This window comes from Microbacterium sp. SD291, assembly GCF_017355365.1.
Taxonomy (GTDB): domain Bacteria; phylum Actinomycetota; class Actinomycetes; order Actinomycetales; family Microbacteriaceae; genus Microbacterium.
In genome coordinates, this window is the sequence record NZ_JADIJR010000024.1 from 1 (window position 1) to 47,525 (window position 47,525).

48 protein-coding genes, 3 tRNA genes and 1 pseudogene are annotated in these 47,525 nt (G+C 68.4%); 37 read left to right on the top strand and 15 right to left on the bottom strand.

Annotated features, from left to right (window positions below):
• The 30 genes and pseudogenes from IPV10_RS12660 to IPV10_RS12805 form a co-directional block, all read left to right on the top strand.
• A pseudogene (locus IPV10_RS12660) lies at nt 1-330 on the top strand (FHA domain-containing protein); the annotation flags it as partial.
• Nucleotides 327-1,145: a protein phosphatase 2C domain-containing protein gene (locus IPV10_RS12665; protein WP_307861126.1), complete on the top strand. Its 819-nt coding sequence runs from the start codon at nt 327-329 to the stop codon at nt 1,143-1,145. The pseudogene IPV10_RS12660 and the gene IPV10_RS12665, both read left to right, overlap by 4 nt.
• On the top strand, nt 1,145-2,656 hold the full coding sequence (locus IPV10_RS12670) for an FHA domain-containing protein (RefSeq protein WP_207484416.1): 1,512 nt from the start codon (nt 1,145-1,147) through the stop codon (nt 2,654-2,656). The genes IPV10_RS12665 and IPV10_RS12670 overlap by 1 nt, the downstream gene beginning before the upstream one ends.
• The gene (locus IPV10_RS12675; RefSeq protein ID WP_207484417.1) at nt 2,653-4,278 is read left to right on the top strand and encodes a serine/threonine-protein kinase; all 1,626 of its coding nucleotides are present in this window, start codon (nt 2,653-2,655) and stop codon (nt 4,276-4,278) included. Before IPV10_RS12670 ends, IPV10_RS12675 begins: the two co-directional genes overlap by 4 nt.
• Nucleotides 4,279-4,318: 40 nt before the next feature.
• Nucleotides 4,319-5,620: an RDD family protein gene (locus IPV10_RS12680; RefSeq protein WP_207484418.1), complete on the top strand. Its 1,302-nt coding sequence runs from the start codon at nt 4,319-4,321 to the stop codon at nt 5,618-5,620.
• Nucleotides 5,621-5,677: 57 nt separating this feature from the next.
• Nucleotides 5,678-10,186, top strand: coding sequence for an FtsK/SpoIIIE domain-containing protein (locus tag IPV10_RS12685; RefSeq protein WP_207484420.1), 4,509 nt, complete (start codon nt 5,678-5,680; stop codon nt 10,184-10,186).
• A gap of 67 nt (nt 10,187-10,253) precedes the next feature.
• Nucleotides 10,254-10,958 carry a hypothetical protein gene (locus IPV10_RS12690; protein WP_242684945.1) on the top strand — a complete coding sequence of 235 codons (705 nt, stop codon included), beginning with the start codon at nt 10,254-10,256 and terminating at the stop codon, nt 10,956-10,958.
• 100 nt (nt 10,959-11,058) lie between these two features.
• On the top strand, nt 11,059-11,532 hold the full coding sequence (locus tag IPV10_RS12695) for a hypothetical protein (protein WP_207484421.1): 474 nt from the start codon (nt 11,059-11,061) through the stop codon (nt 11,530-11,532).
• Nucleotides 11,529-11,996, top strand: a complete 468-nt coding sequence (locus IPV10_RS12700) for a hypothetical protein (RefSeq protein ID WP_207484423.1) — start codon at nt 11,529-11,531, stop codon at nt 11,994-11,996. Before IPV10_RS12695 ends, IPV10_RS12700 begins: the two co-directional genes overlap by 4 nt.
• Before the next feature lie 148 nt (nt 11,997-12,144).
• Entirely contained in the window at nt 12,145-12,438 is a 294-nt protein-coding gene (locus tag IPV10_RS12705) for a WXG100 family type VII secretion target (RefSeq protein ID WP_242684946.1), read from the top strand.
• Nucleotides 12,439-12,559: 121 nt separating this feature from the next.
• A complete protein-coding gene (locus IPV10_RS12710; RefSeq protein WP_207484424.1) occupies nt 12,560-12,787 on the top strand; it encodes a hypothetical protein in 228 nt (75 codons plus the stop codon).
• Between the two features lie 10 nt (nt 12,788-12,797).
• Complete coding sequence (locus IPV10_RS12715; RefSeq protein WP_207484425.1) at nt 12,798-14,507, top strand: hypothetical protein; 1,710 nt, start codon at nt 12,798-12,800, stop codon at nt 14,505-14,507.
• Between the two features lie 82 nt (nt 14,508-14,589).
• Nucleotides 14,590-15,288 (top strand): hypothetical protein, encoded by a 699-nt coding sequence (locus IPV10_RS12720; RefSeq protein WP_207484427.1) that lies wholly within the window; start codon nt 14,590-14,592, stop codon nt 15,286-15,288.
• Between the two features lie 3 nt (nt 15,289-15,291).
• On the top strand, nt 15,292-15,990 hold the full coding sequence (locus IPV10_RS12725; RefSeq protein ID WP_207484428.1) for a hypothetical protein: 699 nt from the start codon (nt 15,292-15,294) through the stop codon (nt 15,988-15,990).
• Between the two features lie 8 nt (nt 15,991-15,998).
• Nucleotides 15,999-16,649 (top strand): hypothetical protein, encoded by a 651-nt coding sequence (locus IPV10_RS12730; protein WP_207484429.1) that lies wholly within the window; start codon nt 15,999-16,001, stop codon nt 16,647-16,649.
• Nucleotides 16,646-17,524 carry a hypothetical protein gene (locus IPV10_RS12735; RefSeq protein WP_242684947.1) on the top strand — a complete coding sequence of 293 codons (879 nt, stop codon included), beginning with the start codon at nt 16,646-16,648 and terminating at the stop codon, nt 17,522-17,524. Before IPV10_RS12730 ends, IPV10_RS12735 begins: the two co-directional genes overlap by 4 nt.
• Before the next feature lie 108 nt (nt 17,525-17,632).
• Nucleotides 17,633-18,304, top strand: a complete 672-nt coding sequence (locus IPV10_RS12740; protein ID WP_242684950.1) for a hypothetical protein — start codon at nt 17,633-17,635, stop codon at nt 18,302-18,304.
• On the top strand, nt 18,304-19,002 hold the full coding sequence (locus IPV10_RS12745) for a glycohydrolase toxin TNT-related protein (protein WP_207484432.1): 699 nt from the start codon (nt 18,304-18,306) through the stop codon (nt 19,000-19,002). Before IPV10_RS12740 ends, IPV10_RS12745 begins: the two co-directional genes overlap by 1 nt.
• Nucleotides 19,002-19,274, top strand: coding sequence for a hypothetical protein (locus IPV10_RS12750; protein WP_207484434.1), 273 nt, complete (start codon nt 19,002-19,004; stop codon nt 19,272-19,274). Before IPV10_RS12745 ends, IPV10_RS12750 begins: the two co-directional genes overlap by 1 nt.
• 13 nt (nt 19,275-19,287) lie before the next feature.
• A complete protein-coding gene (locus tag IPV10_RS12755) occupies nt 19,288-19,665 on the top strand; it encodes a hypothetical protein (RefSeq protein WP_207484436.1) in 378 nt (125 codons plus the stop codon).
• Entirely contained in the window at nt 19,662-20,540 is an 879-nt protein-coding gene (locus tag IPV10_RS12760) for a hypothetical protein (protein ID WP_207484437.1), read from the top strand. Before IPV10_RS12755 ends, IPV10_RS12760 begins: the two co-directional genes overlap by 4 nt.
• Before the next feature lie 154 nt (nt 20,541-20,694).
• A complete protein-coding gene (locus IPV10_RS12765) occupies nt 20,695-21,411 on the top strand; it encodes a hypothetical protein (RefSeq protein ID WP_307861127.1) in 717 nt (238 codons plus the stop codon).
• A 1-nt stretch (nt 21,412) separates the two neighbouring features.
• Nucleotides 21,413-22,051, top strand: coding sequence for a hypothetical protein (locus IPV10_RS12770; protein ID WP_207484439.1), 639 nt, complete (start codon nt 21,413-21,415; stop codon nt 22,049-22,051).
• A gap of 126 nt (nt 22,052-22,177) precedes the next feature.
• Nucleotides 22,178-22,849 (top strand): hypothetical protein, encoded by a 672-nt coding sequence (locus IPV10_RS12775; RefSeq protein ID WP_242684950.1) that lies wholly within the window; start codon nt 22,178-22,180, stop codon nt 22,847-22,849.
• Entirely contained in the window at nt 22,849-23,430 is a 582-nt protein-coding gene (locus tag IPV10_RS12780; protein ID WP_207484441.1) for a hypothetical protein, read from the top strand. Before IPV10_RS12775 ends, IPV10_RS12780 begins: the two co-directional genes overlap by 1 nt.
• Entirely contained in the window at nt 23,430-23,981 is a 552-nt protein-coding gene (locus IPV10_RS12785; RefSeq protein ID WP_207484442.1) for an SMI1/KNR4 family protein, read from the top strand. The genes IPV10_RS12780 and IPV10_RS12785 overlap by 1 nt, the downstream gene beginning before the upstream one ends.
• A gap of 148 nt (nt 23,982-24,129) precedes the next feature.
• Nucleotides 24,130-24,861: a hypothetical protein gene (locus IPV10_RS12790; RefSeq protein WP_207484483.1), complete on the top strand. Its 732-nt coding sequence runs from the start codon at nt 24,130-24,132 to the stop codon at nt 24,859-24,861.
• Between the two features lie 104 nt (nt 24,862-24,965).
• Nucleotides 24,966-25,259 carry a hypothetical protein gene (locus IPV10_RS12795; RefSeq protein ID WP_207484443.1) on the top strand — a complete coding sequence of 98 codons (294 nt, stop codon included), beginning with the start codon at nt 24,966-24,968 and terminating at the stop codon, nt 25,257-25,259.
• The gene (locus tag IPV10_RS12800; RefSeq protein WP_207484444.1) at nt 25,256-26,923 is read left to right on the top strand and encodes an alpha/beta hydrolase; all 1,668 of its coding nucleotides are present in this window, start codon (nt 25,256-25,258) and stop codon (nt 26,921-26,923) included. The genes IPV10_RS12795 and IPV10_RS12800 overlap by 4 nt, the downstream gene beginning before the upstream one ends.
• Before the next feature lie 201 nt (nt 26,924-27,124).
• Entirely contained in the window at nt 27,125-27,631 is a 507-nt protein-coding gene (locus tag IPV10_RS12805; RefSeq protein WP_207484445.1) for a hypothetical protein, read from the top strand.
• A 17-nt stretch (nt 27,632-27,648) separates the two neighbouring features.
• Here IPV10_RS12805 and IPV10_RS12810 read toward each other — a convergent pair whose 3' ends face one another.
• Together IPV10_RS12810 and IPV10_RS12815 are read right to left on the bottom strand one after the other, a co-directional pair.
• Complete coding sequence (locus tag IPV10_RS12810; RefSeq protein WP_207484446.1) at nt 27,649-28,119, bottom strand: recombinase family protein; 471 nt, start codon at nt 28,117-28,119, stop codon at nt 27,649-27,651.
• Between the two features lie 53 nt (nt 28,120-28,172).
• Nucleotides 28,173-29,162, bottom strand: a complete 990-nt coding sequence (locus IPV10_RS12815; RefSeq protein ID WP_207484447.1) for a malate dehydrogenase — start codon at nt 29,160-29,162, stop codon at nt 28,173-28,175.
• 52 nt (nt 29,163-29,214) lie between these two features.
• On the opposite strand from IPV10_RS12815, the gene IPV10_RS12820 reads away from it, so the two are divergent.
• A complete protein-coding gene (locus IPV10_RS12820) occupies nt 29,215-30,096 on the top strand; it encodes a neutral zinc metallopeptidase (protein ID WP_207484449.1) in 882 nt (293 codons plus the stop codon).
• 73 nt (nt 30,097-30,169) lie between these two features.
• On the top strand, nt 30,170-31,141 hold the full coding sequence (gene pip / locus IPV10_RS12825; RefSeq protein WP_207484485.1) for a prolyl aminopeptidase: 972 nt from the start codon (nt 30,170-30,172) through the stop codon (nt 31,139-31,141).
• Between the two features lie 83 nt (nt 31,142-31,224).
• Here the strand turns inward: pip and IPV10_RS12830 are convergent, their stop codons facing one another.
• Nucleotides 31,225-33,009: an aldehyde dehydrogenase family protein gene (locus IPV10_RS12830; RefSeq protein ID WP_207484451.1), complete on the bottom strand. Its 1,785-nt coding sequence runs from the start codon at nt 33,007-33,009 to the stop codon at nt 31,225-31,227.
• A 68-nt stretch (nt 33,010-33,077) separates the two neighbouring features.
• Nucleotides 33,078-33,365 (bottom strand): glutaredoxin domain-containing protein, encoded by a 288-nt coding sequence (locus tag IPV10_RS12835; RefSeq protein WP_207484452.1) that lies wholly within the window; start codon nt 33,363-33,365, stop codon nt 33,078-33,080.
• Nucleotides 33,366-33,466: 101 nt separating this feature from the next.
• Between IPV10_RS12835 and IPV10_RS12840 the strand changes: the two genes are divergently transcribed.
• A complete protein-coding gene (locus tag IPV10_RS12840) occupies nt 33,467-34,699 on the top strand; it encodes a glycosyltransferase family 2 protein (RefSeq protein ID WP_207484454.1) in 1,233 nt (410 codons plus the stop codon).
• Here the strand turns inward: IPV10_RS12840 and IPV10_RS12845 are convergent.
• From IPV10_RS12845 to rfbA, 3 genes are read right to left on the bottom strand one after another with little or no spacing between them, the layout of a single operon-like run.
• Complete coding sequence (locus IPV10_RS12845) at nt 34,696-36,123, bottom strand: bifunctional dTDP-4-dehydrorhamnose 3,5-epimerase family protein/NAD(P)-dependent oxidoreductase (RefSeq protein ID WP_207484456.1); 1,428 nt, start codon at nt 36,121-36,123, stop codon at nt 34,696-34,698. The genes IPV10_RS12840 and IPV10_RS12845 overlap by 4 nt on opposite strands.
• Nucleotides 36,124-36,130: 7 nt before the next feature.
• Nucleotides 36,131-37,129, bottom strand: coding sequence for a dTDP-glucose 4,6-dehydratase (gene rfbB / locus IPV10_RS12850; RefSeq protein WP_207484457.1), 999 nt, complete (start codon nt 37,127-37,129; stop codon nt 36,131-36,133).
• Entirely contained in the window at nt 37,126-37,998 is an 873-nt protein-coding gene (rfbA, locus tag IPV10_RS12855) for a glucose-1-phosphate thymidylyltransferase RfbA (RefSeq protein ID WP_207484459.1), read from the bottom strand. The genes rfbB and rfbA overlap by 4 nt, the downstream gene beginning before the upstream one ends.
• Nucleotides 37,999-38,057: 59 nt before the next feature.
• On the opposite strand from rfbA, the gene IPV10_RS12860 reads away from it, so the two are divergent.
• The 3 genes from IPV10_RS12860 to IPV10_RS12870 all read left to right on the top strand — a co-directional run bounded on the left by IPV10_RS12860 (nt 38,058) and on the right by IPV10_RS12870 (nt 40,958).
• A complete protein-coding gene (locus IPV10_RS12860; RefSeq protein ID WP_307861128.1) occupies nt 38,058-39,248 on the top strand; it encodes a low temperature requirement protein A in 1,191 nt (396 codons plus the stop codon).
• A 182-nt stretch (nt 39,249-39,430) separates the two neighbouring features.
• Complete coding sequence (locus IPV10_RS12865; protein WP_207484461.1) at nt 39,431-39,706, top strand: hypothetical protein; 276 nt, start codon at nt 39,431-39,433, stop codon at nt 39,704-39,706.
• A gap of 133 nt (nt 39,707-39,839) precedes the next feature.
• Entirely contained in the window at nt 39,840-40,958 is a 1,119-nt protein-coding gene (locus tag IPV10_RS12870) for an acyl-CoA desaturase (RefSeq protein ID WP_307861129.1), read from the top strand.
• 142 nt (nt 40,959-41,100) lie between these two features.
• Here IPV10_RS12870 and IPV10_RS12875 read toward each other — a convergent pair whose 3' ends face one another.
• The 7 genes from IPV10_RS12875 to IPV10_RS12905 form a co-directional block, all read right to left on the bottom strand.
• Nucleotides 41,101-42,555, bottom strand: coding sequence for a cell division initiation protein (locus IPV10_RS12875; protein ID WP_207484463.1), 1,455 nt, complete (start codon nt 42,553-42,555; stop codon nt 41,101-41,103).
• A gap of 165 nt (nt 42,556-42,720) precedes the next feature.
• Nucleotides 42,721-43,239, bottom strand: coding sequence for a hypothetical protein (locus IPV10_RS12880; RefSeq protein ID WP_207484465.1), 519 nt, complete (start codon nt 43,237-43,239; stop codon nt 42,721-42,723).
• 16 nt (nt 43,240-43,255) lie between these two features.
• The gene (locus IPV10_RS12885) at nt 43,256-44,176 is read right to left on the bottom strand and encodes an AEC family transporter (protein WP_207484467.1); all 921 of its coding nucleotides are present in this window, start codon (nt 44,174-44,176) and stop codon (nt 43,256-43,258) included.
• A 197-nt stretch (nt 44,177-44,373) separates the two neighbouring features.
• Nucleotides 44,374-44,685 carry a hypothetical protein gene (locus IPV10_RS12890; protein WP_207484469.1) on the bottom strand — a complete coding sequence of 104 codons (312 nt, stop codon included), beginning with the start codon at nt 44,683-44,685 and terminating at the stop codon, nt 44,374-44,376.
• 260 nt (nt 44,686-44,945) lie between these two features.
• Nucleotides 44,946-45,018, bottom strand: a tRNA-Phe gene (locus tag IPV10_RS12895).
• 67 nt (nt 45,019-45,085) lie between these two features.
• Nucleotides 45,086-45,159: transfer RNA gene (locus IPV10_RS12900), tRNA-Asp, on the bottom strand.
• A 29-nt stretch (nt 45,160-45,188) separates the two neighbouring features.
• Nucleotides 45,189-45,261, bottom strand: a tRNA-Glu gene (locus IPV10_RS12905).
• A 209-nt stretch (nt 45,262-45,470) separates the two neighbouring features.
• On the opposite strand from IPV10_RS12905, the gene IPV10_RS12910 reads away from it, so the two are divergent.
• Nucleotides 45,471-46,823, top strand: coding sequence for a M23 family metallopeptidase (locus tag IPV10_RS12910; protein WP_207484471.1), 1,353 nt, complete (start codon nt 45,471-45,473; stop codon nt 46,821-46,823).
• A 108-nt stretch (nt 46,824-46,931) separates the two neighbouring features.
• Here the strand turns inward: IPV10_RS12910 and IPV10_RS12915 are convergent, their stop codons facing one another.
• Nucleotides 46,932-47,423 (bottom strand): inorganic diphosphatase, encoded by a 492-nt coding sequence (locus IPV10_RS12915; protein WP_207484473.1) that lies wholly within the window; start codon nt 47,421-47,423, stop codon nt 46,932-46,934.
• Nucleotides 47,424-47,525 lie beyond the last annotated feature (102 nt).

Genomic DNA, 47,525 nt, shown 5'->3' on the forward strand with positions numbered 1-47,525 from the left:
ATCCCCGGGCACCGCCTGGTGTTCACCTGGGACGACGGCACCCGCGTCTCCGTCTCGCGACGGACCGTCTTCGGGCGCAACCCCGCGCCGGAAGACGGCGCAGTCGTGGTGTCGGTGCGCGACGAGACCCTCTCGCTGTCGAAGACCCACTTCGAGGCCGCCGCGGAGAACGCCGGCGGCTGGGTGCTCGACCGCCACTCCACGAATGGCATGACGATCGTGCGCGATGGTCAGCGGATCGCATGCCCGGCAGGGCAGCGCGTGCCGGTGCGCCTCGGCGACGCCATCGAGATCGGCGACCGGATCGTCACGATCGGCGGCTACGCGTGAGGCCCGGACTGATCGTCAGCTCCGGCTCGGCGACGCACCCGGGGCTCCGGCGTGCTCTGAACGAGGACTCGTATCTCGCCAGCGCTCCCGTCTTCGTCGTCGCCGACGGCATGGGCGGGCACGAAGCAGGCGAGCGCGCGAGCGCGACCGTGATCGCCGAGTTCGCCCGCTTCGTCGGACGTGCATCCCTCGAACTCGACGAGGTCCGTCTCGCGGTCGCACAGGCGCGCGAGGGCGTGGAGGATCTCTCGACGTCGGGCAACGGCCGGGCCGGCACCACCCTCAGCGGCGTGGTCGTCGCCACGGTCGACGGCATGGGGTACTGGCTCGCCGTCAACATCGGCGACTCGCGCACGTATCGTCTGGCCGACGGCGAACTCGAGCAGATCACCGTCGATCACTCCGTCGTCCAGGAGCTCATCGAGTCGGGGGAACTGTCCCCGGAGGATGCCGCGACCGATCGGCGCCGCAACATCATCACCAGGGCGATCGGCGCGAGCAGCACGGGCGACGCCGACTACTGGCTGTTCCCCGCGGAGATGGGCGATCGGATCATGATCTGCTCGGACGGACTCACCTCGGAGATCCCGGATGCTCGCATCCGGGAGGTGCTGCAGACCGTGCCCGACCCGCAGACGGCGGCCGATCTGCTGATCACCGAGGCGGTCGACGCAGGCGGACGCGACAACATCACGGTCGTCATCGCAGACGCCGTCTCGGTCGCCTCGCGGCCGGGAACGCTTCTCGAAACGGACGAGAACGACATCGACATGGACACGCGCCCGCGTGAAGCAGCAGCAGGAGGGGCTCTCTGATGCAGACGACGTACCGACCAGGACAGTGGTATCTGATCGTGATCCCCGGCGCGCTGGTCGCGCTGCCGCCTGACGTCCCCGGCGATGTGATCGCGCAGCTCTGGGAGCGCCTCCCGATGGCGAAGACCCTCGCGACGGTGGTCGACGTGCTCACGACCCAGGCAGGCGGATCGTTCACCGAGCTTCCCCCGTTCGCGGCCGCGGTCGCCGAGGGCTCCGATGTGCGGATCGCGCTGCGAGGCGGCGTCGCCGCCAGGGTGAGCACGACGGGCGACGAGGCGAAGGAGCTCTCCGGCGCCGAGGTGACGACGTGGAGCGAGCGCTTCGTGGCCGGGGCATCCCGCGTCGAGATCACCGTCGAGCAGACCGAGACCGCGTCCGGACTTCCCGTGCAGGGCGGCATCGTCCGCGCCGCGGCCGTGATCGCCGACCTCGAGCCGAGCGACGCCGAGCCGCTCACCGCCGCGCCGGGCCCCGTGCCGGTCGTCGAATCCGAGGCCGCCGGTGTCTCCGCCGCCGTGCTCGCGGGCGCGAAGGCGCCGCAGCTCGCCACGTTCGGAGCGGCTGCGGGCGCGGCAGCGGGATCCCTCCCGGGGGCGTCCTCCTCCGAGGCCGAGACCCCCGAGGCCGAGGCTCCAGAGGCCGAAGCTCCCGAGGTCGAAGCACCCGCCGCCGCGGACGGCGGCGACGCGCCCGCAGCGGAAGGCGCTGACGCGACGGAGACCGCCACCGAGAGCATCCCCGCGATCACCGCTGACGAGCCGCCCGCTGACGAGCCGGCCGCTGACGAGCCGGCCGCTGACGAGCCGCCCGCTGACGAGCCGGCCGTCGTTGAGCCGGTGCCGGCACCTGACGCTGCGGATGCCGACGACGCCACTCCCGAGCCGGCCGAGGCGAAGGCCGACGACAGCGCGCTGCTGCCGAGCGAGGTGACGCTGGCTCCCTCCGACGAGGACTTCGATCAGCTGTGGGGCGAGACGGTGCACACCGCCTCGTCGCCGGCGGCCGCCGCACCTCTGGTCGCACCCGCAGCAGCACCCGCAGCGCTGGGAGGGGAAGGCGATCACGACGGCGCCACCATCTCGGCGGCAGAGCTGCGCGCACTCCGTCGGCAGGGACAGCCGGCCGAGAGCGAGGCGCCGACGCAGGTGATTCCGGTCGCGGCCGCCGGCGCAGGGCGCATCCAGGTGTCGACAGGGCAGGTCGTCGCCCTCGATCGCACGGTGATCATCGGGCGCCGTCCGCGCTCGACGAGGGCCAGCGGCGCCAACATGCCGCACCTGGTCGCGGTGGACAGCCCGCAGCAGGACATCTCCCGCAGCCACCTCGAGATCCGCCCAGAGGGTGACACCGTCGTGGTCATCGATCTGCACACGACCAACGGCTCGACGCTGCTGCGCCCCGGTGCCGACCCCGTCCGTCTGCACCCCGGGGAGCAGACGCTCGTCCTCTCCGGCGATGTCGTCGACCTGGGAGACGGAGTGACCGTCGCCTTCGAGGATCTGCCGTGAGTCGTCGCCCCTCCCCGCCGCCGGAGCTGCCCGGCTTCACCTACGTGGAGCCGCTCGGCACCGGCGGCTTCGCCGACGTGTTCCTGTACGAGCAGCAGATGCCTCGTCGGCGGGTCGCGGTGAAGGTGCTGCTCGCCGATCGCACCTCCAGCACCGCCGCGAAGGAGTTCGCCGACGAGGCGAACGTGATGGCGATGCTCTCGACGCACCCGGCGATCGTCACCATCTACCAGTCCGGCGTCGCGGGCGACGGCCGACCGTACCTGGTCATGGAGTACTGCCCGCGGCCGAACCTGCAGCTGCGAGCGCGGCGCGAGGCGTTCTCGGTGGCGGAGGCGCTCCGCGTCGGCGTGCAGGTCGCCGGTGCCGTCGAGACCGCGCACCGCGCGGGCGTCCTGCATCGGGACATCAAGCCGGCGAACATCCTCGTCACCGAGTACAACCGCCCGGCGCTCACCGACTTCGGCATCGCCTCGACGAACGATGCGATGGGCGAGGCCTCGGGCATGTCCATCCCGTGGTCTCCTCCCGAGTCCTTCGCGGAGCCGCCGCGGAGCGGCCACCGCACCGATGTGTGGGCCCTCGGCGCCACGATCTTCACGCTCCTGGCCGGTCGCTCCCCGTTCGAGCGCCCGGGGGAGCGGAACTCCAGCGCCGACCTCATCGAGCGCATCGAGCGTGCGGCGCTGCCGGGGCTCGGGCGGCCCGATTCGCCGGAGAGCCTGCAGCGCGTCCTCGAACGGTCCATGGCGAAGAACCCGGACGACCGGTTCCCGAGTGCGGTCGCCTTCGCCCGCGCCCTGCAGAAGGTGCAGATCGAGCTCTCGCATTCGGTGACGCCGATCGACATCGTCGACGAGCACCCGCCGGCGGAGGACCTCGACGACGACAACGACGGCCTGACCAGGGTGCGGCAGATCGTCAGCATCGACCCCGACGTCGCGTCCTTCACGCGCCCGTCGGCGACGACGCAACGCAAGCAGCCGACTGCGGCGTACACCGATGTGCCGCGCTTCGACTCGCCGGCCCCGCTCGGCTCGGCGGTGGACGAGACGCAGATGCGCGCGCCCAGCGCGCCGACGCCGGCTCCGGATGCCGAGGACCGCACCATCCTGCGCGGACCGCGGGTCGTGACTCCGGATGCCGCGGCATCCGCTCCTCTGCAGATGGCACCTTCCGTCGCCCCTGTCGCCGAGCCGCAGGCTCCCGCGGGACCGCCCAGCCGCAAGGCGCTGTGGATCTCGCTCGTCGCCGTCGGCTTCGTGCTCCTGGTCGGCGCGATCGTGGGGCTGAACATCCTCGTGGCGGGCATCGAGACGCCCCCGGAGGTGACGGAGTCGGAGCCGCCGCCCGACGTCGTGTCCGATCTCGTGCCGAAGGTGACCGATCTCGCCGGCACCAGACAGGGCGAGCAGGTCGCCTTCACCTGGACGAGCAAGGATCCGCAGGAGGGTGACACCTTCATCTGGTACGTCGTCGACGTCTCGGGCGAGGTCGATCTGCAGCGATCCGAGAAGCCGGAGGCGCAGTTCACCGCCGGTGACGGGAAGGTCTGCATCGACGTGATGCTGCGGCGGGACGACGGACGCGCCTCGGAACCCGTGCGCGGATGCGTCGGCTGATCCGCCGCCCGAATCTCTACCTGAGGGGAACTCAGTAATCTTGACCACAGCCGCAGACGGCGTCAATCGCGCGGGGGAGGCATCCGACGGCATGATCTGGGAGATCGACGACAAGAAGCCGACGATCGAGGGTGTCGACGCCGCCGGACGCCCGGATCCCGCGTACGCGGCTGCGCTCGGGATGCTCCGCGCCCCCTTCGGCCGCCGCGTGCTCGCGGCGTTCTGCGACGGCGCCATCTGGCTGGTGCTGCAGCTGCCGCTGTGGCTCGGCGCGATCCCGCTGCTGCTCAAGTTCGCAACCGGCGCGATCTCCCAGTACGGGCTCGTCAACCACCCGTCCTTCGTCCTCGCCGTGGTGATGGCCGGCGTCACGGTGCTGCTCACCCTGGTCTCCGGCATCGTCCAGTGGGCGCTCCACGGGACCAAGGGGATGACGGTCGGCAAGGCCATCGCCGGCATCCGGACCGTGAACGTCCGCACCCTCGCGCGCCCCAAGCTCGGACGGGTGCTGCTGCGATTCCTCATCGTCGCCGCGTCGGGCGTGCTGCCGGTGGTCGGTCAGGCGCTCATGCTGCTGTCGCCGACGTTCGACCCGCAGGGGCGAGGTCGCGGATGGCACGACAAGGCGTCGGGCGTGTGGCTCGTCGACGTCCGTGAGGGCCTCAACCCGTACGACGAGAAGCGCATGCGCGTCGCGCGCAAGATGATCAAGATCGACCCGGTGCCGGAGCGCTCGGCGCTCCCCTCGCTGGCCACGCCCATGGATCCGAGGGCACAGCCGGAGTACCGGCCGGGAAGCCGGATCAGCGCGGGCGTGCTCGGCATGGCGAGACCGCACGAGAGCCCCGTGGTCGGCAGCGTTCCCCAGGCCCCGCAGGCCGCGCCAGTGCCTGCACCGCAACCCGCGCCGGCTCCTGCCCCACAGCCCGCGCCGGCTCCCGCAGCGCAGCCCGCTGCGCCGGCGCAGCAGCCCGCTCCCGTGCCGCAGCCGGCCGCTGCATCCCAGCCCGTGCCGCAGGTGCGCTTCGGACTGCGATTCGACACCGGTGAGAGCATCCTGATCACCGAGCCGGTGCTGCTCGGGCGCAACCCGAGCGCGACCGAGCATCCCGGTGCGCGACCGATCGCGCTGGCGGACGACAGCCGGTCGCTCTCGAAGACGCATATGCTGGTGCGCCCGATCGAGGGCGGGCTCGAGGTCGTCGACTGCCGCTCGACGAACGGGTCCGGACTGATCAGGGCCGGTGCCGAATACGCACTCCCGGCGGGCACGCCGGTGCCGACGACGGACGGCGACATGATCCGGCTCGGCGACCGCGTGGCCGCCGTGGTCAGGGCGTGACGCGGATGAACGCAAGATGATGGTCGCTGGCGAGACCAGTGGGATTGAGGTAGACGGATGAGGCTGAAGCTGACCCTGCATCGTCAGGGGGGCGACCCTGTCGACATCGTGATCACGACCGACTCCACCGCCACAGCAGGCGACGTGGCCCGTCACGTCGCCGAAGCGGATCCGACCCGGTCGACGTCCGTCGCCGAGGGCGACGTGCTGACGCTCGCGGTCGCGCCTCCCGCCGGTGAGCGGCTGATCCCCCTGCAGCCCGACGTCCCGATCGGCGAGGCGCCGATCGGATCCGGGTTCGCGGCATCCATCGTCAACTACGGGCCGAACTACTCCGCCGCCGGCCAGCGAGAGATCGTGGGCGTGCTCATCGCGACCGCCGGTGCGCTCGCCGGCCAGGAGTTCCCCATCACGGCAGGCCACGTGTTCCTCGGCCGGGATGCCGTGAACGACGTCGTCCTTCCCGACCCCATGGTCTCGAAGCGGCACGCGCGACTCGAGATCGGCACGCACATCGAGGTCGTCGACCTGAACTCGGCGAACGGCGTCCTGGTCGACGGCATCGCCGTCCAGCGCGTCCGGGTCGAGGAGGGCGAGCCCTTCGTGATCGGCGGCACCACGCTGATGCTCCGTCTCGCACGCTCCTTCGACGGCTCGGCATCCGAAGAGCCGATCATCGAGCGCGGTGGCGGTCTCCAGTTCAACCGGAGCCCGCGCGTCGAGGTGCGCTATCCCGGCACGCTGTTCAAGATGCCGCGCCTGCCAGCCGAGAAGATCAGCAAGATGTTCCCGTGGCCGATCCTCATCGCGCCGATCATGATGGGCGCCGTGCTGTTCGCGATGAACGGCAATCCGCGCTCGCTGCTCATGATCGCGATGACGCCTCTCATGGCGTTCATGAACATCATCAACCAGTCCGTGCAGAGCAAGAAGGGCGAGAGCCACGAGTTCGCGCTCTTCGAGCGCCAGTACGAGCAGCTCGAGGAGGACTTCTTCCACGGCAAGCCCGAGGAGGAGGCCGCCCGCAACGCGGAGGCCCCGCCGGTCGCCGAGGTCTTCGATCACGCGATGCGGCTCGGGCCGTTGCTGTGGACGCGACGGCCCGAGCACTGGAACTTCCTCGGCCTGCGGCTCGGCAGCTGCCGTCTCCCCGCCCGCAACACGATCGACGACGCCGATACGCCGGACGGCCTGCCGGACTTCATCGATCGCGTCGACCGGCTTCGTGAGCGCTACGAGTTCGTCGAGGACGTGCCCGTGTTCGACAAGCTCGCCGATGCCGGGTCGATCGGCATCGCCGGGCCCCAGGGGCCCGTGGCCGACACCATGCGCGGCATCGCCGTCCAGCTCCTGGGCCTGCACGCGCCGAACGACGTCGTCACCGTCGCGTTCGCCGATTCCGCCTGGGTGCCGGAGCTGGACTGGCTCAAGTGGATGCCGCACACCTCCGGTGAGATGAGTCCCTTCCGCGACATCGCGCTCGCGGACTCGGCGCCCACCAGCGCCGCGCTGCTCAGCTCGCTCGAGGAGTACGTGCGCCGGGCAGGGGGAGAGCGCACAGGCGAGCCCCGAGGTCCGTTCAAGGAGGAGTGGAATCCGCTGCTGTACGGCACGGACGTCTCCCGTGCCGCAAGCGACCACCAGAAGACTCCGCCGCTGTCCGTCGTGGTCTTCGTCACCAGCGACGCGCCGGTCGACCGCGGACGCCTCACGGATGTGCTCGAGCGCGGCGCCGACCACGGCGTGCACGCGGTGTTCGTATCGCCGACCGTCGAGTCGCTGCCGGCCGTGTGCCGCAGCTACATCGACGTGACCACGGGTCTCGAGAACGCGCGCGTCGGACTCGTCCGCAACGGCGAGAACTTCGAGAACGTGCGCGTCGAGGGCGTCTCCAACGCCTACATGCACATGCTCGCCCGGCGGCTGGCCCCGGTGCAGGACGCGAGCACGGTCACGCACGACTCGTCCGACATCCCGAGCGCGGTCATGTTCCTCCAGCTCGTCGACCCGGCGATCGCCGAGGATCCGCACGTCGTGATCGAGCGCTGGCGGCAGAACAACACGATCATCGACCGCTCCCCGAACCCGCGGCCGCGGCTGAAGAAGTCCGGCACGCTCCGGGCGATCATCGGGCAGGGCGCGAGCGACGCGATGGCGCTCGATCTGCGCACCCACGGCCCCCACGCCCTCGTCGGCGGCACCACCGGTGCCGGAAAGTCGGAGTTCCTGCAGGCGTGGGTGCTGGGCATGGCTGCGGCGCACAGCCCCGACCGGGTGACGTTCCTGTTCGTCGACTACAAGGGCGGGTCGGCCTTCGCCGACTGCGTGGAGCTGCCGCACTGCGTCGGCCTCGTGACCGACCTCAGCCCTCACCTCGTCCGCCGCGCGCTGACCAGCCTGCGGGCCGAGCTGCAGCACCGCGAGCACCTGCTCAACCGCAAGAAGGCCAAGGACCTGCTCGAGCTCGAGAAGAGGCAGGATCCGGAGAGCCCGCCTGCCCTCGTCCTGGTGATCGACGAGTTCGCAGCGCTCGCCTCCGAGATGCCGGAGTTCGTCGACGGCGTGGTGGACATCGCCCAGCGGGGCCGCTCCCTCGGCATCCACCTGATCATGGCGACCCAGCGGCCGGCCGGTGTCATCAAGGACAACCTCCGTGCCAACACCAACCTGCGCATCGCACTGCGCATGGCGGACGAGGCCGACTCCCGCGACGTCGTCGACGACGCCGTCGCGGCATCCTTCCCCGCATCGATCCCCGGCCGCGCGATCGCGAAGACAGGGCCGGGTCGTCTCGTGCCGTTCCAGTCGGCCTACGCGGGCGGATGGACGACCGACGACGACACGGCTGCCGCCGAGGTGCGCGTGTCGGAGCTGCGCTTCGGCGCGACCGCAGAATGGGAGTCGGATGCCCCGGCCGAGTCGGACACGCACGAGGAGGACCTGGGCCCGAACGATCAGAAGCGGATCGTGTCGACCCTCATCCGCGCCAGCGACTTCGCGGCGCTTCCGCGCCCCCGTCGTCCGTGGCTCGACGACCTGGCGACCGTCGTGGATCTGAGCGACCTGCCGAACGAGGGCGACGCCCGCATCCCGATCGCGCTGGTGGACGTGCCGGAGAAGCAGCAGCAGCAGGCGGCCGTGTTCGTCCCCGACCGTGACGGCTCGATGGTCATCTACGGCACCTCCGGGTCGGGCAAGTCGACCCTGCTGAAGACGATCGGCACGGCCGCCGGAATGCGGCCCGACCTCGGACGCGTGCAGGTGTACTGCCTCGACTTCGCCACCGGTGCGCTGGGGGCGCTCGCCGCACTCCCGCACGTCGGCTCGGTCGTCGACGGCGGTGACGTCGAGCGCATCCAGCGTCTGCTGCGCACCCTCGACGGCGAGATGGATCGCCGCTCCGCCGCCTTCTCGGCGGCCAGCGCCGCCTCGGTTCAGGAGTACCGCGAACTGCGGGACCCGCGGATGCCGCGCATCATCCTGCTGATCGACAACTACCCCGAGTTCAAGAAGGACTGGGAGGTCGCGCCAGGCCGAGGGCCGTTCTATCGCATCTTCATGCGCATCCTGGGTGAGGGACGCACGCTGGGAATCCACACGGTGATCACCGCCGACCGCGGCAACGCGGTGCCGAGCGCCGTGGCCGCGAACATCGCCCGCCGTGTCGTCCTGCGCATGGGAGACCCCAGCCAGTACATGCTGCTCGGAACGCCGAGGGACGTGCTCGACGACCAGTCGGTGCCGGGCCGCGCGGTCGTCGACGGTCACGAGGCCCAGATCGCCGTGCTCGGCGGCACGGCCAACGCCGTCGAGCAGACGAAGGCGCTGACCGCTCTCGGCGAGCGGCTGCGCGCGGAGGGCGTGCGGGATCTCCCCGAGATCGGTGCGCTGCCCACGATGGTCCCCGCGACCGACATGCCGACGCAGGTCAACGGGATGCCGGTGTTCGGCGTCGCCGACGACACCCTGGCCGCGCACGGATTCGAGCCCATCGGGTCGTTCGTGATCTCGGGGCCGCCGGCGTCCGGCAAGACGAACGCGCTGAGGGCGCTCGTCGTGGCGATGGAGCGGTTCAACCCGAATGTGCAGATGTACCACTTCGGCAGCCGCCGCTCGGAGCTGAAGGACTTCCGGCCGTGGGTGCGCAGCGCCACGCGTCCGGAGGACGAGAAGGCTCTGGCCGAGGAGCTCGCCGAGCTGGTCGTGAGCGACTCGCCGGCCGGCCGCATCATGATCGTGATCGAGGACATCCCGCACCTGGCTGACGGCCCGGCCGATCGCCCGATGCGCGCGCTGCTGCAGGCGATGAACAACAGCGATCACCTGCTGATCGGCGAGGCCGAGATCAGCCGCGCCAGCGGCAGCATCGGCGTGCTCGGCGAGTGGAAGAGCGGCCGGCAGGGCATCGTGCTCAAGCCAGACACGTACGACGGCGAGGCGATCTTCAAGACGCCGTTCGGCCGCGTCAAGCGGACGGACTTCCCTGTGGGTCGCGGCATCTTCGTCCAGGCCGGCCGGGCCATCACCATGCAGATGCCGTTCGTGCCGGAGCCGCCTTCCGCGTGACCGGGGCAGTTCTCCCCATCGGCGACGCGGCATCACCGCGTCTAGGGTCGAGCCAGGAGGATGCGCGATGGGGATGATGTTGCCGGATGAGCTCATCTGGGTGATGGAGAAGCTCGGCTTCGAATGGCCGGATGTGGATGAGGACGAGCTGCGCCGCGGCGGGGACATCATCAGCACGTTCCGCGACGAGTTCGAGGGCGCGATCCAGGCGGTCGACCGCAAGGTCAACGGCGATCTCGCCGCAGCCATGCGCGGGCAGGCGGGGCCGGCGTTCGTGTCGGCGTGGAACACGAACCGATCGCAGAACCTGCAGAAGGTCATCGACGTGCTCGGCCCTGTCCCCCCGGCCATCGACGTCGCGGCCACCGTGGTGACGGGGCTGAAGATCAAGGTGATCGCTGATGTCACCACGACGATGATCGCCCTGGTGGGGATGCTGACGAATCCGATCACCGCAGTGGGTGCGGGGCCGATGCTGATCATCAAGAAGAAGCTGCTGAACGCGGCCGTCGACATCGCGGTGGAAGAGGCGCTGGGGCATCTGCTTCCGATGATGATCGAGCCGCTCGCAGAGGAGCTGCCTGCGGCGATCGCCGCAGCGCTGGACGCCCCGGTGGTCGAGGCGGTCGTCGGGGACACCGACGAGTTCTACGCCGATCTGCAGGCCCTCGAGCAGGCGCAGTCCGACTTCGATGTGAGCTCGGCCGACATCGACAGCCTGATCGATCGGCTGATCGCCGATCTGTCCGGCCTGAACATCACGGGGAGCTGACATGGCCGGCAGAGCAGACGAGATCGGCGACGCCGCCGGGCGCGCACTCAGGGACGTCGGTCATGCGCTGAGACCGGTGGCCGATGTGCCGACCGGGCTCATGAAGAAGCAGAAGCGCAACAAGGACGGCGTCGAGGAGACCGACACGTTCGATGAGGCCCCGAACCTGCCGCAGAAGCGGCGCGGCGTCGACCGCGGCGACGGGCGTGACGACTACGGCCACTTCGTCGGCAGTGAGAACAGGCCATGGGTGGACAAGGAGCAGCTGGGGCTGGACCAGGTCGCCGACCGTGAAGGCGTGGACATCATCCGGACTCAGGTCCGCGCGACGATCGACGGGCATCGACGGGACGGCACGGACGCTGACCAGGGTCGCTTCTACGACGGCCTCTTCAAGAACGCCGACGGGACGTATACGGGGATCGAGGTGAAGAGTGGTGATGCCACCCGCGACCCCGGCCAGCGGAGCTTCGACGGTACGGTGAGTAGAGAACGACCGGCGACGGCGACACTTCCGCCGCCGGACAGCAAGACCATCGAGATCGTCGAGGTCATTCTGGAGAGTGTGAGATGACACGCCGTACTCATGTCGTGCAGAGCAACGGGATCAGCCGGGGGCCGCTCATCGACAGCGTGCGCCCGTACCCGGAGGCGATCAGATTCGCCCTCAACCGCATGAACGGCTCATCCTTCTGGGCCTACTCCCTCTGGCGCGCACCCGAGGAAGCAGATCTGCTGGACGACATCCCTCTCTCCGATGAGTACATCCAGAGTGCGGGCTCCGCGGAGGCGATGACCCTCGAGCTGCGCCGTCTCGAAGCGGACGGCTCCGCTCATCAGTACGTCATCGGCAAGCCGGGCGGGGAGCAGATCGCGAACCCCGCAGAGGTCATCAGCTGGGACGATGGCAGGCACAGCACGAGAGTCCATCCGCACGAGGTCTTCACCGCCGACGAGGCGGCCGAGGTGTTCTACGCCTACTTCCTCACGGACGCTGTTCCGGCACCCTACGTCCTCCGAGAACTCTCTCTCGGGTGACCTGCGCACCCCGACGCCGCTGAGCCCCTGTCCGGGCATGGGTAGAGGTTCATGGGTACCGCTCCCCATTTGTGTCCCTGGGATCGTTGGCTAATCTCGACGTAAGAGGCCTGAACGGCCTGAAGAAGACTAACTGGAGGCGGATCTCATGGCCCATGACTTTGGCGCAACGTACAGCGAGATGGAGAGCGCGGCCGCGCGTCTCCGCGACGGACGCAGCACCGTCACCGACACCCTGAAGGAGCTGCAGGGCGTCATCGACGACCTCGTGCAGGACGGCTTCAAGACGGAGAACGCCTCCGAGGCGTACTCCACGGCGTACAACGAGCTCACCTCGTCGCTGGACGACGCCGCTGAGGCCGTGAACGACATGGCCGAGGCTCTCGACCGGATGGCTGACAAGATCCGCGACACCGACTCGGAGCTCGCCGGCGGCGCCTGAGCCACTGCGTGGACAGAGGTCGTGACGTCGGTCGGAGAACCGACGCCACGACCTCTTCGCTTTGCGCGGGGCGTGCACGAGGCCGCGCTTAGAATCGAACAGGAACGGAAGGAAAGCACCGATGAGCGCAACGCAGAGTTACTACTGGTACAGCCTGTCGACCCAGTCGGTGGTGGTCGCGGATGAGCGCCCTTCGGAGGACGTGATCGGACCGTTCTCCTCCGCGGCGGAGGCCGAGGATTCGCCGGCGACGCTGCTGGAGCACGCGCGTGCCTGGCTGGAGAGCGAAGAGAGCGAGCCCTTCCGCGAGTCGGCGGCTGAAGCCGACGACAGCACCGACTACGTGTGACGGTCGCCGTATGAGGGGGGCCCGCCGCATCGCGGCACCGACCGCCGTGCTGCTCGCAGTCGGTCTGGTCGCCTGCGCGCCCACTCTGCCGGAGAGCGTCGTCCCTGGCACGGAGATCACCGTGGCGTGGTCGGGCGAGCTCACGTCGATGAATGCCGCCGCCGCTCCCTCGCCGGGGAATGTCGACGTCGCCGAGACGATCAGGGGCGACTTCGGCGACATGATCGATGGAGAGTTCGTTCCCGATCAGGGGTTCGGATCGATCTCGATCGTGGCTGACGATCCCTTCACGGTTCGGTACGACCTGGCCGAGCCGGTCTGGTCGGACGGCATCCCGCTGGACGCCGCCGACCTGATGCTCGGCTGGGCCGGAGCATCCGGCTTCTTCCCGAAGGAAGACGGCGCCGCGGCGGACGGCGCTGATGCGGAGGGTGCTGCAGAACCGGATGCCGCCCCCGACGCTCCCGTACTCGACGAGTTCGCACGCGCGATCGAGGTCACCTTCGAAGCGCCGACGATCGGCTGGCAGCAGGCGGTCACGGTGCCGGTGCCGGCTCACGTCGTCGGAGAGCGCGCCTTCGGGATCGACGATCCGATGGAGGCCAAGCAGGCCGTCATCCGGGCCGTCCAGGAAGCGGACGAAGCCGCGCTCGAGAAGATCGCCCAGGTCTGGAACGAGGACTTCGAGGTGTCCGGCGCGAAGAAGATCCCCGCCGATCTGCTGCTCTCCAGCGGCCCGTTCCTCGTCGACGAGGTCAGCGGTGCCGAAGAGGGCCAGAGCGTGAGCCTCGTTCCGAACGCGGCGTACCGCGGCGTCGCGACCGCCAACGTCGCACGGATAGAGCTGGTGCCCCCAGGGGCCGAACCGCTCTCGGCGCTCGGCGAGACGCTGGACGTGGTTCAGGTGGCGCCGGTGACGGCGAACCGTGAGGCGATCCGTGAACTCGAGCGCAAGGACCTCCTCGTCGAGACGACCCACGACGGCACGCTCTGGGCCCTGCTGCTGAGACCGTCCGGCGTGTTCACGCAGACGCAGGCCCGGACCGCCTTCATGCATGCGGCGCCTCCGACGGCGCTGTCGGAGCGCGGTGCGGGCGTCTGGTCGACGGCCTACACCGGCACCACCTCGATGATCTCGGCGCCCGGCTCCCGCGCCTATGACATCGTGAACGAGGACTCGGGCTTCACCGGGACGCTCGGGACGACAGACGACGAACCCGCGCTCGAGCGGGAAGCCGCGGGGATCGCCGACGGCGCCCGCGTCTGCGTGCTCTACGACCGCGGAAGCGAGTTCGCGGCCGGGGCCTTCGCAGGTCTCAAGGAGGCGGTGGCCGAGGCGGGCTGGAGCGTCGCCGACTGCGGCAGCGACGACTTCGGCGCCGCGCTCGCGAGCGGTGGCTGGGATGCCGTGATCCAGCGGACGCCGATCCCGCAGACGCCGGCGCAGATCGCCGAGCGCTGGGGCAGTGCCGGCTCATGGCACGCGGACGCGGATCGGGACGCGCTCATCGTGCAGCTGGCCCAGACGACCGACGTCTATGAGGCGCGGGATCTGCTGGCCCGGATCGAGGCGTCGATCGTCCGCGCAGCCGTCGCGCTTCCGATCGCGGTCAACCCCCGGGTGACGATCGTCGATCGCGGCGTGAGCGGTGTCGCGGGGCGCAGCGGCGCGGCGGCTCCGCTGACATACGGCGTCGCGCAGTGGGTGGTCGAGCCGTGAGAGCTGCGGAGTGGGTTGTTCTCCCCATCGCGAGGGATCGTTCGCGTCTCGTAGGGTCCTTTGTGGAGGTTGTGCCGTGGGAATGATGTTGCCGGATGAGTTGATCTGGATCATGGAGAAGCTCGGCTTCGACTGGCCTGACGTCGACGAGGATGAGCTGCGCCGTGGCGCAGGGATGGTCAGCAGCTTCCGCGACGAGCTCGAGGGGAAGCTGCAGGCCATGGACCGCAAGGTCAACGGCGACCTCGCGGCGGCCATGCGAGGGCAGGCGGGGCCGTCGTATGTGAGCGCGTGGAACACGAACCGTTCGCAGAACCTCGACAAGCTGCTCGATCTGCTCGGCCCGGTCCCGCCCGCTATGGACATCGCCGCCGACGTGGTCTTCGGACTCAAGCTCAAGGTGATCGCGGACGTGACAGTGACGATGTTCACTCTCGTCGGCATGCTCACGAACCCCATCACCGCGGTGGGTGCGGGGCCGATGCTCATCATCAAGAAGAAGCTTCTGAACGCCGCGGTGGACATCGCGGTGGAGCAGCTGCTGAACCAGCTGCTGCCGATGGCCATCGAGCCGCTGACGGAGCAGCTGCCCGCCGTGATGATGGCTGCTCTGGAATCGCCGATCGTCGAGGCGGTCGCCGGCGACCCTGACGAGTTCTACGCCGACCTGCAGGCGCTGGAGCAAGCCGAAGGCGAGATGGAGCAGCATGCCTCCGACGTCGAGACTCTGACCGAGCGGCTGATGGCCGACCTTTCCAGCCTGAACATCACGGGAGACTGACCAATGGGTAAAGGCATCGCCGACGACGCGATCCGGCCGCTGCTGCGGGCGCTCGATGATGCACCGGTGCACGTCAAGCAACTGGCGGAGATGTTCCGCAAGCACGGACAGAAGCAGAAGCGCAACACGAGCGATGTGCAGAACCTCGATTCCGCCGGTGTGGTGCATCCGCTGCAGGACGGATGGAAGAGGGACGGGAAGTGGGAGCCAGACGAGGTCGTCGCCTGGGGCAAGGGCAATCGACCTGACCCATCCGAGTATCTTGAGGCCGATTACATCAAGAAGCACCTCGATCAGTTCGAGAACGGTGCGACGAGGATCTACAAGAAGGACAGCCTCGACGACTGGGGGCCGGGCAACAACGGCACGACGTACGTGTTCCCGACCGATCAACTGGATGCCGTCATCAAGGCGGCCGACGGAGACCCGGTCAAGCTCAGTGAAGCGCTCGGCCTCCCCGCGGACTTCTTCGTCGGGGCGGAGGTGGAGCTTCGCGACTTCGCGCCGCACGAGCTCGACGGACTGCAGATGCCGTCCGGGAATGAAGGTGGAACGGATGCCGACATGTGGATTCCCGGCGGTTACCTGCCGAGCGGCATCCCCGAGGCCGTCATCAGCATCCCCGAAACTGCGACGGGCCTGAACAACGGCGGCTTCGAGCCGTCATTCTGGCCCGGGAGCCCCCGCGGACTCGACCTCTAGGTCCCGAAATGAACCTTGATCTGGATCTGAGTCGAGACGAGGCCTCCGCGTTCGGGCCGTCGTCCGTGAGCCGCGGGGCGATCCTCCCCTACGAGGGGCGTGCATTCCTGACGCGGGGCGATGGGCTGCCGGCAACTGCCGTCGGCGCGGAGCATGACGGCTGGCTCTCGCCGTGCAACCCCGTCCTGGTCCGCGGTCAGGCGAAGATCCTGCCGCTCGCCTGGGGCGGCGACGGCAGCGGGGCCTCAACGGCCGAGATCGCCGCATTCGCTTCGAAGATGCAATCCGCCGGGATGCACTGGGCGGGGAACTGGCGGGTGCTCGACGAACTGAAGGAGTTCCGGGGCGACAGCATCCGCTCCTATCTCACCGCGCTCACGGCGGCCGGTGCCACCCGGGTCAACTCCTGGACGTACACGGACGCTGTCGGCCTCGCGCTGGTCTGGACCGGGGATGCCGGCGCAGAGGACGCATCGCTCGCCCTCCACATCGTGCCGTCGAGCTGGGTGTCCGAGCGGCACGCCCGGAAATCGATGCGCGGGATCGACGTGCGATGGTCGTGGTCGGAGGTCGTCGAGCTCTACGCGTCGACGACGGGCGCCGATGTCGGTGCGGCGGGTAGCCTTGCAGAGGCGGACGAACAGGAGCGGGATTCATGACAGGTGCCTTCGGGAACGTCGCGGTGATCATGGTTCCGCGGATCTACGGCGCGAGCGAGCTCGGCGTGCTGGCGATCACCGCTCCGGGCGAGGTGCACCCTCGGGTGGAGTACGTCGGCGGTGAGCTCTTCGTCGGTCTCGATGAGGAGCCGGATGGTGTGGCGATCACGCAGGGCCAGGCCGAGGGGTGGTCGACCGAGTTCCGTGAGGTGGTGGCGTCGGCCGTCGCGTCGGCGGCAGCGCTCCCCGAGGCCGTCGATGGCGTGATCGTCGTCGAGGATGAGCGGGTGGCGGCATCGGTCCTGCTCGAACCGTCACGGGCCGCAGCACGCGCGCTGGACGGCGACCCCGTCGTGTTCGCGCTGTCCCGGCAGCGGCTCGCAATCGTCGGCGCGGAGGATGAGGCAGGGCTGGAGCGCGTTCTCGATCTCGCCGAGGAGCTGTACGACTCGGGTGGTCCGCTGGTGAGCGCGCATCCGCTCGTTCTCGCTGACGGCGCATGGGCGCCCTTCTCGTGGAGCGAGCGCGTCCCCTCGCTGGCGATGCGGTTCCAGCGCATGATCCGCCTCTTCAGCGTGCGCGCCTACGAGGCACAGGGCGTCGCGCTCCGGCGTCCCGATGTGCACATCGCGGATCCGAAGATCCAGGTGCTCGACACAGGGGTCACCTCGACCTTCGCGACCTGGCCGAAGGGCACCGCGACACTGCTCCCGGTGGTCGACAACGTCATCGTCGCCGATCCGGCCGGCACCGTCAGCGTCGCGACCCTGAACCAGTTCCTGGATGCGGCTGGCGAAGCGGTCGTGCGCACCGGGCTCTCCCCAGCGCGCTACTTCGTCCCCGGTGAGCCTCCTCGCTCCTCGCGGCCGGAGTGATCCGGCGATGGGCTGATCTCCCCATCGCCGCTGCACGACGTTCTCAGTAGTGTCGAGTGCGGAGGTGCGATCGTGGGAATGATGTTGCCGAATGAGCTTGTCTGGGTGATGGAGAAGCTGGGTTTTGAGTGGCCGGATATCGATGAGGATGAGGTGCGCAAGGGGGCGACTCTGGTGCGGGGCTTCGGTTCTGATCTGGAGGGTGTGATCCAGTCGGTCGATCGTCAGATGAGTGGTGATGTCGCGGGGGCGATGCGGGGGCAGGCGGGGCCGGCGACGTTGAGTGCGTGGACGACGAATCGTTCGCAGAATCTGCAGAAGCTGATCGATATCATGCCGCCGGCGGCGGCGGCGATGGATATCGGGGCGGATGCGATCTTCGCGTTGAAGATGAAGGTGATCGTCGATGTGACGACGACGATGATCACGTTGGTGGCGATGCTGACGAATCCGATCACGGCGGTGGGTGCGGGGCCGATGCTGATCATCAAGAAGAAGCTGTTGAATGCGGCGGTGGATATCGCGGTGGAGCAGTTGTTGAATCAGCTGGCGCCGATGGCGATCGAGCCGTTGGCGGAGCAGTTGCCTGCGGTGATCGATGCGATTCTGGATGCGCCGATGGTGGAGGGGCAGGTGGGGGACTCGGATGAGTTCTATGCGGATCTGCAGGCGTTGGAGGATGCGCAGTCGTCGATGAAGCTGCATGGGGCGGATATTCAGACGTTGACGTCGAACTTCTTCTCGGAGTTCTCTGCCCTCGACTTCGGTGGAGATGATTGATGTCCGCGATCAAGCCGATCATGCGGGAGTTGAGACAGGCCGCGCTCAAAGGGTTCGGCGCCGCGAAGGACAAGCTGCATCAGGTGGCCGAGAACATCACCCGCCACGTCGACGAGGTCGTCGCGAAGGTGAAGGGCCAGGACGTGTTCGACGGGCCCGGCGGTTCCGGGTCGGGGTCGAGGCCCCACGGCGGTTCCGACGAGCTGACTCCCCGACCTGAGACACTCGACGCCGAAGGCAACATCGACTGGGATCAGGCGCCGAAAGACGGCTTCGTCCTGGACAACGACGGCAATCCGAAGTCCGAGGATCACTACCCTCAGCCGGGAGATCGATTCGATCGCTACGGCAATCCGCGGGGGTCCTTCGTGTCCCCGATCGGCGAGGACGGGCCGTTCTCCTATGAGAGCCGTTCGATGCCGTACTTCGAGAATCCGAATGCCCGTCATGAGTATGAATGGGTCGCGGAGCTCGGCGACGCCAGGGCCAACTACGACCAGCTCAGCGACTCTGACCGTGAGATCGTCGATCAGGGCCTCGATTACTTCGGGCAGGATGTGAACGATCTCTCGCCCGTCGCGCGGGGCGAGGCCGCAGCCATCCCGGCGTGGAACCTGCCGGGCGGGGCGACGCAGGACAAGCTTCCCGTGAGCGTCGAGATGCTAGATTTGCTCGGATTGATCCGGGAGGTGGATTGATGGACACCAAGGAACTCATGGACATCGTGCATGAGGAGAACCTCGAGACACCGGTGCTGTACGGAGCGGGCAAGCTTCGTGCTGAGGTCGTCGTCCTCGACCGGGACGCATCCGGATGGAAAGTGTACGTCGCCAATGAGCGAGGCGGCGTGATGGGATCCACCCTCGCGACGTTCGATGACGAATCGGATGCGCTCGAGCACGTCCTTCAGAAGGTACGCCAGGGCACGAAATACCATCGGGCGCTCGAAGCGAGGGCCCGCGCCGAGTAGGCCCGGAGCGAGAATGCCACACGATGACCTGACTGCGGACGATGTGCTCGACCTGGTCGGCGAGCATCTCCCCGCCGCGACGCAGGCGCGCAAGAAGTCGGATACTGAACTCGGTTTCGTTCTGTACGACGCGTTCGCAGTGCGCGGCTCGTACGACGACTACGGCCGGGGGAGCTGGGGATTCAGAGTCCTCCTGGGCGGAGACGCATCGGTGTCCAGAGTCCTCGGGCACAGGCTGACGATCCGCGGCACCCGGGACGAAGTGCGAGCAGCGCTCGAGGCCATCGATGGTTACTTGCGTTTGCGGCTGGGTTCCGAGTACCTCGCGGTGTACGAGGTCGCGGCAGGTGTTCGAAGCTCATCAGCTGCTCCTGAGCGGCACGAAGAATGACTGACGACTCCGACTTCGCCGCTGTGCGAGACGGGCTTCGGCTGCAGATGTTCGATGCGACCGAACTGGGCATCCTCGATCTCACGATGCCGAAGGACGAGATGCCGTACGTCCAGTTCGTGGCGGGCGAGCTGTACGTCGGCGTTCGGATGGGTGATGACGGCCCCGCGTCGGTCGCGCAGGTCGAGGGCTGGGGCGTTGCTTTCGCCGACGCGCTGCAGTCTGCGCTCTCATCGACTCCGCCGCTCGAGGTCGACGCAGTGCAAGGCGTGGCAGAGATCACAGAGGAGGAGCAGGCGGCGGCGATCCTGGTGGACCCGTCTCGGGCCGAACGGCTGAACGTCGAGGGTGACCTCGTGGTCACCCGGCTTGCGCAGGCGCACGTGATCGTCACGGGTGCCGACGACGAACGCGGATTCGAGCGGGCGCTGGAGGCGGCCGAGGAGCTGATCCGCACCGGAACACGGCTCGCCAGCATCCATCCGATCGGCAACCCCGGAGCAAAGTGGTTCCCGTTCCCCTGGCGGGAGAGGTTCCCGGCGCTCGCCGAGCGGATCACCCGGGTGACGCGCGAGTTCGGGATCCGCGCCTATGCGGAGCAGAAGTCCGCGCTCGACGCGGGTGAGGTGCGGGTTCTCGAGCCGAAGCTGGAGAGGCTTGACACTGGCGTCACCGTCACGTTCGCCACCTGGCTCAGCGGCACAGCCGCACTCCTGCCTGTGGTCGACAACGTGATCATCGCCAGCAGACAGGGCGCCCTCGGCGTGATGGGATTCGCGGAGTTCATCGAGCAGGCCGGCGACAGAGTCATGCGAACGGAACTCGCACCGATTCGCTATTTCGTATCGGAAGGCCTCGAGCTGTCCGCTTCCTGAAGAACTATCCCGGTCGGAACGACGAGGAGTCCGCCGCAACGTTCGGCGCGAATGACGCTCGGCAAGTGCTTCAGGCGGACTGACGACGGATCCCGTGATGGGCTGATCTCCCCATCGCCCGTTCTCGACCTCCTCGGTAGCGTCGAGTGCGGAGGTGGTCGCCGTGGGAATGATGCTGCCGAACGAGCTCATCTGGGTGATGGACAAGATGGGCCTGGAATGGCCCGACATCGATGAGGACGAGGTGCGCAAGGCCGCCGTCTACGTGCGCGGCTACCGCGACGACATGGAGACCCTCGTGCAGACGGCGGATCGTCGCATCAACGGCGATCTCGCGGTCGCGATGCGCGGTCAGGCGGGCGCGGCCCACGTGGCCGGATGGAACCGTAACCGCTCCGAGAACGTGCAGCAGCTGCTCGATGTCCTCGGCCCGGCATCCACCGGTATCGACATCGCCGCCGACATCGTGTTCGCACTCAAGGTCAAGGTGATCGCCGACGTCACGCTGACCCTGATGCAGCTGATCCCGCTGCTGGCGGCCGGGCCGTTCGGCGCGGGCGGTGCGGCCCTGCTGATCCTGGCACGCAAGAAGCTCTTCTCGATGGCGATGGAGGCGACGCTGGAGAAGGTGATCGACGAGGTGCTGCCCCTCGCGCTCGAGCCGCTCGCCGAGCAGGTGCCGGGCCTCGTGATGGCGCTGCTCGACGCTCCGGTCGTCGAGGACAACATCGGCGACGCCGACGAGTTCTACGCCGACCTCACGGCGCTCGAGGAGGCAGCCGCCGAGATGGACGCGAATGCCGCAGACGTCGAGGAGCTCACGGATCGCCTCCTCGCCGACCTCGCCAACCTGCAGATCTCGGGAGACTGACATGTCGCTGAAGAAGACGATCCGGGACATCATGGATGCCGTCGACGGCGCCGGCCACGAGTTCAAGAAGGGCTTCTCCGGGGCTTTCCGCAAGCGCGGCGGCAAGCACAGAGCGGATGCCGACGCCATCCGCGGCCTCGATCGGCGCAACGCCGACTACAAGCCCAAGCACCGCGGCGACGGCAAAGGGCCCACGTCGCACGCGAAGGACTACGACATCCGTGACGACGTGCGACGCGGGATCGAGACGCTCGGGTACGAGGGGCGGCACCGCGATCCGGACTACGACGCCGCGCGCGACCTCGGCCGGTCGGTCGGCAACGACGTGAGGGGTCTTCCCGGCGACGTACTCGACGAGATCAAGGGCGTCCCGAAGGACGTGCCGAAGCAGATCGTGGAGGAGCTCTACGAGGACGCGATCGGGCAGGACAATCCCGACAAGTACGGCGCGAAGAGCGAGGGCGACATGAGATTCCTCGCGCCGGCCGGCGAGGCAGGAGATCTCAGCGGCCTCAGCCACGCCGAGATCGAGGCCCGCTTCGATCTGGCTCCCGGTTCCCTGGAGGGCGCGAAGGTCGAGATCAAGACCATCCCGGACTCGCGTTTCGTCAGCATCGAGATCAGCGTCCCGGGCGACTGATTCCACCGGCACCCGGGGACGGAACGTGGGAAGTGCTACCCATGGTGTGACCCGCTCTCGGAAAGTACATTCGAGTGCGGAGGTGCGATCGTGGGAATGATGTTGCCGAATGAGCTTGTCTGGGTGATGGAGAAGCTGGGTTTTGAGTGGCCGGATATCGATGAGGATGAGGTGCGCAAGGGGGCGACTCTGGTGCGGGGCTTCGGTTCTGATCTGGAGGGTGTGATCCAGTCGGTCGATCGTCAGATGAGTGGTGATGTCGCGGGGGCGATGCGGGGGCAGGCGGGGCCGGCGACGTTGAGTGCGTGGACGACGAATCGTTCGCAGAATCTGCAGAAGCTGATCGATATCATGCCGCCGGCGGCGGCGGCGATGGATATCGGGGCGGATGCGATCTTCGCGTTGAAGATGAAGGTGATCGTCGACGTGACGACGACGATGATCACGTTGGTGGCGATGCTGACGAATCCGATCACGGCGGTGGGTGCGGGGCCGATGCTGATCATCAAGAAGAAGCTGTTGAATGCGGCGGTGGATATCGCGGTGGAGCAGTTGTTGAATCAGCTGGCGCCGATGGCGATCGAGCCGTTGGCGGAGCAGTTGCCTGCGGTGATCGATGCGATTCTGGATGCGCCGATGGTGGAGGGGCAGGTGGGGGACTCGGATGAGTTCTATGCGGATCTGCAGGCGTTGGAGGATGCGCAGTCGTCGATGAAGCTGCATGGGGCGGATATTCAGACGTTGACGTCGAACTTCTTCTCGGAGTTCTCTGCCCTCGACTTCGGTGGAGATGATTGATGTCCGCGATCAAGCCGATCATGCGGGAGTTGAGACAGGCCGCGCTCAAAGGGTTCGGCGCCGCGAAGGACAAGCTGCATCAGGTGGCCGACAACATCACCAGCCATGTCGACGGCATCGTCAAGAAGGTCAAGGGGCAGGACACCTTCGACGGCAAGCCCGACAAGCCGGACTACTCCGCGACGCCTCACAAGCCCGGAGACGGAGAGACTTCCGGTCCGGTGGTGTTCTACGATCCGAGGAAGGGTGCGACCCCGGAGCAGCAGGCGCAGATCAATGCATATGTCGACGGCAGCAACGACGCGCTGAATGACGGATACCTCGCGCCGAACGGGCGCGTCAGCACGGCAGGTCAGCTTCGCGATGACGCATCGGCCGCAGCGGCGGCGGAGCGGGCGGGCGGCGCCTACAGCGGCCATGCCGGGCATGTTCCGGACACGACGTGGACAGGCCGGCCCGACCCGCACTCATGGCTCGATCTGGATCCGTCGGTGAACACGAGTCTCGGCTCACAATCGCTGCGTTACCCTATTGGCTATCAGCCGACTGAATTCGTCTATGGAGGGTCGTACCCGTCGTGATGGTGATCGAAGACTGGCGTCCGCCCATCGTCGAGATGGTGATGGTGAAGCAGAACCTCGCTGCATGGGACCCGAAGGGCATCTTCCCGAACCATCTTCCTGAGGTCGCGGCGACGGAGGAGTCGATCCATGTCGCAGAGCAGGCTCTTGGCGTCAGGTTCGACCGGGAGCATCGGGGGTTCCTCAGCTTCGCGGACGGCTGGAAGTGCTTCCACCAGAGCATCACGCTCCTCGGCACCACAGAACTCGTCGCCGGACCGCTGCGGGACGCAGCGCTCGAGGCTTTCGAGTACGCACCGGAGCTCCTGGAGGAGCTCGGCCGTTCGACCGAGAGCCTTCTGCCGATCGCGGCGAGCCTCGAGCAGGCGGACGTCTTCGTGATGCTGATCGACGATGGCTCGGTCGGACCCAAGGTGCTCTGGCTTGCCGAGGGCGAGCTCATCGACACCTTCGACAGCTTCGGCCAGTACTTCATCAGCATGATCGAGTACACCAACCGGCGGATCACCAAGATGCAGGAGGAGGCGAAGAAGGCCGGACTCGTCGACTGACCTCCCGGACGGCTCAGCAAGATGGAGGGTCATGCGCAGGCCGGACGCAGCTTTCCGCGCCCGCGTGGCAGTATGTTGCGCAGGGGGTAGCACCGTGACTGATCTGAATCCTGCCTTGGAGCTCGACGACGCCGTTGCGCCGGCCGTCCTGAAGACGCCGGCACCGCTTCATCTGGAGTTCGCCGGGGAATGGCACGATCTGCCTCCGGACCGGCCCTACATCATCGGGCGCGAGGGCGATCTCGAGATCGACGACAACCCGTATCTGCACCGGCACTTCCTCGAGCTGCAGCACCGTGACGGGCTGTGGTGGCTCGCGAACATCGGCGTGCGTCTCGCGGCGACGATCTCCAGCGCCGGTGGCGCCGTGCAGTCCTGGTTGTCACCCGGCGCGCGGATGCCGCTCGTCTTCGAGCGCAGCGTGATCGTGTTCACCGCCGGCCCCGTCACCTACGAGCTGAGCATGCACACCGAGCAGGCCCCGTACGAGGTGTCGCATCAGGTCGAGGCATCCATGAGCGGCGAGACCACCGTGATGCCCGCCAGCTTCACGCCGCTGCAGAAGCAGCTCATGGTCGCCCTCGCCGAGCCGATGCTCCGCCGAGAGGGCGTCAGCATGAACGAGCTGCCGTCGTCGAGTGACGCGGCCAAGCGCCTCGGCTGGACGATGAGCAAGTTCAACCGCAAGCTCGACAATGTCTGCGACAAGCTCGACCGCATGGGCGTACAGGGCCTTCGCGGCGGCCCCGGCAAGCTCGCGACCAACCGGCGTGCCCGGCTCGTCGAGTACGCGGTGACCTCGCAGGTGGTCACCCGCGCCGACCTCCCGCTGCTCGACGACGAGAGTCTGCGCAGCCAGCCGGACCCCGACGGCGACTGATCGCGGTCGGGCCCGCTCACCGGATGGCCGCGCCATGGGCACCCGTGCCCATGGCCGCCGGAGCGAAGCGCCCATAGTCTGGCCCCGGATCGCGAGGGGAACGGATGAGTGACGTCGAGATATTCCGTGCGGAGTTGTCCAGTGCGTCGAGCATGGTCGGCACCGCAGTGCACGCTCTGCTGACCGAGTCCGCCGATCTGGATGCCGAGGATCTCGGCATCCAGAACCCCGCCCATCGCGCACTGCTGCGCCTCGAGGTGGCCCGGCGCCTCCGGGCGCTGCGCTCAGCGGTCTCGGCACATGTCGAAGCGGGCGGGGAACTCGCCGCGTCAGCGCAGCGCGTCGCCGACCGATACACCGATCTCGACGTCGAGCTCACCGGGGTGGAGTCCGGATGACCTTGACATCGCCGGCTCGCGGATACGCCCTCGCCCGGATCGAGGGCGACGTGGGCACCATGGAGTGGTGTTCGCTCCACCTCAGCCGGGTGCACGATCGCCTGGACGACCTGTGCACCTCGGCCACCGCCGCGACCGGCCTGCCGGGAGTGGGACAGGCGGTCACGGCGGTGCGAGGCGAAGGGGGCCGCCTGCTCACGGCGCTCGGTCCCGGAATGAGCGAGGCGACCCTGCTCGCACGGGTGCTCCGGGACTACGCGTCGGCGTGCGAGCTGCATGCGGCCCGCGCCAATGCGCTGATCGACGACATCGAGCGGGCCCATGCCGAATGGGCGCTCCTGGAGAGCGACGCGGCGGAAGCAGATGACGCCGCGAGCATCGCCGTGAGCAGCGGCGACGACGAGGCGATGATCGCCGCGACGCGGGGGGTGGCGAGCGAGGTGATCGACGCCCGCGATCGCGCCGCGGAGGCGCTCTCCGCTCTGTGGACCGAGTACGAAGGCCACTACGCGAGCTGGGACGACGCGTACGACGACGCGCTCACGGCGCTCGCCGGCGGGTCCCCGGTGCCCATGACCGCCGAGGCCAGGAGCGTTCTCGAGAGGATGCTCGGCGCGGAGAGCCCCGCCGAGATCCTCGCGCTGTGGAACGCGCACCCCGAGATGCACGACCAGCTGCTGACTGCTCGCCCTGACATCATCGGAAACCTCGACGGAATCCCCTACGACGTGCGTGCCGAGGCGAACAGGCGTCGTCTCGACTCCATGCTCGCCACGGAGCCGCCCGGGGATCGCCGCGACGAGCTCGCGGCGATCCGCCGCGCGCTCGAGGCGGAAGGCACTCCGAGGCCGAGCCTGATCAGCTTCGATCCGGACGGATCGGCGCAGGTCACCGCGGCGATCGCCCACGGGGACCTCGCGACGGCATCCGACATCAGCACGCTCGTGCCGGGCATGAACGGGAGCGTCGGCGACCTGCACGCGTGGGGTGAGTCGGCACGGGCGCTCAACCGCGCAGTCGGACCCGGATCGGCGACGGTCGTGTGGTTCGGGTATGACACCCCGAACCTGGTCGAAGAGCCGGGCATGTCGCGCGCGGAGGACGGCGCGGCAGCGCTCACCTCGTTCCTTCAGGGCCTGCGCGACGTCGTCCCCGACGCCGAGGTCAACGTCGTCGCGCATTCGTACGGCAGCACGACCGCCGCACTCGCGATCGGATCGGCCGAGGATGGTCTCGGCGTCACGTCCTTCATCGCCGTCGGCTCGGCCGGCTTCCCGAATGAAGACGCCGTCCTCGCGAACCTGAGCGCCGAAGGCGGCCCGCAGGTGTACGCGACGCTGTCGGAGGACGACGCGGTCGCGCGCATCGGACGCGGCACCGCCATCGGACACTCCGTCTCGCCCGAGACGCAGTCCGGCGTCATCGTGTTCGACAGCGATGGGGGTATGGACGGCGGCGGCAGCTCGCTGCCGGCGGCCACCGGTCACGACGCACTCGGACCCGGCGCCTACCTGGAACCGGGGTCGGAGTCGTTCTACAACGTGTCTCAGATCATTCGGACGGGTGAACCGGGAACCGAGCGCGGAGGCGAAGGCAGTACGGAGGGCTTCTGGGATGCGAGCAACTGGTGGATCAGCGACGAGTACGCTTTCATCGACTTCTGAACGGACGGTGGACTGATGCGCGGCGGCATCCGACGTGGACTGATGGTGGCGCTCGCCGCCGGGATGGTGGTGATGGTGACAGGTTGCGGATCTTCGGCCCCGACCGGCGACGGGCTGTACCGGGACGGCGAGGATCGTTACGTCCGATACGCCACGACTATGCACTCGGTGATCATGGCCATTCACCAGGGTGACTGGAGCGTGGAATCGTATGGAGCGTCGCCGATCGCCTGCCGGATCGGGGGCGAGCTCTCCGGGTACGCCTACTCCTGGGTCCGGCTGCTCGAGCCGGACGAACTCGACGTCGACACCGTGGTCGGCGCGGCGACGACGGCGTTCGAGAATGCCGGAATGGAGGCAGAAGTCGCCGCCTTCGGTGAAGGCGAGAGTCAGGAGGTGAACGTCATCGGCACCGGAGGAGCGGTGGGCCGCGGGGTCGTGACGATCCGTCCGTCTCGCGGAGCGATCGAGGTGTCCGCGTCCCCGGGATGCTTCCCCGGCGACGCGGGAGAGCTCTCGGACATGGTGTTCGGCGGACTCGTCTACGAGGGTGCGTCGAGACGCTTCCCGGCGTTCGAAGGCCCCGGCTGGCAGCCGCGCTTCTACTTTCCGGAGCAGGGCAGCCCGATCTACCGCAACGAGGACGGCACGCCGATTCTGCCGCAGCCCGAGACGACCGGGTTCCCGGTGGCTCCGTACGGCTCCTGAGCTGGGGCCTTCGCCGTCTAGCGGACGGCGTCGGCCAGGTGCCTGGCGTTGTGGCTGAGGACCTTGACGATGATGCCGTGACGGCGCAGCTCGGCGACGGTGCGTGCACCCTCCTCGGCATCCCGGCCCAGGGCCTGGATGTTCGCGACGACGAGCACGTCACCGGGCTTCAGCGTCGAGATGAGGCGGGAGAGACGATCGCTCCAGCTCTCGAGGATGTCGGGCGCCGGGTGGCGGAAGCCCTCGATCGGCACGCCGAAGCGAGTGAGGTCCTCGCGCTGCTCGACGACGGACGGCATCCCCTCGCGGGAGACGACGAGACCGACCAGGCGTGAGCCGTCCGGACGGGCGGACCAGAAGTCGCGGTTCTGCTGCAGCTCGGTGAAGCACTTCGGGCACTCCGCGGCCGGATGCGGAAGGTGCAGCGGGCTGGTGAGGGCATCATCGACCGATGCCGTCGTCTTCATGGGATCTGTCGTATCGCTCATCGCGCACCTCCAGCATCCATTCTGCCCTGCTCAGGGGCCGGCCGGTGACCGCTTCACAGCATTCCGAGCGCCCGCACGGCCTCTCGCTCCTCGACCAGCTCGGCGACCGATGCGTCGATGCGCGCTCGCGAGCGCTCGCTGATCTCCAGCCCCTCGACGATGCGCCACTCGCCGTTCTCCGAAGTGACGGGGAAGGACGAGATCAGGCCCTCCGGCACCCCGTACTCGCCGTGCGAGACGACGCCCGCCGACGTCCAGTCGCGTGTGCCGAGGACCCAGTCGCGGACGTGGTCGATGGTGGCGCTGGCGGCGGACGCGACCGAGGAGGAACCGCGCACCCGGATGATCTCCGCGCCGCGCTTCGCGACGCGGGGGATGAAGGTGCTGTCGAGCCAGGTCGGCACGTCGCCGACGATCTGCTCGAGCGCCTCGCCGACCGGCTTTCCGCCGACCGTGGCGTGCGAGACGTCGGGGAACTGCGTCGCCGAGTGGTTGCCCCAGATCGGGACGCGTCGCACGGTGTCGACGGGAACCCCGAGCGCCTGCGCGAGCTGCGCGCGGGCCCGGTTCTCGTCGAGCCTGGTGAGAGCGGTGAAGCGCTCGGCGGGTACGCCGTCTGCGGACGCCGCGGCGATCAGCGCGTTCGTGTTCGCCGGGTTGCCGACCACCGCGACACGCACACCCCGGTCGGCGTTCGCCGCGATCGCCGCGCCCTGCGGTCCGAAGATCCCGCCGTTCGCGGCCAGCAGGTCACCGCGCTCCATGCCGGGACCACGGGGCCGGGCGCCGACCAGCAGCGCGATGTCGCACCCGTCGAAGCCGACCGCCGCGTCATCCGTCACCTCGACGTGCTCGAGGAGATCGAAGGCGCCGTCCTGCAGTTCGAGGGCGGCTCCCTCCGCGGCGCCGAGGCCCTGCGGGATCTCGAGCAGCCGCAGGCGCACCTTCTCGTCAGGACCGAGCATGTCGCCGGCCGCGATGCGGAACAGCAGCGCGTACCCGATCTGTCCGCCGGCGCCCGTGATGGTGATCGTGGTGCTCATGCGTCGAGCCTACGACTGAACACTGCGGCGAGGGGCGGAGTAATCTCATCCCATGACCTTCAATCCGGATGCCGACATCTCGGGCAACACCACCCGCCGCCGCGGACGCGGCGCTGTCGTCGCCGGAGCCGGCGGCGTCGGAGTCCTCGGGATCATCGCCCTGATCGCAGGCCCGCTCCTGGGCATCGACCTCACCGGTCTTCTCGGCGGGGTGACCGACCCGGGCGGCGGCACCGGGACGTCCGGCGGATCCGTGATCGAGGACTGCAAGACCGGGCAGGACGCGAACGAGGACGTCGACTGCCGCATGGCGGGCGCGCAGGTCGCCCTCGACGCCTTCTGGGGCGAGAACATGGAAGGCTACCGGGCGCCGCAGCTCACGGTCGTCGACGGCTCCACCCCGACGCAGTGCGGCACGGCATCCAACGCGGTCGGCCCGTTCTACTGCCCGCCCGAGGAAGGCGTCTACCTCGACCCGACGTTCTTCTCGCTCATGCAGCAGCAGTTCGGAGCATCCGCCGGTGACCTCGCGCAGCTGTACATCGTGGCGCACGAGTGGGGTCACCACATCCAGAACATCACGGGGACGATGCGCGACTACCCGAACAACGGCACAGGTCCAGACAGCAACGGCGTGCGCATGGAGCTGCAGGCCGACTGTTACGCCGGCGCCTGGATCGGGCGCATGACGGAGGAGACGGATGCCGACGGCGACCCGTACCTGCTGAAGCCGACCGACGCGCAGCTGGATGACGCGCTCAACGCCGCGTTCACGGTCGGCGACGACCACATCCAGGAGCAGTCGGGCTTCGTGAACCCGGAGAGCTTCACGCACGGTTCGAGCGACCAGCGGAAGTTCTGGTTCGCGAACGGCTACAAGAACGGACTCGGTGTCTGCGCCCAGCCGTTCACGCTCCCCGGAGACCAGCTGTAAGGCGTCGTGTCGGCGATTCCGGAACCGTCGCGCTAGCGTTGAGCCAGTGGTGATCGCAGTGACCGGGGGATCGATGACGATGAGACTGGATGAGCTCTATCCGCAGACCGAGCCGTATGAAGAGGGCAGCCTGCTGGTCGGAGACGGCCATCGGGTGCACTGGGAGATCAGCGGGAATCCGGAGGGGAAGCCGGTCGTCTTCCTGCACGGCGGCCCCGGTGGAGGGACGTCTCCCTGGCACCGGCGCTTCTTCGATCCGGAGCGGTATCGCATCGTGCTGCTCGATCAGCGTGGCTGTGGTCGCAGCACCCCGCACGCGAGCGAGCCGGACGCCGACCTGCGATTCGTCACGACTGCGCACCTGATCGCCGACATCGAGCTGCTGCGAAAGAACCTCGGGATCGAGAGGTGGCAGGTCTTCGGCGGCTCCTGGGGGAGCGCGCTGGCTCTCGCGTATGCGCAGGCCCATCCGGATGCCGTCACCGAACTCATCCTCCGCGGCATCTTCACGCTGCGCCGCGAGGAGCTGGAGTGGTTCTACGAGGGTGGCGCCGCGGCGCTCTTCCCCGACCTGTGGGAGGACTTCATCGCGCCCATCCCGGTGCTGGAGCGCAACCGGATGATCGAGGCGTACCACCGGCGCCTGTTCGACCCCGACCCCGCCGTGCACGTGCCGGCCGCCGTCGCATGGTCGACCTGGGAGTCGTCGACCGTGACGCTCGAGCCGGATGCCGCTCAGATCGCCGCGATGGCCGACCCTCGCACGGCGACGGCCTTCGCACGCATCGAGAATCACTTCTTCGTCCATCGGGGCTGGTGGGAGGAGGGGCAGCTGATCGCCGGGGTCGACGGCATCCGCCATATCCCCGCCGTGATCGTGCAGGGGCGTCACGATGTGTGCACGCCGATGATGACCGCGTGGGATCTGCACCGCGCCTGGCCCGAGGCCGAGCTCGTCGTGGTCGACGATGCAGGGCACTCCGCGGCCGAACCCGGCATCCAGCGCGCGCTGCGCGCAGCCACCGATCGCTTCGCCCCCCGCTGACCCACTCACCAAGACCGTCTGTTTGCGTCGAACGCATGCTCCGGAGGCCCGGGAGCATGCATCAGACGCAAACAGACGGGTGGTCAGGCGCGGAGCGCCTCCAGCAACGTGCGGACGAGACCGGGTACGCCGCCGGTCGCGCGGAAGCGCGTGAGGCCCTCGCTCACCTCCGCGCCGGTGCGCGCCGACACGAACCACGGCGGCTTCGGGAGGATCGTGATCCGCCCTCGGTCCTTCGACCGGGTGAGGACCCCGCCGATCCATCGCGGCAGCGGCCGGAACGGGCCGCGGACCACTGAGCGCTCGACGCTGTCGAGCAGCAGCGCGTTGTGAACGACGCCGATGCCGCTGCCGACGTCCTCGATCGTGCCGCCGGGGAATGCACCCCAGGTGACCGTCGGGAGGATGAACCCCAGCGCGGTCCAGGTGTTGATCGCGATCGAGCCGTAGCGGAGCGCGGCGATCGACCGCTCGAAACCGGATCCGAGCGACCTCTCCGTCGCCGGGTCGATCAGCAGGTTCGCGCCGAGCGTGCCCTGCAGCTCATCGTTGGCGTAGGCGACCGCGGCGTCGAGGAACTGCTGGCCGGTGCCCGTCAGGGAGACCACGCCGAGCACAGGTGCGAAGTACTCGGTGCTCTGGAGAGCATCCGCATCGTCGCTCCCGTCGATCTCGACGAGGAGGCGATCGCCCAGCGTCAGCGCATCGGGGTACGCATCGCTCGCCTGCTGCATCCGCGAAGTCGATCCGGGGTACCAGATGGGACGCTCAGGCGCCGTCGCATAGGCGCGACGGAGCGCGGCGCGGAAGGCCTCAGCCTGCGCCCAATCCGCCGACATGATCACGACCTGCCCCGCGATGCAGTTGTGCCCGGCGTTCTGCAGGCGCATCGTGGCGATGTGCTCGGCCTGGTGGGTGATGTCGGCATCCGTCCACTCGCCGGGAACGACGATGATCGGCGACACCCCTCCGAGCTCGGCGGTGATCGGCTTCTTCAGCTGCGGGCGGCCTTCGCGGCGACGCCGCTTCGCGGGGGCGCCGGCGCCCCACACGATCGCGTCGAAGGTCGCGCCCGAACCGGTGATGTGCACGTGGACGAGATCAGGGTGGCCGGTGAGATGGGCGCCGACGGCCGGGCCGCCGCGCACGATGCGAAGGAAGCCCGGCTCGATGAGCGGAGCGAGGGCCCGCTTGTAGACCGGCACCAGAGCATCCTGGGTCGGGTTGACCTTGAGCAGCGCGGTGCGGTTGTGCGCGAGGAGCTCGTAGAGAACGTCGAGCACCGGGATCGACGTCACGTTGCCCGCGCCCAGCACGAGCCCGACGCCTCCGGAGGCGTTCGGGGTCCGCTGCGCGAGCCCTGCACCGGCGCGTGCGCCGTTCGGCGTGATGCCCGGTGTCAGCCAGACCTCGCCGGTGAACCCGGAGAGCAGGAACCGGTCGATGCCCGTGAGCGGGAAGGCGTGCACGCGCGTGCGGCCGCCGGGTGCACGGTCGATGCGGATGCCGTCGAGCGGGTTCCGGCCGCTCGCGAGGCGCGAGAGCGTCTCGATGTAGGCGTCGAGCGCTCCGAGCACGCTGTAGGGGCCGCTGAGCCACTCCTCGCCGCGGAGCGGGTGGCGGCCGTCGAGCCCCTTCGAGGAGGCGGCGGTGTTCGCCCAGTCCTCCGTGGTCGCCGCCACGCTCGCGCGCACGGACTGCAACAGCGTGACGCGCTGCGCGAGGGTCAGCGCAGACCAGACCGCGGCGCCGGTCTGCAGATCGCCGACCGCCGCGTCGAGACGCTCGCGCTCACCCTCGGGCAGTTCCGGCGCCTTGGCGGAGGCCGCGGCGCCCTTCGAGGTGGCGGGTGTGGTCGCAGAAGTCATCGGCGTCTCCTTCGGGCTGGATGCCAGCCTATGCCGCCGGGCGCGCATCCGGAGACGCGGAGTCGGGCTCAGATCAGGGCGAGCTCGCGCAGCTTCGACTCGACGTCCGCGTTCGACGGCTCGACGTGGTGCGAGGCGTCCGGGTAGAGCACGACCGGGATGTTCGTGCGGCCGGAGATGTCCTTGGCGATGTCGGCGGCGGAGGGGTCGGCGACCAGGTCGACGTAGGTGTAGTCGACACCCAGCTCATCGAGCTGCTTCTTGGTGCGGATGCAGTCGCGGCACCAGTCCGCGCCGAACACCGTGAGCTCGGAAGCCGGGAGTTCGGATGCGGGGAGATCGGCAGGAGAAGTCATGCATCAAGCCTACGGCCCGCAGGCAGGGAGGGCTCCGAGAGCCGCCGCACGGTCCCGAGCACGCCTCGGCCGGTTTCCCGCTGCTGGGAAGCCGTGAAACGATGGATGCCGCAGCCGAGCTGCGCGTGGGGGAGGGGAGGAAAGTGGGTACCGGGGCCACAGGCACAGGGATCACCGTCATCGTGCCGACGTTCAACGAGCGCGACAACATCGCGGAGCTCGTGGTGCGCACCGCCGACGCGCTCGCCGGGCGGGACGCGGAGATCCTCTTCGTCGACGACAGCACCGACGACACCGCCGACGAGATCGCGCGTGTCGCAGCGGATGCGCCTCTGCCGATCCGCGTCATCCGTCGCGCCGAGAACACCGGCGGCCTCGGCGGCGCCGTGACCGCGGGTCTTCTGGCCGCGGCATCCGACGTCTGCATCGTGATGGACGGCGACCTGCAGCATCCGCCCGAGCTGCTCCCCGCGCTGCTCGCCCGCCATGACGAGGGCGACGTCGACGTGGTCGCCGCCTCGCGCTACATCGGCGGCGGGGACACGAGCGGCCTCGGAACGGCCGTCCGCTTCGGCGTCTCGAGGGCCGCCACCTGGCTCACCAAGGCGATGTTCCCGATCCGGCTCGCCCGCAGCACCGACCCCATGACGGGGTTCTTCCTCGTCGACCGCCGCGCGCTCGACGTCTCGACGCTCAGGCCGCAGGGCTTCAAGATCCTGCTCGAGATCCTCGCCCGCACCGACCTGCGGATCGCCGAGGTGCCGATGGCGTTCGGCGAGCGCCGCCACGGCACGTCGAAGGCGAGCCTGCGTCAGGGAGCCACGTTCGTCGCGCACCTGGCCCGCCTGCGGTTCGGCAAGATGTCGCTGTTCGCCCTGATCGGCGCGGTCGGCGCCGTCGCCAACCTCGGCATCATGTGGCTGCTGACGACGGCCGGCGTGCCCTACATCTGGGCGGCGATCATCGGCGCCGAGGTGACGATCATCGGCAACTTCATCCTGCAGGAGCGGTTCGTCTTCGCCGACATGCGCACGGGCGCCAGAGCGCTCGGCATCCGCTTCCTCACGTCGTTCGCCTTCAACAACGTCGAGGCCGCGCTGCGCATCCCGGTGATGGTGCTGATGGTCGAGTCCTGGCACGTCTCGAGCGTGCTCGCGACCGGGCTGTCGCTCATCGTCGCCTTCTTCGCGCGATTTCTGTTCCACTCGCTGGTCGTCTACGCGCCCCGCAGGCGGCGGAAGGCGGATGCCGAGGGCGAGCCGCCCGTCGACACGGCCGCGCTCCGCGTCCTGCGCGCGATCGACGCCGAGGCCATGCGGCCGGGAGAGCTCTAGGCGTCGACGTCCGCGCTCGCCGCGAGGTGGGCGGACAGCGCCGCGTCCGCGTCCTGCGGGGTCCAGCCTGTCGCCGTGATCCGGTCGAGCGACAGCAGACTGTTGCGCGGACGGGGCGCGATCGGGCCGGCATGGCCCGCGAAGTATTCGGCCGTCGACACACCCGTGATCAGCGCAGGGTCGTACCCGGTGAGGCGGTACACGGTGCGGGCGATGTCGGCCCACGAGCGCGGCTCGCCGGATCCGGTCACGTTGTAGACGCCGTAGGGCGCGCCGGTGCGCAGCAGATGGGCGATGGCCCCGGCGAGGTCGGACGCGAACGTGAGGCGGCCGACCTGATCAGCGACGACGCGCGGCGCGATCCCGCGTGCGGCCAGCGAGGTCATGGTGCGCACGAAGTTCGGTCCGTCGCCGATCACCCAGGAGGTGCGCACGATGTAGTGCCGGGGGATGGTGGCGACGACGGCATCCGCTGCCGCCTTGGTCTGCCCGTAGACGCCGAGCGGGCACACGGCATCGTCCTCGGTGTACTGGCCGTCCTTCGTGCCGTCGAAGACGTAGTCGCTGGAGACGTGCACGAGGGTGATCCGGTGCTCGGCGGCGATGCGGGCGAGGGCTGCCGTGCCGTGCACGTTGGCGGCCCAGGCGTCCGTGCGTCCCTCTGCCGTCTCGGCGAGGTCGACCGCCGTGTACGCGGCGGCGTTGACGATCGTGTCGTAGTCGCGCCAGCTCCGGGTGCTGTCGAGGGCGCGGGCGCCGAGCTCCAGGTCTGCTCTCGTGGCGTACTCGAAGCGGTCCGTGTCGCCGAACTCCGCGCGCAGCGCCCGGCCGAGCTGGCCGCCGGCGCCGATCACGAGGGTCTTCCGCGGGGATACCGGTGTGACGTCGGAAAGGCGGGGGTGGTCCCGGTCCTTCGCCGATATCTCGACCCGGTCGAGCGGAATCGGCCAGTCGATGGCGACGGTCTCGTCGGCGAGGTTCAGGAACGAGTACTCGGCCTCGGGCGACCAGTGGTCGTTGACGAGGTAGGCGTACGAGGTGGCCGGCTCGAGGGTCTGGTACGAATTGCCGACGCCGCGGGGCACGTAGATCGCCCTGGACGGGTCGATCTCGATCGTGAAGACGGTGCCGAAGCTGTCTCCTTCGCGCAGGTCGACCCAGGCGCCGAAGATCCGGCCCGTCGCGACGGAAACCCATTTGTCCCAGGGTTCCGCGTGGATGCCGCGGGTGGTGCCGACCGTCTCATTGAACGAGATGTTGTTCTGCACCGGCCCGAAGTCCGGAAGACCAGCGGCGACCATCTTCTCGCGCTGCCAGTTCTCCTTGAACCAGCCGCGGGAGTCGCCGTGCACCGGAAGCTCGACGACGAGGAGACCGGGGATGGCGGTCTCGGTCACGGTGAACGTCTTGCCGAACTCGGTCATCACGCCCTCACTGCCCCTTGGACGCGTAGAAGGACTCGGTGGCGTCCTTGGCGGGCGCCCACCAGTACTCGTTGTCGCGGTACCACTCGATGGTCGACGCCAGTCCCGACTCGAAGTCCGCGTGGCCGGGCGTCCAGCCGAGCTCTGTCCGCAGCTTCGTGGAGTCGATCGCGTAGCGCAGATCGTGTCCGGCGCGGTCGGTGACCTCGTCGTACGCATCGGCGGGCTGACCCATGGCGGTCAGGATCATCTCGACGACCGACTTGTTGTCCTTCTCGCCGTCCGCGCCGATCAGGTAGGTCTCGCCGATCACGCCGCGCTCGAGGATCGTCAGCACCGCGGAGGAGTGATCCTCGGCATGGATCCAGTCGCGCACGTTCCGCCCCGCGCCGTACAGCTTCGGGCGGATGCCCCGGATCACGTTCGTGATCTGCCGCGGGATGAACTTCTCGACGTGCTGGTACGGCCCGTAGTTGTTCGAGCAGTTCGAGATCGTCGCCCTCACTCCGAAGGAGCGCACCCAGGCGCGCACGAGCAGGTCGCTGCCCGCCTTCGTGGACGAGTACGGCGACGACGGGTTGTAGGGCGTCGACTCGGTGAACCGTTCGGGGTCGTCGAGCTCCAGATCGCCGTACACCTCGTCGGTGGAGATGTGATGGAAGCGCACGTCGTGCCGGCGAGCGGCTTCCAGCAGTGTGTAGGTGCCGACGATGTTGGTGTCCAGGAACGGCCGCGGGTCGTGCAGCGAGTTGTCGTTGTGCGATTCGGCGGCATAGTGCACCACCGCGTCGGCATCCGCGAACAGGCCGTCGACCAGCTCGGCGTCGGCGATGTCGCCCTGCACGAACCGGAGCCTGTCGTCGGGCAGACCGGCGAGAGACGCCCGGTTGCCGGCATAGGTCAGCTTGTCGAGGACTGTCACGTGGGCGTCGGTGCTGCGGATGACGTGGTGCACGAAGTTCGAGCCGATGAAGCCGGCACCGCCGGTGACGAGCAGCCGGTTCATCGCACGCCCCGTTCGAGCAGATCGAGGAGGTACCCGCCGTAGCCCGACTTGACGAGCCGCTCGGCTCTGGCCTGCAGCTCGGCGTCGTCGATGAACCCCTGCCGCCAGGCGACCTCCTCCGGCACTCCGATCTTCATGCCGGTGCGCCGCTCCATGGTTCGCACGTACTCGGCGGCATCCGTCATCTGATCGAACGTGCCGGTGTCGAGCCAGGCGGTGCCGCGGGGGAGCACCTCGACGTGGAGCCTCCCCCGGCGCAGGTACTCGCTGTTCACGTCCGTGATCTCATACTCGCCGCGCGCACTCGGCGCGAGGTTCGCGGCGATCTCCACGACGTCGTTGTCGTAGAAGTACAGGCCGGGCACGGCATAGCTGCTCTTCGGCTGCGCAGGCTTCTCCTCGAGCGAGACCGCCTTCCCATCGCCGTCGAATTCGACCACGCCGTAGGCCTGCGGCTCGGCGACCCAGTACGCGAAGATCGACCCGCCGTCGAGATCGGAGAACCGCTTGAGCTGCGTGCCGAGGCCGGGGCCGTAGAGCAGGTTGTCGCCCAGCACGAGCGCGACGCTGTCGCCTCCGATGAAATCCGCTCCGATCGTGAAGGCCTGCGCGAGCCCGTCGGGTGCCGGCTGCGTCGCGAAGGTGAGGCGGACGCCGAACTGCGAGCCGTCGCCCAGGAGCCGTTCGAAATGCGCGGCGTCGTGCGGCGTCGTGATCACCAGGATGTCGCGGATGCCGGCGAGCATCAGCGTGGACAGCGGGTAGTAGATCATCGGCTTGTCGTACACCGGGATGAGCTGCTTCGACACTCCGAGCGTGATCGGATGCAATCGTGTCCCGGAACCGCCGGCGAGAATAATGCCTTTCACCCGTCCAGAGTGGCATACGGCTGCGGAAGGCGTACGCACCGGCGGTCTATTCTGATGCGGTGACCGACACCACCAGGACGCGCTCCCGCCTCGTCAGGATGCTGCCGCGGGATCCGGGGCAGGCTCATCGCCCCGCCAGCACGCTCGAGCTGTTCTTCGACCTCGTCTTCGTCGTGGCGGTGAGCACGGCGTCGGTGCAGCTGCATCACGCACTCAGCCACGGCGACTTCGTGCACGGCATCACCTCCTACGCGATGCTCTTCTTCGCCATCTGGTGGGCGTGGATGAACTTCACCTGGTTCGCGACGTCGTTCGACACGGACGACTGGCTCTATCGTGTCCTCACCATCGTCCAGATGGGCGGCGTGCTGATCCTCGCTGCCGGAGTGCCGGCCGCCTTCGGCGAGGGCGACTTCACCGTGCCGGTCATCGGATACGTGGTGATGCGCGTGGCGATGATCTGCCAGTGGCTGCGGGCCTCCGGCTGCGGCGGTGCGCTGCGCTCGGCCACGATCCGATACGCCCTCGGCATCGCGGCCGTGCAGGTGCTGTGGTTCCTGTTCCTCTTCATCCCGGCCGAGCTGCGGATCGGCGCCTTCGCGCTGTTCGCGCTCATCGAGATCCTGGTCCCGGTCTTCGCCGAGTATCGGCACCAGACGCCGTGGCATCCGCAGCACATCACCGAGCGCTACGGACTCTTCACCCTCATCGTTCTCGGCGAGAGCCTGCTGGCCTCGGCGAACGCGATCATCGACGCGCTCCAGAAGGTCGAGGCGCTGGCTCCGCTGATCCTGATCTCCGTGCTCACGCTACTGATGACCGCGGCGCTCTGGTGGATCTACTTCTGGCCGCCGCACCACCGGGCGATCACGAGCTTCGCCCGCTCGCTGAGGTACGGCTACACGCACTACTTCGTGTTCGCGGCCGCGGCGGCGATGTCGGCCGGCATCGAGGTGCAGATCGACATCCTGACCCACGAGAGCCACGTGGCGGGCCTCGAGGCGGCGCTCACGATCGCCGTCCCCGTCGCGGTGTTCCTGATCGGCATCTGGCTGATCGCGATCCGCGACAACGCCGACGGCGTGGTGAACGCCGTCATCCCGATCGGCGCCGCCCTCGTACTGCTCGGAGCCCTGCTGCCGCAGTCGGTCCTGCTGACGACCGCGATCCTGGTGGTCATCGTCGTCGTGCTCGTCATCCGTCCGCCACAGCCCCATCGGCTCGGCGGCGGAAAGCCGCACTCGATCTGACCAGGAGCGATTCTGCTAGACTGAGTGACGCAACGTGAGTGTTCTGCCCCTCTAGGCCGCCACGTAGCCACTGATCAGGGCCATTCCGGACCACGCACATCGACGCGCGCGGCATCCGCCCCGATCTTCAGAAATCGCGAGGCGCGCCGACGTGCGCCCGCCACAGAGCAATGAGCATCACCATGAACACCACCACTTTTCCCCCATCCGACCCGTTGACCTGGAAACAGGCCGACGCCGATGTGCATGTCGCGACGCGCGGCGGCGAGTTCGCCGGTTTCGTCGAGTTCGACGGCACCCTCCACCTCGTCCGCGACCACCAGGGCAACGAGCTCGGCGCCTTCGAGATCCTCGACGACGCCTTCCGCGCCCTCGAGGGACTGCACGAGGCCCGGCGGCCTCGCATCCTGCGCCTGCCCCGTGTGTTCCCGCGGAGGCCGCGGCGGGCCCGCGCCTGACCCACTCCCGGGCATCGGCTGAGAGGTCGTCGCGTATTCCCTCAGGCGCATACGGGCAGGGCTACCCTGAGGTAAAGCGAACGGCGTCCGCCCTTGGCTTTCACAGCTCAAGGGCTCCGATCGACAGGAGAGCATCATCTCCATCACCCAGGTCGAAAAGACCGCAGCAATCCTCGGTCCGGTGCGCCAGACGTACTCCGGCAACGCAGACTTCCCGCCGATGGCGCAGGCGTACAAGAAGGTGTCGCAGGTCGTCCGCGAGACCGGCCTTCTTCAGCGCGCGACCTGGTTCTACATCGCCGTCGCCTCGGGTATCGTCCTGGCGCTCGGCGGAGCCGTGACCGGTTTCATCCTCCTGGGCGACAGCTGGTTCCAACTGCTCATCGCCGGTGCCCTCGGCATCATCTTCACCCAGATCGCCTTCCTCTCGCACGAGGCCGCGCACCGGCAGATCCTGACCTCGGGGCCCGCGAACTTCAGGCTCGCACGCATCCTCGCCGGCAGCATCGGCATGAGCTACTCGTGGTGGGACTCGAAGCACACCAAGCACCACGGCAACCCGAACCAGGTCGGCAAGGACCCGGACATCGAGGTCGACACGATCTCGTTCCTCGAGACGGATGCCGCGAAGTCGCGAGGCCTGATCCGCCTGATCACCCGCAAGCAGGGATGGCTGTTCTTCCCGCTCCTCACCCTCGAGGGCCTGAACCTGCACTACATCGGGCTGAAGCACCTCCTCACGAAGAAGAACGTGAAGGGCCGCTGGATCGAGCTCGGAATCATCGCGCTGCGCTTCGCGATCATCCTGGTGCCGGTGTTCCTGATGCTGCCGCTCGGCATGGCGTTCGCCTTCATGGGCGTGCAGCTCGCGGTCTTCGGCGTCTACATGGGGGCCTCCTTCGCGCCGAACCACAAGGGCATGCCGATCATCGACCCCAACGCACGACTCGACTTCTTCTCGAAGCAGGTCCGCACCTCGCGCAACATCCGTGGCGGCTGGTGGGCGACGGCGCTCATGGGCGGTCTCAACTACCAGGTCGAGCACCACCTGTTCCCGAACATGCCCCGCCCGCACCTGTCGAAGGCGCGCGAGATCGTCCGCGACTACTGCGCATCGAACGACGTGCCGTACACGGAGACCAGCCTCGGCCGCTCCTACGCCATCGTCATCGAGTACCTGAACCGCGTCGGCCTGGCCGCGGGTGCCGACCCGTTCGACTGCCCTGCCTCCGCGCAGTTCGGTCGCGCGTAACGCTCGACGCTCGCACAGCGCAGAAGGCTCCATCCGCTGATCGGATGGGGCCTTCTGCGTGTGCGGGACGCGCCTCGGGTGATCCGAAACGGATCGGGGCGTGGGCGGAAGTCCGCCCACGCCCCGATCGGGTTCAGGTTGCTCAGCGCGAAGCGGGCTCCTCGGCCTCGACCACATCGATCGTGATCTTGCCGTCGATGATCGGGGCGTCGTCATCCAGCAGCTCGTCGTCGAGCACCTCGTCGCCGAGGAACTCGTCGGACGGCACGGAATCGACGACGCCGGCATCGGCCTCGACGATCTCGGCGTCGATCGTCTCGATGGCGTCCTCGTCGTCATCCGTCGTGGCGGCATCCGTCGGGGCGTCCGCAGCGGCGGCGACTGCGGCCGCGGGAGCCTCGTCGCTGAAGATGCCGTCGGGGCGGATCAGCTCGCGGACCTCCGCCATGAAGCTCGCCAGCTGCTGCTGCTGCCAGCGGAGCTTGCGGGCGTGGTCCTCGGCGTCGCGCAGGACCGACGAGGTGTGGCCGGTGACCGAGTCGACGATCTTCTGGGCCTTCACGCGTGCACGGTCGAGCGTGTCGCGGGAGCGCAGCTGCGCGTCGGCCTCGATGGTCTGCGCCTGCGAGCGCATCAGACGCTCGTAGTCGTCGGCCTTGGCGGAGATCCGCTGCGCGTGCTCCAGGGACGCCGCGACCTGCTCGTTCGCGTCGGCAGTGATGCGCTCGGCGTGCGCGACGGCCTGGTTGTGCAGCACCAGGAACTCCTGCTGCGCGTCGTCCTGACGGCGGGTGAGGGTCTCTTCGAACTCGAGCACCCGGGCGTTCATCTCGCGGACGTCGCGCTCGGCATCCGCCCGCAGCTGCGCGGTCTCGCGAGTGACGAGCGAGCGGAGCGCGGCCGCGCCCTTCTCGGATTCGGTGCGGATCGCGGTGGCCTCCTGCGTGGCCTGGTGCACCTTCTCCGCGGCGTGCGTCGCCTCGCGCTCGAGCCGCGCCTCGTGGGCCGTGTACTCGGTGTCGATCTTCAGGCGGATCTGGTCGGCGTCGTGCTGGGCGTGCGCGATGACGCGGGCGGCATCCGCCTCGGCCTCGGCGCGCTGCGAGGTGACCTCTTCGCGAGCGGCTGCCATGAGGCGGTCGGCCTGCACTGCGGCGTTCTGGATGAGCACGTTCGCCTGCTCCTCGGCGACCCGGAGGATCGCCTCGAACTGCTCGCGAGACGGAGCCTCCTTGCCCTCGGGGCGGGGGAGGTCGACGAGCTCGTTGGTGAGGGTCGAGACCTGCTGCTCGGCCTCCGCGACCTTCGCCTTCGCCGCCGTGAGCTCGGACTCCAGGGACTCGCGGACCGAGCGCTCCTCGGCGCGGGTCGCCTCCAGGGCGGTCTCGAGCGCATCCTCGTGGCGGGCCTCCGCGTCGGCGAGGTCGGCCTTCGCCTGCTGCAACTGGTTGCGCAGCGTGCTCAGCGCGGAGTCGACCTCGCCCTTGTCATACCCGCGGAACGAGGCGGTGAACGTGGACGGCTCGCGGGGGGACTCCTCGATCAGCTTGTCGAAGAAGTCGGGCGTGCGTGCGTCACCGACGGGGGATTCACTCATGGTCAGCCTTTCTGGCAGGGCCGCGGCGCCGAGCGCTGGGGACGCACAGGCCGAAGAAGGGGAGCGCCACCGCGGTGAAGGCTGGTTCATGGGCTGGTTCGTGCGGTGGCGTGCATCCCAGCCTAGCTCCGCATGCTGGGAGTTGTGAGGCCGTTGCGCGCGGGGTCAGGCCTGTGCTCTCCAGGTGGCGGCGCCGTCCTTCTCCGGCTCGCCGCGGACGTACAGCAGACGGGGGCCATCGGCGACGGAGATCCCCCTGCCGGCTGCTTCCGACGCCACGTGCGCGCGGAAGTCGTTCCAGAAGTCCGAGGTCTTCGGCATCCCGAGGTACTCGCGCACCCGCTCGGCCTGCAGTCGTGTGCCGCCAGGGTCGGCGACCAGACGTGCGACGCCGTCGTCGGCCTCGACGAAGCGGATGCCGTAGCTGCCGTCGGCGAGCGCGGTGAACTGCCGAGGATGCCGGCGGACGACCTCGTCGACGACCTCGCGGGCCGCGGACTCGGACGCGCGGATCACGACGGTCGTGCCGAGGTCGGCGAGGATCCTCGTCCGCCGGGATGCCCCCGACCTCTGCTCCGAGCGTTCGCCGGCAGCTCTCGACCACCGCCGGATCCAGCGCGGCAGCAGCATCGCGGCGACGATCACGACGGCGATCACCGAGAAGAGGAGCACGGGATTGTCCACGGAACCAACCTACGGGTCAGCCGAGCAGCGCCATGATGAGCACCAGCACCGGCAGGCATCCGATCGTGGTGAGGAAGACCGTGTCGCGGGAGATCGCCTCGCCGACGTCGTAGCGCTGGGAGTAGTTGAAGACGTTCTGCGCCGTCGGGAGCGCCGCGAGGACGACGACGATCAGCACCTCGGCATCCGACAGCCCGAATACGAACTCGGCGACCGCCCAGGCGATGAGCGGCATCGCGATGAGCTTCAGGCCGGACGCGAGCACCACATCGCGGCGGTGGCCGCTGGTGCCCAGCACGCGCTGTCCGTGCAGCGAGATGCCGTAGCTGATCAGGAGCACCGGCACCGCGGCATCCGCGATCAGCTGTGCCGGGGCCATCACGATCTCGGGAACGGAGAGGCCGAAGACCGAGACGATGGTGCCGAGGAGGGAGCCGATGATGATCGGGTTGGTCGCGGTGCGCGTGAGCGTGCGTCGCAGCGAGACCTGGTCGCTCGTGACCGCATCGAGGATCGTCAGGGAGATCGGCGTGAAGACCAGCAGCTGCATCAGGATCACGGGGGCAGGGTAGGCGGCGCTGCCGAGCAGGTACAGGGACAGCGGGATGCCGATGTTGTTGGAGTTCACCTGCCCGGAGGAGAGGGCACCGATCACCGCCATACCGACCGGACGCTTCCAGACGTACTTGGCGATGAGCGCGTACACCGCGATGACGGCGACCGCAGCGATCGCCGAGACGGGGAGGAGAGCCGAGAACAGCAGCTTCGCGTCGGCGTGCGCGAGCACGACGAAGAGCAGGAACGGCGAGAGGACGAAGAAGATCAGTCGCCCGAGTACGTGACGCGCGTGAGGACCGAGGAGATCGATCCGGCCGATGACCCAGCCCAGCGCGATCGCCAGAGCCACCACGGCGAATCCGGTGAGCGTGTCGAGCATGAGATGAGCGTATCGAGGTGGCGCGCGTGACGACGAAGTCTCGCGCCGAACCGCTTTGACCGCTGGAGCGTGGTCCATTCCGGTGATCGCTGCTGCCATTGCGCTGCCGATCGCGGCGGCATCGACGACGACTGTCTGGGTGATCAACTCAGGTCGAGGGGAGTTCATCCTGATGAACCTGGGGGACCCAGGCGAGATCAATGGCTATCGGAGTCCAGTCGGATCCGCCCGCGACGGAAGGGCAGCAACGGTGCGCCATATACGAGGGCCGGCGCGTGATCGGGCTCCAGCGCGAACTCGGCATGGCCGAAGCGCCAAAGTCGATTGAAGAGGAACACCCCGATCGTCACGGTGTGATCGGAGGGAATCTGCCAGGTGCCGAGACCCCATTGCGTCGGCTGGCCGCGGCCGGCGATGACGAGCGTGGGCTTGATTCCCGAGTACAGCGCGAACCACGGCTTGACGAGCGTCAGCTCGATGCGGCGCGGGGCCGGGGCATCATCACTCATTGGTGCGTCGATTCTCGGGTGAATGAGTTAGCCGGGGGTGCGTCCCGTAGCGACGCTACCTACTCCAGCGGGCGGCCGTTCGGTCGCCCTTGAAAGAGAAGGTTCTCACAGCTCGGGTTACCGCGCCTTCTCTCGGCGCGCCGCTCGCGCGGCGAATCGGTCGATCGAAGGCGGGAACCGCGCCTCACCAGGGCAAAGCAAAACCCCCGCCATGTAGAAGCTAGGCGAGGGTTTCTAAGGTGATTGTAATGATCACCCTGTGGCTCCGACGGGCGTCGATCCCGTGACCTCACGATTTTCAGTCGTGCGCTCTACCAACTGAGCTACAGAGCCGTGCGACCGGTGAATCTGTCGCATCTAGACGAAAGGGCCTTCTCGAAAGAAGGCCCGTCGCTTAGAGCGACCCTGACGGGACTTGAACCCGCGACCTCCGCCGTGACAGGGCGGCACGCTAACCAACTGCGCTACAGGGCCATACTTGTTTTCAATTGTATCGGTAAGAGTGACCCCAACGGGATTCGAACCCGTGCTACCGCCGTGAAAGGGCGGCGTCCTAGGCCGCTAAACGATGGGGCCGAGTCAGTCCCGGGGGACTTCCTTGCCGACGCTCAAGCATAAGGGATGTCTGAGGCAAATCGCGAATCGAGGGCGCGCCCTCTTCCTCCCGGGCGTGTTCAAGAGGACGATGGTTCCTGTCCAGTGTGCCCGAGCATCCGTCGCAGACCTGTTGCAGATGTGAAAGTTGTTGTTATTGTGGCATCTGTGAAACCGGCGAAAGGGGCCGCGTGAACGACGAGCGATCCATTGCGGATGCTGCGGCTGCGGCATCCGACGATTGCGGCTGTGCGCCCACGCCGAAGGAGAGCCGCGCTTTCTGGAAGGATCGCACCGTCTCGAGGCGCAGCGCCATCAGCCTCGGGGTCCTCGGCGTCGCAGCACTGAGCGCGTTCGGCGTCGCATCCGGCGTCACCGCCGCCTACGCCGCGTCGTACCCGAGTTGGGACGACGTGCAGAACGCGATGAGCAACGAGGCGGCCAAGGCCGCTGAGGTCACCCGCATCCAGGGACTCATCCAGTCGCTGACGCAGAAGGTCGCCCAGACGCAGGAGGCCGCGCGGGTCGCCGGAGACGAGTTCTACGACGCGCAGCAGGAGTACTTCGCCGCGATCGCCGAGGCCGAGCAGCTCCAGTCGCAGGCCGACGCGCAGACGGTCGTTGCCGACGAGTCGATCCGCAAGGCGGGCCAGGTGGCCGCGCAGTTGTACCGGAACGGCGGGGACGACACCGCTCTCGAGCTGTTCTTCGCCGGCTCGGCCGCCAACGCCGACGAGCTGCTCTCGCGCCTCGGCTCGATGGACAAGCTCTACCAGTACAACCAGACCGTCTACGACAACGCGGTCGCAGCGCGCGACAGCGCCCAGTCGCTCAGCGATCAGGCCGTCGTCGCGCGCAATGAGCGCGACCGTCTGCAGCAGATCGCCGAGCAGAAGATGATCGCGGCGCAGGCCGCTGCGGATGCCGCGCAGGCGGCTCTCGACGAGCAGTCCGCGAACCTCGCCACCATGCAGGCGCAGCTCGACGCGCTGAAGAACGCCACGGCATCCACCCTGGCGAGCTACAAGCAGGGCGTCGAGGAGCGCGAGAAGGAGCGCCAGCGACTCGCGGCGATCGCGGCCGCCGAGGCTGCGGCGAACGCCGGCAGCGGTGGCGGCGGCGGAGCCCCGAGCAGCAGCGGCTGGGTCCGCCCGCACGGCGGCTACCGCAGCTCCGGCTACGGCTCCCGCCCCGCCCCTTGCACGGGCTGCTCCACGTTCCACTACGGCGTCGACCTCGCAAACGGCTGCGGCGCGGCGATCTACGCCGCCCACTCCGGCACGGTGGATGCCCGGTTCTACGGCCGCGGATACGGCAACTACCTCCGCATCCAGCACGGCGACGGAGTCGCCACCGGGTACGCGCACATCAGGGACGGCGGCTTCGCCGTGCGCAACGGCCAGTGGGTCGAGGCCGGTCAGGTCATCGCCTACGCGGGCAACACCGGCGCATCCGCGGGCTGCCACCTGCACTTCGAGGTCTACATCAACGGCGCGTACACGAACCCGATCGCGTTCCTCGGGGACCGAGGGGTCTCCGTCTGAGCATCCGCTCTGCCGGCGTTCAAGACCACCGACATCGAGAAGACCCCCGGCCGCTGAGCGGAACCGGGGGTCTTCGCGTCGACGGGCTCAGCGGCCCGCCGCGATGTGTCAGTGATCGCCCTCGCCGAAGCGGACGATCGCCTCGTCGAGGATGCGCTGCGCCTCGGCGGCGTCGCCCCACTCGTCGACCTTGACCCACTTGTTCGGCTCGAGGTCCTTGTAGTGCTCGAAGAAGTGCTCGATCTCCTTCTTCGTGTAGTCGGCGATGTCGCCGATGTCCTGGATGTGCGCCCAGCGCGGGTCCTTCGACAGGACGGCGACGAGCTTGTCGTCGCCGCCGGCCTCATCGCTCATCTTCAGCACCGCGACCGGGCGGACCTCGACGACGACGCCGGGGTAGATGGCGTGGTCGAGGAGCACGAGCACGTCGAGCGGGTCGCCGTCCTCGCCGAGCGTGTTGTCGAAGTAGCCGTAGTCGGCCGGGTATCCGAAGGTCGTGTAGAGCACGCGGTCGAGGTGCACTCGCCCGGTCTCGTGGTCGACCTCGTACTTCACGCGGCTGCCGCGCGGGATCTCGATGACGGCGTCGTGTGCGCCCATGCGTGTGCTCCTCAGGAAAGACGGTTGGGATGCCGGGGACAAGCCTACTTGCGCGGGCGATGCCTGCGTGAAAGTTCACGTCCGAAACCTCGACGCCCTAGC

Coding starts and splice junctions, on each gene's coding strand:
- IPV10_RS12670 (WP_207484416.1), top strand. CDS start 1,145: ATGCAGACGACGTACCGACCAGGACAGTGGTATCTGATCGTGATCCCC.
- IPV10_RS12685 (WP_207484420.1), top strand. CDS start 5,678: ATGAGGCTGAAGCTGACCCTGCATCGTCAGGGGGGCGACCCTGTCGAC.
- IPV10_RS12690 (WP_242684945.1), top strand. CDS start 10,254: ATGGGGATGATGTTGCCGGATGAGCTCATCTGGGTGATGGAGAAGCTC.
- IPV10_RS12695 (WP_207484421.1), top strand. CDS start 11,059: ATGAAGAAGCAGAAGCGCAACAAGGACGGCGTCGAGGAGACCGACACG.
- IPV10_RS12700 (WP_207484423.1), top strand. CDS start 11,529: ATGACACGCCGTACTCATGTCGTGCAGAGCAACGGGATCAGCCGGGGG.
- IPV10_RS12705 (WP_242684946.1), top strand. CDS start 12,145: ATGGCCCATGACTTTGGCGCAACGTACAGCGAGATGGAGAGCGCGGCC.
- IPV10_RS12710 (WP_207484424.1), top strand. CDS start 12,560: ATGAGCGCAACGCAGAGTTACTACTGGTACAGCCTGTCGACCCAGTCG.
- IPV10_RS12715 (WP_207484425.1), top strand. CDS start 12,798: ATGAGGGGGGCCCGCCGCATCGCGGCACCGACCGCCGTGCTGCTCGCA.
- IPV10_RS12720 (WP_207484427.1), top strand. CDS start 14,590: ATGATGTTGCCGGATGAGTTGATCTGGATCATGGAGAAGCTCGGCTTC.
- IPV10_RS12725 (WP_207484428.1), top strand. CDS start 15,292: ATGGGTAAAGGCATCGCCGACGACGCGATCCGGCCGCTGCTGCGGGCG.
- IPV10_RS12730 (WP_207484429.1), top strand. CDS start 15,999: ATGAACCTTGATCTGGATCTGAGTCGAGACGAGGCCTCCGCGTTCGGG.
- IPV10_RS12735 (WP_242684947.1), top strand. CDS start 16,646: ATGACAGGTGCCTTCGGGAACGTCGCGGTGATCATGGTTCCGCGGATC.
- IPV10_RS12740 (WP_242684950.1), top strand. CDS start 17,633: ATGGAGAAGCTGGGTTTTGAGTGGCCGGATATCGATGAGGATGAGGTG.
- IPV10_RS12745 (WP_207484432.1), top strand. CDS start 18,304: ATGTCCGCGATCAAGCCGATCATGCGGGAGTTGAGACAGGCCGCGCTC.
- IPV10_RS12750 (WP_207484434.1), top strand. CDS start 19,002: ATGGACACCAAGGAACTCATGGACATCGTGCATGAGGAGAACCTCGAG.
- IPV10_RS12755 (WP_207484436.1), top strand. CDS start 19,288: ATGCCACACGATGACCTGACTGCGGACGATGTGCTCGACCTGGTCGGC.
- IPV10_RS12760 (WP_207484437.1), top strand. CDS start 19,662: ATGACTGACGACTCCGACTTCGCCGCTGTGCGAGACGGGCTTCGGCTG.
- IPV10_RS12770 (WP_207484439.1), top strand. CDS start 21,413: ATGTCGCTGAAGAAGACGATCCGGGACATCATGGATGCCGTCGACGGC.
- IPV10_RS12775 (WP_242684950.1), top strand. CDS start 22,178: ATGGAGAAGCTGGGTTTTGAGTGGCCGGATATCGATGAGGATGAGGTG.
- IPV10_RS12780 (WP_207484441.1), top strand. CDS start 22,849: ATGTCCGCGATCAAGCCGATCATGCGGGAGTTGAGACAGGCCGCGCTC.
- IPV10_RS12785 (WP_207484442.1), top strand. CDS start 23,430: ATGGTGATCGAAGACTGGCGTCCGCCCATCGTCGAGATGGTGATGGTG.
- IPV10_RS12795 (WP_207484443.1), top strand. CDS start 24,966: ATGAGTGACGTCGAGATATTCCGTGCGGAGTTGTCCAGTGCGTCGAGC.
- IPV10_RS12800 (WP_207484444.1), top strand. CDS start 25,256: ATGACCTTGACATCGCCGGCTCGCGGATACGCCCTCGCCCGGATCGAG.
- IPV10_RS12810 (WP_207484446.1), bottom strand. CDS start 28,119: ATGAGCGATACGACAGATCCCATGAAGACGACGGCATCGGTCGATGAT.
- IPV10_RS12815 (WP_207484447.1), bottom strand. CDS start 29,162: ATGAGCACCACGATCACCATCACGGGCGCCGGCGGACAGATCGGGTAC.
- IPV10_RS12820 (WP_207484449.1), top strand. CDS start 29,215: ATGACCTTCAATCCGGATGCCGACATCTCGGGCAACACCACCCGCCGC.
- pip (WP_207484485.1), top strand. CDS start 30,170: ATGACGATGAGACTGGATGAGCTCTATCCGCAGACCGAGCCGTATGAA.
- IPV10_RS12830 (WP_207484451.1), bottom strand. CDS start 33,009: ATGACTTCTGCGACCACACCCGCCACCTCGAAGGGCGCCGCGGCCTCC.
- IPV10_RS12835 (WP_207484452.1), bottom strand. CDS start 33,365: ATGACTTCTCCTGCCGATCTCCCCGCATCCGAACTCCCGGCTTCCGAG.
- IPV10_RS12840 (WP_207484454.1), top strand. CDS start 33,467: ATGGATGCCGCAGCCGAGCTGCGCGTGGGGGAGGGGAGGAAAGTGGGT.
- IPV10_RS12845 (WP_207484456.1), bottom strand. CDS start 36,123: ATGACCGAGTTCGGCAAGACGTTCACCGTGACCGAGACCGCCATCCCC.
- rfbB (WP_207484457.1), bottom strand. CDS start 37,129: ATGAACCGGCTGCTCGTCACCGGCGGTGCCGGCTTCATCGGCTCGAAC.
- IPV10_RS12865 (WP_207484461.1), top strand. CDS start 39,431: ATGAACACCACCACTTTTCCCCCATCCGACCCGTTGACCTGGAAACAG.
- IPV10_RS12875 (WP_207484463.1), bottom strand. CDS start 42,555: ATGAGTGAATCCCCCGTCGGTGACGCACGCACGCCCGACTTCTTCGAC.
- IPV10_RS12885 (WP_207484467.1), bottom strand. CDS start 44,176: ATGCTCGACACGCTCACCGGATTCGCCGTGGTGGCTCTGGCGATCGCG.
- IPV10_RS12890 (WP_207484469.1), bottom strand. CDS start 44,685: ATGAGTGATGATGCCCCGGCCCCGCGCCGCATCGAGCTGACGCTCGTC.
- IPV10_RS12915 (WP_207484473.1), bottom strand. CDS start 47,423: ATGGGCGCACACGACGCCGTCATCGAGATCCCGCGCGGCAGCCGCGTG.